General features: G+C 69.9%; 60 protein-coding genes (1 of these 60 only partly in view). 32 read left to right on the top strand and 28 right to left on the bottom strand.

What is annotated here, in order from left to right; translation table 11 throughout:
• A protein-coding gene (locus QC818_RS00820; protein ID WP_309650926.1) for a permease family protein crosses the window boundary here: on the bottom strand, positions 1–1026 show its 5' portion. It extends 549 nt beyond the left edge of the window; the window shows 1026 of its 1575 coding nt (coding positions 1–1026); its start codon is at positions 1024–1026; the stop codon falls past the left edge of the window.
• Between the two features lie 201 nt (positions 1027–1227).
• On the opposite strand from QC818_RS00820, the gene QC818_RS00815 reads away from it, so the two are divergent.
• The 6 genes from QC818_RS00815 to QC818_RS00790 all read left to right on the top strand — a co-directional run bounded on the left by QC818_RS00815 (position 1228) and on the right by QC818_RS00790 (position 6710).
• Positions 1228–2334, top strand: coding sequence for a Glu/Leu/Phe/Val family dehydrogenase (locus QC818_RS00815; protein WP_309650925.1), 1107 nt, complete (start codon positions 1228–1230; stop codon positions 2332–2334).
• 383 nt (positions 2335–2717) lie between these two features.
• A complete protein-coding gene (locus tag QC818_RS00810) occupies positions 2718–3284 on the top strand; it encodes a diguanylate cyclase (RefSeq protein ID WP_309650924.1) in 567 nt (188 codons plus the stop codon).
• Positions 3281–4396, top strand: a complete 1116-nt coding sequence (locus QC818_RS00805) for a beta-ketoacyl-ACP synthase III (RefSeq protein ID WP_309650923.1) — start codon at positions 3281–3283, stop codon at positions 4394–4396. The genes QC818_RS00810 and QC818_RS00805 overlap by 4 nt, the downstream gene beginning before the upstream one ends.
• Positions 4393–5082 (top strand): hypothetical protein, encoded by a 690-nt coding sequence (locus tag QC818_RS00800; RefSeq protein WP_309650922.1) that lies wholly within the window; start codon positions 4393–4395, stop codon positions 5080–5082. Before QC818_RS00805 ends, QC818_RS00800 begins: the two co-directional genes overlap by 4 nt.
• Positions 5069–5893 (top strand): DUF6999 family protein, encoded by an 825-nt coding sequence (locus tag QC818_RS00795; protein ID WP_309650921.1) that lies wholly within the window; start codon positions 5069–5071, stop codon positions 5891–5893. The genes QC818_RS00800 and QC818_RS00795 overlap by 14 nt, the downstream gene beginning before the upstream one ends.
• Before the next feature lie 127 nt (positions 5894–6020).
• A complete protein-coding gene (locus QC818_RS00790) occupies positions 6021–6710 on the top strand; it encodes a hypothetical protein (protein ID WP_309650920.1) in 690 nt (229 codons plus the stop codon).
• Between the two features lie 44 nt (positions 6711–6754).
• On the opposite strand, the gene QC818_RS00785 is transcribed toward QC818_RS00790, so the two are convergent.
• Both QC818_RS00785 and QC818_RS00780 read right to left on the bottom strand, forming a co-directional pair.
• Positions 6755–7993, bottom strand: coding sequence for a DUF3422 domain-containing protein (locus tag QC818_RS00785; RefSeq protein ID WP_309650919.1), 1239 nt, complete (start codon positions 7991–7993; stop codon positions 6755–6757).
• Positions 7994–8502: 509 nt separating this feature from the next.
• Positions 8503–9210, bottom strand: coding sequence for a DUF3581 domain-containing protein (locus QC818_RS00780; protein ID WP_309650918.1), 708 nt, complete (start codon positions 9208–9210; stop codon positions 8503–8505).
• Positions 9211–9464: 254 nt separating this feature from the next.
• Here QC818_RS00780 and nhaD point away from each other — a divergent pair, with 254 nt between their 5' ends.
• The 5 genes from nhaD to QC818_RS00755 all read left to right on the top strand — a co-directional run bounded on the left by nhaD (position 9465) and on the right by QC818_RS00755 (position 16638).
• Positions 9465–10946 (top strand): sodium:proton antiporter NhaD, encoded by a 1482-nt coding sequence (gene nhaD, locus QC818_RS00775; RefSeq protein ID WP_309650917.1) that lies wholly within the window; start codon positions 9465–9467, stop codon positions 10944–10946.
• 334 nt (positions 10947–11280) lie between these two features.
• Positions 11281–11715: a hypothetical protein gene (locus QC818_RS00770; RefSeq protein ID WP_309650916.1), complete on the top strand. Its 435-nt coding sequence runs from the start codon at positions 11281–11283 to the stop codon at positions 11713–11715.
• On the top strand, positions 11684–12910 hold the full coding sequence (locus tag QC818_RS00765; protein WP_309650915.1) for a hypothetical protein: 1227 nt from the start codon (positions 11684–11686) through the stop codon (positions 12908–12910). Before QC818_RS00770 ends, QC818_RS00765 begins: the two co-directional genes overlap by 32 nt.
• 40 nt (positions 12911–12950) lie before the next feature.
• The gene (locus QC818_RS00760; protein WP_309650914.1) at positions 12951–15779 is read left to right on the top strand and encodes a bifunctional diguanylate cyclase/phosphodiesterase; all 2829 of its coding nucleotides are present in this window, start codon (positions 12951–12953) and stop codon (positions 15777–15779) included.
• Between the two features lie 43 nt (positions 15780–15822).
• Positions 15823–16638, top strand: a complete 816-nt coding sequence (locus QC818_RS00755) for a PEP-CTERM/exosortase system-associated acyltransferase (RefSeq protein WP_309650913.1) — start codon at positions 15823–15825, stop codon at positions 16636–16638.
• Positions 16639–16666: 28 nt separating this feature from the next.
• Here the strand turns inward: QC818_RS00755 and QC818_RS00750 are convergent, their stop codons facing one another.
• The 8 genes from QC818_RS00750 to QC818_RS00715 form a co-directional block, all read right to left on the bottom strand.
• Positions 16667–17407: a trimeric intracellular cation channel family protein gene (locus tag QC818_RS00750; RefSeq protein ID WP_309650912.1), complete on the bottom strand. Its 741-nt coding sequence runs from the start codon at positions 17405–17407 to the stop codon at positions 16667–16669.
• A 98-nt stretch (positions 17408–17505) separates the two neighbouring features.
• Positions 17506–18633, bottom strand: a complete 1128-nt coding sequence (zapE, locus tag QC818_RS00745) for a cell division protein ZapE (RefSeq protein WP_309650911.1) — start codon at positions 18631–18633, stop codon at positions 17506–17508.
• Position 18634: 1 nt separating this feature from the next.
• Positions 18635–19555, bottom strand: a complete 921-nt coding sequence (locus tag QC818_RS00740; protein WP_309650910.1) for a DUF808 domain-containing protein — start codon at positions 19553–19555, stop codon at positions 18635–18637.
• A 295-nt stretch (positions 19556–19850) separates the two neighbouring features.
• On the bottom strand, positions 19851–21191 hold the full coding sequence (gene astB / locus QC818_RS00735) for an N-succinylarginine dihydrolase (protein ID WP_309650909.1): 1341 nt from the start codon (positions 21189–21191) through the stop codon (positions 19851–19853).
• Positions 21188–22657 (bottom strand): succinylglutamate-semialdehyde dehydrogenase, encoded by a 1470-nt coding sequence (gene astD, locus QC818_RS00730; RefSeq protein WP_309650908.1) that lies wholly within the window; start codon positions 22655–22657, stop codon positions 21188–21190. The genes astB and astD overlap by 4 nt, the downstream gene beginning before the upstream one ends.
• Complete coding sequence (astA, locus tag QC818_RS00725; protein ID WP_309650907.1) at positions 22657–23703, bottom strand: arginine N-succinyltransferase; 1047 nt, start codon at positions 23701–23703, stop codon at positions 22657–22659. Before astA ends, astD begins: the two co-directional genes overlap by 1 nt.
• Positions 23703–24773 carry an arginine N-succinyltransferase gene (locus QC818_RS00720; protein WP_309650906.1) on the bottom strand — a complete coding sequence of 357 codons (1071 nt, stop codon included), beginning with the start codon at positions 24771–24773 and terminating at the stop codon, positions 23703–23705. The genes astA and QC818_RS00720 overlap by 1 nt, the downstream gene beginning before the upstream one ends.
• Before the next feature lie 50 nt (positions 24774–24823).
• Positions 24824–26038 (bottom strand): aspartate aminotransferase family protein, encoded by a 1215-nt coding sequence (locus tag QC818_RS00715; RefSeq protein WP_309650905.1) that lies wholly within the window; start codon positions 26036–26038, stop codon positions 24824–24826.
• Between the two features lie 183 nt (positions 26039–26221).
• On the opposite strand from QC818_RS00715, the gene QC818_RS00710 reads away from it, so the two are divergent.
• Entirely contained in the window at positions 26222–26845 is a 624-nt protein-coding gene (locus QC818_RS00710; RefSeq protein ID WP_309650904.1) for a class I SAM-dependent methyltransferase, read from the top strand.
• A gap of 53 nt (positions 26846–26898) precedes the next feature.
• Here QC818_RS00710 and QC818_RS00705 read toward each other — a convergent pair whose 3' ends face one another.
• The 6 genes from QC818_RS00705 to fabV all read right to left on the bottom strand — a co-directional run bounded on the left by QC818_RS00705 (position 26899) and on the right by fabV (position 31070).
• Positions 26899–27459 carry a GlxA family transcriptional regulator gene (locus QC818_RS00705; protein WP_309650903.1) on the bottom strand — a complete coding sequence of 187 codons (561 nt, stop codon included), beginning with the start codon at positions 27457–27459 and terminating at the stop codon, positions 26899–26901.
• The gene (locus tag QC818_RS00700) at positions 27390–27863 is read right to left on the bottom strand and encodes a helix-turn-helix domain-containing protein (RefSeq protein ID WP_309650902.1); all 474 of its coding nucleotides are present in this window, start codon (positions 27861–27863) and stop codon (positions 27390–27392) included. Before QC818_RS00700 ends, QC818_RS00705 begins: the two co-directional genes overlap by 70 nt.
• Positions 27850–28407, bottom strand: a complete 558-nt coding sequence (locus QC818_RS00695) for an isochorismatase family protein (RefSeq protein ID WP_309650901.1) — start codon at positions 28405–28407, stop codon at positions 27850–27852. The genes QC818_RS00700 and QC818_RS00695 overlap by 14 nt, the downstream gene beginning before the upstream one ends.
• A 108-nt stretch (positions 28408–28515) precedes the next feature.
• The gene (locus tag QC818_RS00690) at positions 28516–29493 is read right to left on the bottom strand and encodes a GlxA family transcriptional regulator (RefSeq protein WP_309650900.1); all 978 of its coding nucleotides are present in this window, start codon (positions 29491–29493) and stop codon (positions 28516–28518) included.
• 117 nt (positions 29494–29610) lie between these two features.
• A complete protein-coding gene (locus tag QC818_RS00685) occupies positions 29611–29820 on the bottom strand; it encodes a hypothetical protein (protein ID WP_309650899.1) in 210 nt (69 codons plus the stop codon).
• A gap of 53 nt (positions 29821–29873) precedes the next feature.
• On the bottom strand, positions 29874–31070 hold the full coding sequence (gene fabV / locus QC818_RS00680) for an enoyl-ACP reductase FabV (protein WP_309650898.1): 1197 nt from the start codon (positions 31068–31070) through the stop codon (positions 29874–29876).
• A gap of 162 nt (positions 31071–31232) precedes the next feature.
• Here fabV and QC818_RS00675 point away from each other — a divergent pair, with 162 nt between their 5' ends.
• On the top strand, positions 31233–31625 hold the full coding sequence (locus tag QC818_RS00675) for a DUF7079 family protein (protein WP_309650897.1): 393 nt from the start codon (positions 31233–31235) through the stop codon (positions 31623–31625).
• A 13-nt stretch (positions 31626–31638) separates the two neighbouring features.
• Here QC818_RS00675 and QC818_RS00670 read toward each other — a convergent pair whose 3' ends face one another.
• From QC818_RS00670 to QC818_RS00645, 6 genes are all read right to left on the bottom strand, one after another.
• Positions 31639–32124: a glutathione peroxidase gene (locus QC818_RS00670; protein ID WP_309650896.1), complete on the bottom strand. Its 486-nt coding sequence runs from the start codon at positions 32122–32124 to the stop codon at positions 31639–31641.
• Positions 32111–34255: a transglutaminase family protein gene (locus QC818_RS00665; protein ID WP_309650895.1), complete on the bottom strand. Its 2145-nt coding sequence runs from the start codon at positions 34253–34255 to the stop codon at positions 32111–32113. The genes QC818_RS00670 and QC818_RS00665 overlap by 14 nt, the downstream gene beginning before the upstream one ends.
• Positions 34252–35190: a DUF58 domain-containing protein gene (locus QC818_RS00660; protein WP_309650894.1), complete on the bottom strand. Its 939-nt coding sequence runs from the start codon at positions 35188–35190 to the stop codon at positions 34252–34254. Before QC818_RS00660 ends, QC818_RS00665 begins: the two co-directional genes overlap by 4 nt.
• Positions 35187–36113: an AAA family ATPase gene (locus QC818_RS00655; protein ID WP_309650893.1), complete on the bottom strand. Its 927-nt coding sequence runs from the start codon at positions 36111–36113 to the stop codon at positions 35187–35189. Before QC818_RS00655 ends, QC818_RS00660 begins: the two co-directional genes overlap by 4 nt.
• Positions 36110–36655 (bottom strand): NUDIX hydrolase, encoded by a 546-nt coding sequence (locus QC818_RS00650; RefSeq protein WP_309650892.1) that lies wholly within the window; start codon positions 36653–36655, stop codon positions 36110–36112. The genes QC818_RS00655 and QC818_RS00650 overlap by 4 nt, the downstream gene beginning before the upstream one ends.
• 66 nt (positions 36656–36721) lie before the next feature.
• The gene (locus QC818_RS00645) at positions 36722–37630 is read right to left on the bottom strand and encodes a LysR family transcriptional regulator (RefSeq protein ID WP_309650891.1); all 909 of its coding nucleotides are present in this window, start codon (positions 37628–37630) and stop codon (positions 36722–36724) included.
• A gap of 122 nt (positions 37631–37752) precedes the next feature.
• Here QC818_RS00645 and kynA point away from each other — a divergent pair, with 122 nt between their 5' ends.
• From kynA to QC818_RS00630, 3 genes are all read left to right on the top strand, one after another.
• Positions 37753–38613 carry a tryptophan 2,3-dioxygenase gene (kynA, locus tag QC818_RS00640; RefSeq protein ID WP_309650890.1) on the top strand — a complete coding sequence of 287 codons (861 nt, stop codon included), beginning with the start codon at positions 37753–37755 and terminating at the stop codon, positions 38611–38613.
• 79 nt (positions 38614–38692) lie between these two features.
• Positions 38693–40345, top strand: a complete 1653-nt coding sequence (locus QC818_RS00635) for an acyl-CoA dehydrogenase family protein (protein ID WP_309650889.1) — start codon at positions 38693–38695, stop codon at positions 40343–40345.
• A gap of 81 nt (positions 40346–40426) precedes the next feature.
• Entirely contained in the window at positions 40427–40909 is a 483-nt protein-coding gene (locus QC818_RS00630) for a copper chaperone PCu(A)C (protein ID WP_309650888.1), read from the top strand.
• A 10-nt stretch (positions 40910–40919) separates the two neighbouring features.
• Here the strand turns inward: QC818_RS00630 and QC818_RS00625 are convergent, their stop codons facing one another.
• The 3 genes from QC818_RS00625 to rnk all read right to left on the bottom strand — a co-directional run bounded on the left by QC818_RS00625 (position 40920) and on the right by rnk (position 43291).
• Positions 40920–42122, bottom strand: coding sequence for an EAL domain-containing response regulator (locus QC818_RS00625; protein ID WP_309650887.1), 1203 nt, complete (start codon positions 42120–42122; stop codon positions 40920–40922).
• 105 nt (positions 42123–42227) lie between these two features.
• Positions 42228–42845, bottom strand: coding sequence for a LysE family translocator (locus QC818_RS00620; RefSeq protein WP_309650886.1), 618 nt, complete (start codon positions 42843–42845; stop codon positions 42228–42230).
• A 32-nt stretch (positions 42846–42877) separates the two neighbouring features.
• The gene (gene rnk / locus QC818_RS00615) at positions 42878–43291 is read right to left on the bottom strand and encodes a nucleoside diphosphate kinase regulator (protein WP_309650885.1); all 414 of its coding nucleotides are present in this window, start codon (positions 43289–43291) and stop codon (positions 42878–42880) included.
• A 234-nt stretch (positions 43292–43525) separates the two neighbouring features.
• Between rnk and QC818_RS00610 the strand changes: the two genes are divergently transcribed.
• The 4 genes from QC818_RS00610 to QC818_RS00595 all read left to right on the top strand — a co-directional run bounded on the left by QC818_RS00610 (position 43526) and on the right by QC818_RS00595 (position 46820).
• Positions 43526–44140, top strand: a complete 615-nt coding sequence (locus QC818_RS00610) for an exopolysaccharide biosynthesis protein (protein WP_309650884.1) — start codon at positions 43526–43528, stop codon at positions 44138–44140.
• Positions 44141–44873: 733 nt separating this feature from the next.
• The gene (locus QC818_RS00605) at positions 44874–44999 is read left to right on the top strand and encodes a hypothetical protein (protein WP_309650883.1); all 126 of its coding nucleotides are present in this window, start codon (positions 44874–44876) and stop codon (positions 44997–44999) included.
• 726 nt (positions 45000–45725) lie between these two features.
• Positions 45726–45911 (top strand): hypothetical protein, encoded by a 186-nt coding sequence (locus QC818_RS00600; protein ID WP_309650882.1) that lies wholly within the window; start codon positions 45726–45728, stop codon positions 45909–45911.
• A 3-nt stretch (positions 45912–45914) separates the two neighbouring features.
• The gene (locus tag QC818_RS00595) at positions 45915–46820 is read left to right on the top strand and encodes a hypothetical protein (RefSeq protein ID WP_309650881.1); all 906 of its coding nucleotides are present in this window, start codon (positions 45915–45917) and stop codon (positions 46818–46820) included.
• On the opposite strand, the gene QC818_RS00590 is transcribed toward QC818_RS00595, so the two are convergent.
• Both QC818_RS00590 and QC818_RS00585 read right to left on the bottom strand, forming a co-directional pair.
• A complete protein-coding gene (locus QC818_RS00590; protein WP_309650880.1) occupies positions 46817–47083 on the bottom strand; it encodes a hypothetical protein in 267 nt (88 codons plus the stop codon). The genes QC818_RS00595 and QC818_RS00590 overlap by 4 nt on opposite strands.
• A 42-nt stretch (positions 47084–47125) precedes the next feature.
• Positions 47126–47410, bottom strand: coding sequence for a helix-turn-helix transcriptional regulator (locus QC818_RS00585; protein WP_309650879.1), 285 nt, complete (start codon positions 47408–47410; stop codon positions 47126–47128).
• A gap of 133 nt (positions 47411–47543) precedes the next feature.
• Between QC818_RS00585 and QC818_RS00580 the strand changes: the two genes are divergently transcribed.
• The 12 genes from QC818_RS00580 (at position 47544) to QC818_RS00530 (ending at position 54310) form a co-directional block, all read left to right on the top strand.
• Positions 47544–47750 (top strand): MerR family transcriptional regulator, encoded by a 207-nt coding sequence (locus QC818_RS00580; RefSeq protein WP_309650878.1) that lies wholly within the window; start codon positions 47544–47546, stop codon positions 47748–47750.
• Positions 47747–48235, top strand: coding sequence for a hypothetical protein (locus tag QC818_RS00575; protein ID WP_309650877.1), 489 nt, complete (start codon positions 47747–47749; stop codon positions 48233–48235). Before QC818_RS00580 ends, QC818_RS00575 begins: the two co-directional genes overlap by 4 nt.
• Entirely contained in the window at positions 48232–48450 is a 219-nt protein-coding gene (locus tag QC818_RS00570; RefSeq protein ID WP_309650876.1) for a hypothetical protein, read from the top strand. Before QC818_RS00575 ends, QC818_RS00570 begins: the two co-directional genes overlap by 4 nt.
• 179 nt (positions 48451–48629) lie before the next feature.
• Positions 48630–48803 (top strand): hypothetical protein, encoded by a 174-nt coding sequence (locus tag QC818_RS00565; RefSeq protein ID WP_309650875.1) that lies wholly within the window; start codon positions 48630–48632, stop codon positions 48801–48803.
• 15 nt (positions 48804–48818) lie between these two features.
• On the top strand, positions 48819–49148 hold the full coding sequence (locus QC818_RS00560) for a hypothetical protein (protein WP_309650874.1): 330 nt from the start codon (positions 48819–48821) through the stop codon (positions 49146–49148).
• Between the two features lie 15 nt (positions 49149–49163).
• Positions 49164–49262, top strand: a complete 99-nt coding sequence (locus QC818_RS18350; RefSeq protein WP_374710041.1) for a tail virion protein G7P-2 — start codon at positions 49164–49166, stop codon at positions 49260–49262.
• Positions 49263–49362: 100 nt separating this feature from the next.
• On the top strand, positions 49363–49614 hold the full coding sequence (locus tag QC818_RS00555; protein ID WP_309650873.1) for a major coat protein: 252 nt from the start codon (positions 49363–49365) through the stop codon (positions 49612–49614).
• 458 nt (positions 49615–50072) lie between these two features.
• The gene (locus QC818_RS00550; RefSeq protein WP_309650872.1) at positions 50073–50984 is read left to right on the top strand and encodes a hypothetical protein; all 912 of its coding nucleotides are present in this window, start codon (positions 50073–50075) and stop codon (positions 50982–50984) included.
• A 1-nt stretch (position 50985) separates the two neighbouring features.
• Complete coding sequence (locus QC818_RS00545) at positions 50986–51336, top strand: DUF5455 family protein (protein ID WP_309650871.1); 351 nt, start codon at positions 50986–50988, stop codon at positions 51334–51336.
• Positions 51336–52397: a zonular occludens toxin domain-containing protein gene (locus QC818_RS00540; protein WP_309650870.1), complete on the top strand. Its 1062-nt coding sequence runs from the start codon at positions 51336–51338 to the stop codon at positions 52395–52397. Before QC818_RS00545 ends, QC818_RS00540 begins: the two co-directional genes overlap by 1 nt.
• A complete protein-coding gene (locus QC818_RS00535) occupies positions 52378–53619 on the top strand; it encodes a secretin N-terminal domain-containing protein (RefSeq protein ID WP_309650869.1) in 1242 nt (413 codons plus the stop codon). Before QC818_RS00540 ends, QC818_RS00535 begins: the two co-directional genes overlap by 20 nt.
• Positions 53609–54310, top strand: coding sequence for a TraX family protein (locus tag QC818_RS00530; protein ID WP_309650868.1), 702 nt, complete (start codon positions 53609–53611; stop codon positions 54308–54310). Before QC818_RS00535 ends, QC818_RS00530 begins: the two co-directional genes overlap by 11 nt.
• The last annotated feature ends 160 nt before the right edge of the window (positions 54311–54470 follow it).

Below are 54470 nucleotides of genomic sequence, written 5' to 3'. Positions count from 1 at the left end.
GGGGATGAGGTTGCCGAGGAAGGCCACCAGACCGAACAGGGCGCCGACGAAGAACACCAGGCCCACGCCCAGCGCATAGCCGGAGCGCGCCTGCATGCGCTTGTAGGCCGGGTGGCCGATGTACACCGTGGTGGGGAAGGGCGAGCCGAAGACCCCGCCGAGCATGGTGCCGACGCCGTCGGTGACCTGGCAGAAGCCCACCGGATAGCGGTCGCCCACGACCTCGGCCGACTCCACGTTGTTCATGGTCTCGATGAAGTTGTAGACCTGCACCGGGATCAGCACGGCGAACAGCTCGGGATGCGCGAACAGGTGCTGCAGGCCGACCATGAGGTCGCCGACATAGGGCAGCGGCAGATAGAACCCCACGCCCTCGGCGCTGATCCGCGACTCTCCCAGCGCCAGGGCGACCAGGGTGGCGGCGACCAGGGCGGTCAGGCCGGCCGGCAGGTTGAAGGGCAGCCGGAAGCGCCCCACCAGGCCCCAGAGCACGAAGGCCAGCGCCGTGAAGCCGACGATCGGGCTCTCGTAGATGCGCGCCAGGGCCACGGTGGCGATGAAGACCAGGGCGATGCCCGAGAGGGTGCCCATCATGCCGGCCCGGGGAGTGACCCGCTTCAGCCAGGGCCCGGTCACCGCCCCGGCCACCTCGACCAGGCCGCCCACCACGCCGGCCGCGATCCCCACCTGCCAGGCGAGCACCGGATCGCCGGTGCTCCAGTAGATGGGACCGATCACCCCGAACAGGTAGACGAACATGACCGGCGTGCTGATGCCGTAGGGCAGCGCCGTGACGTCCGTGCGGCCTTCCCGACGGGCCAGGCGCTGAGCCAGATAGACGTAGACCACGATGCCGAGAATGATCGACACCGCCGCCCCGGGGAGGATCCGCCCGAAGACGATCTCGTCGGGCATGTCGAACACGAAGCGGCACACCCCCGAGATGATCAGCAGGTTGGCCAGGGTATCGGCGAACAATGCCCAGAAGCCGCTCAGGTCGCTCCTGGAGAAAATGGGATAGTGCATCGCGCTCCCTCCCCTCGTAAGCCCGCACGCCCGCGGCGACGATGGCTCCGCCGACCGCTCCTCCCGACCGGGAGGACACCCCCAGCATAGGTGAGTCACGGCTGATGAGGCGTCTATCGCACTCGGGCCCTGGCGCGCCCCGGGGTACCGGAACACCGCGGCCTGCTAGCTTGAAGGGTGATGCCGTAGGGAGGACGGGAGATGAGCGACGCCTTCGATATCGCCGACGACCTGGGCCCAGAGAAGGTCCTCTACCTGCACGATCCCGGCACCCAGCTGCGAGCCATCGTGGTCATCGACAACGTGGCGGCCGGGCCGTCGATCGGCGGAACCCGCATGGCCCCGGACGTAAGCCTCGAGGAGTGCGCGCGCCTGGCCCGCGCCATGACGCTGAAGAACGCCGCTGCGGGGCTCTCCCACGGCGGGGCCAAGGCGGTGATCTCCGCCGATCCGCGCATGCCCACCGCCGACAAGGAACGGCTGATGCGGGCCTATGCCTACGCCATCCGGGAGATCACGGACTACATCCCGGGGCCGGACATGGGCACCGACGAGATCGCCATGGCCTGGGTCCACGACATGATCGGGCGCTCGGTGGGCCTGCCCCGGGAGCTGGGCGGCATCCCCCTGGACGAGATCGGCGCCACGGGATACGGCCTGGCCGCGGCGGTGGAGACCGCCCAGCCCCATGGCGACTTCCGCCTCGAAGGCGCCCGCATCGCCATCCAGGGCTTCGGCGCCGTGGGCATGCACGCCGCCCGCTACCTCGCCCGGCGAGGGGCCGTACTGGTGGCGGCCAGCGACTCCGACGGCACCCTCGTCCAGGAGAAGGGGCTGGACGTGGAGGCGCTGATCGACTGGAAGCGCGGCGGCCATCCGGTGGGCGGCTTCAAGGGCGGCGCGGCCCGGGAGCGCGACGCCATCATCGACGTGGATTGCGACGTCTGGATTCCCGCGGCCCGCCCCGACGTCATCCACGAGGACAATGTGGACCGCCTCCGGGCCGGGATCGTGGCCGAGGGCGCCAACATCCCGATCACCGAGGCGGCGGAACGGCGCCTGGCCGAGCGCGGCGTGCTGGTGCTCCCGGACTTCATCGTCAACGCCGGCGGGGTGATCTGCGCCGCCGTGGAGTATCGCGGGGGCAGCCAGAACGAGGCCCTGCGGCGCATCGAGGAGAAGATCCGCCACAACCTGGACGAGGTGCTGCGCCGAGCCAGGGTCGATGGCGTGATCCCCCGCACCGCGGCCTACGACATGGCCCGCGAGCGGGTCTGCACCGCCATGCGCTTCCGGCGGCCCTGGTGAGGCTCGCCCCTCCCGCCGGCGACGAGGCGGCGGCCGGCTGCCCCGTCCTCCCCGCGCCGGCCCGGGGCGCTAGCCAACCGCGGTTCGGGTGACAGCGTCCCCATCTCTCGGCGCGCATCCACCAGGCCGCAGGAGCCGCGCAGAGATCGCTCGCATGTCGTATATTAACTCTCGCTTCTCGAAGGCCGGCGCCCCGGCCTTCGGTCTGCCCCCGGCCGAGGCAGGGACGCCATGCCGACGACGCAAGAAATTCAAACAAGTGTTTGCATTTGCGCCCGAATCGGCTAACCTTGTTTTCGAACACTGTTCTACAACTCCATGGACCGGAGACTCTCCATGCCCACCGCTATCGCCTCCCCTCGACGCCATCGCGAGGTACGCCGATGACCACCGATTCGCTGCTGATCCAGGTGCTGCTCTACGTCTTCCTGCCCCTGTGGGGACTGGCCGGTTTCGTCGACTGGTGCTGCCACCGCGCCACCCGCATCGAGGCCACCTCGGGGCTCAAGGAATCGCTGATCCACTCGCTGATGGGCCTCCAGGTCGGCCTCCCGATCCTTCTGTGCCTGCTCTTCGAGGTCAACGTCCTGGTGCTGCTGATCTGCCTGGCGGCCTGGGTGCTGCACGAGCTGGTCGCCCACTGGGACGTGCACTATGCCGCGCCTCGCCGGCATATCGGCATCTGGGAGATGCACGCCCACAACTACCTGGCCAGCCTGCCCTTCTACATGCTGGCCATGATCGCGGTGATCAACGGGCCGGTGGTGATCGACCTGCTGACCCTGGACTGGGCGGGCCAGCTGTCGCTGGTGCCGCTGGATAGCCCCCATGGCGGCGACGGCTACCTGCCCGGCTACCTGACCTTCATGGCGGTGCTGGCGATCTTCCCCTACACGGAGGAGAACCTGCGCTGCCTGATCTACGCCCTGAAGCGCCGGAGGTCGGCATGAGCGTCTACATCACCAGCACCGGCCATCACTTGCCCGGCGAGCCGGTGGACAACGCGCGCATCGAGGAGGTGCTGGGCCGGGTGCACGGCAAGCCCAGCCGGCTCAAGCGGCGCATCCTCGAGGCCAACGGCATCCAGACGCGCCACTACGCCATCGACGCCGAGCATCGCACCACCGTCAGCAACGGCGAGATGGCCGCCCTCGCCGGGCGCGACTGCCTGGAGCGGGGGTACGTGCCCGACCCGCGCCTCGACATGCTCAGCGTGGCCACCAGCCAGGGCGACCTGGTGCTGCCGGGCTTCGGCAGCATGGTCCAGGCCGAGCTGGGCCTGCCGGACCTGGAGCTGCACACCAGTCACGGCATCTGCTCGAGCAGCATGATGGCCCTGAAGGCGGCCTATACCGCGATCCGGGCCGGCGAGCACGGCAATGCCCTGGTGGTCGCCAGCGAGCTGGCCTCGCGGCTGTTCAAGGCCAGCCGCTTCGAGGCCGCCGGCGCCACCCCGGACTTCGACGCCGAGTTCCTGCGCTGGATGCTCTCCGACGGCGCCGGAGCCCTGCTGCTGGAGGACCGGCCCCGGGGGCCGAGCCTGCGCATCGACTGGATCCGCGGGATCTCCCACGCCGATGCCTTCCCGGTGTGCATGAGCGTGGGCCGGCCGAACGGCCGGGGGCGCTTCGCCAGCTGGCAGGACTACCCCAGCTACGCCGAGGCCGAGGCCGACGGCGCCCTGCTTATCCGCCAGGACGTGCGGCTGCTCGATCGGCTGGTCAAGCTCGGCGTGGACGGCCTGCTGCGGTTGATCGACGAGGGCCGGGTCAGGGTCGACGAGGTCGACCACCTGCTGTGCCACTACTCCTCGCACCACTTCCGCGGCCGGATCTTCGACCTGCTCACCCAGGCCGGCGCCGCCATCCCCGAGAAGAAGTGGTACACCAACCTCTACACCCGCGGTAACACCGGCTGCGCCTCGCTGTTCATCATGCTCGACGAGTTCCTCCGTAGCCACGAACTCGCCGAGGGCGAGACCCTGCTGTGTTTCGTGCCCGAGAGCGGGCGCTTCAACAACGTCTACATGCACCTCACCGTGGTCCGGGAGGACACCCCATGAGCGACAAGGTCACCACCGCCGAGGGCCAGGCCTGCCTGCAGGGCTTGCTGCGCACCTGGTTCGACTTCGAGCGACAGCTGAGCCGCGTGCCGATCATCCAGCGCCTGGAACGCGGGCGCTTCACCCTGGAGGACCACCGCCGGCTGCTGTGCCACCTGCGCCAGCAGGTGATCGAGGGGGCCCGCTGGATCACCCGCGGCGCCTCGAGCTTCGATCGCGACTTCGCCGACGTGCGCTCCCTGGTGATCGAGCACGCCCGGGAGGAGCACCGCGACTACGAGATGCTGGAGGCCGACTACGTGGCCGCCGGCGGCGAGCGCGAGGCGATCCTCGCGGCCGAGCGCAACGCCGGCAGCGAGGCCCTGCACGCCTTCATGATGTACCGCGCCGGCCAGCCCAACCCCGTCGACCTGATCGGCGCCATGTGGATCATCGAGGGCCTGGGCCAGAAGATGGCCGCCGACTGGGCACGGCGCATCGACGCGGCCACCGGCGGCGACGGCGAGCATACCCGCTTCATGCGCTACCACGGCGACAACGACGACGCTCACCTGGACAAGCTCTACGCGCTGATCGACCGGCTCTGCCGCGGCGAGGCGGACCGGCGGGCCATCCTGCGCACCGCCCGGGTGGTGGGCCGGCTCTATGCCCTGCAGCTCGAGGAGGTCGACCATGAGCCGGCGTAGCCCCTACCTGCGGGCCGTGGAGGTCGACGACACCCTGCCGATCGACCCGGCGGCGGTACGGCTGTGGCTCGACGACGTCGAGCGCCCCACCCGCTGGTCGCTGCGCCCGCTGCTGCAGCTGGTGCTCGGCGCGCTGCTGCACCTCACCTGGTTCGTCAAGCGCCTGCCGCTGCCCCAGTTCCGCGCCCACGGACTGCTGCAGCGGCTGATCTGCTGGTTCTGCCGCCATGTGGTCAGCCCCGAGGCCAACCTGCTGATCCTGCGCCACTACGCCACCGAGTCGAACATCATCAACTTCCTGATCGACAACGGCGCCGCCGACGGGGTCGCGCCCCTGACGCTCTATCCCCGCCGGATCGAGGAGATGCTGACGGCCAGCTTCGTGGATCACGACCAGGAGCTGTTCCGGGCCTTCGCCGAGATGGGGCCCTGGCGCCCGGGCGACACCCCGCGCCCCGCGGCGGCGCTGCGCTGGGATCACTGGCGCCCGCTGGACATGGCCGACTATGCGGTGCCGCGGCGACGCACCCAGGTGCTGGACTTCGAGAGCGCCCACGTGCTGTTCATGTGCCTGTTCTGCCTGCTGCTGACCCGCGAGGAGTACCGCGACGCCATCAACGGCTTCAACCTGGACCAGTCCATCGCCCTGCGGGTGGGGGAGCTGATCGGCGACCCGACGCTCGGCGAGCTGGCCTACAACAAGTATCCCCACTACCTGGTCGGGCCCTGGAACCTCAGCCGGCGCTTCCTGATGCACGGCTTCTTCACCGAGCATCTCTACGCCCGGCTGGAGCGCCTGCGCACCGCCTGACGTGACTTCCGGCGCCGGCTTGGCCATATTGGTCGGGTGCACGATGCACCCCGGACGGCGCGGGCGGACGCTGCCCTCGAGAGGCGACACCGCGTCGTCCACGACCCACATCGCAAGGAAAAGGACTATGTCGTCGATTCATCGCCGGGCCGCGCTCGTGGCCCTTCCGCTGCTGGGCCTGGCCAGCGGCGCCCAGGCCCTGGAATGGGAGGCCACCCCCACCTACGGCACCGTGAACCTCAACTCCGGCTTCCAGCCCGACCCCTACATGACCTCGCTGTCGGCCGGCGGCAGCCGCTCGGCCAGCGAGGCCGGCCCCAACTGCAGCGGCTACGTCAGCGGCACGCCGGACCTGGACCTCAACTACCAGGCCGGCCAGTACCAGCTGAGCATCTACGCCGAGTCCCGCAGCGACATCACCCTGGTGGTCTACGACGCCGCCGGCAACTGGCACTGCAACGACGACTTCTCCACCGCCTCGGGCACCAATCCCGGCATCACCTGGAGCAACCCGCCCTCCGGCAACTACAACGTCTGGGTCGGCACCTACGCCGCCGGCGAGCTGCCCGAGGCGACGCTGCACATCTCCGAGGCCAGCCCGTCCTGGGGCGGCGGCGCCCCCGCCTCCGCCACCGGCGGCTCGGCACAGGGCATCGAGTGGGGCGACAACACCAGCCGCTGGGCCAACGACGGCGAGTGCGACGATCCGCGCTTCGGCGGCCCCGGCGTGCACTCCCTCAACATCGACGAGGACCGCTATCACGATGCCAACGACTGCCGCTCGCTCTACGAACAGGGCCAGATCTACCTGAAGTGAGCCCCGCCGGGCGCCGGCGACCGCCGGTGCCCGCTCCCGGTGACCTAGTGGTTCTTGACCCGCCAGATACGCCACCCCAGCAGGCCGATGATCAGTACCGCCAGGGGCCCGAAGAGCAGCGCGGCCCGGCGCGGCGCGATGGGCATGCCCAGCGCCTCCAGGCTGCCCAGCGCCAGCTCGATCAGGCTGAAGATGTAGTAGCTGATGACGATGATCGACAGCCCCTCGACGGCCTTCTGGATCTTCAGCTGGCTGCTGGTGCGCTCGTTGAGGCTGCGCAGCATCTCCACGTTCTGCTCCTCGATCTCCACCTGGGCGCGGGTCCGCAGCAGGTCGTTGAGGCGCGAGACGTTCTCGGCCAGGCGTTCCTGGCGGCGATCCACCGCCGCGCAGTAGCGCACCGTGGGCTGGAAGCGGCGCATCAGGAAGACGCCCAGCCGCTGGCAGTCGCCGACCCGCGTCTCGCGCAGCTCCTCGACCCGGGCGAAGACGATCCGCGCATAGGCCTCGGTGGCGGCGAAGCGGTGCCGGCTGCGGGCGCCGCTGCGCTCGAGGCGTGCCGACAGCGAGGCGATGGCCGCCAGCAGCGGACGCGGCCCCTCGGGGTGGTCCTCGGCGTTGCGATCGGAGAGCTCGCCGAGCTCGGCCTCGTAGCCCGCCAGCTCGCCGCCCAGCGACTTGGCCAGGGGCAGCGCCAGCGACGCCATCATGCGATAGGTCTCGATCTCCAGCAGGCGCCGGGCGATGCGCCCCAGGCGGAAGTCGTTGAGCGCCTGGTTGACGACCAGCAGGCGGTTCACCCCGGCCGCGTCGAGGCGGAAGTCGCTCCACACGGTGGCGTCGCCGCCGGCGACCCGGGAGCCCGCGGGATCGCGGAAGCCGTAGTGGGCGGTATCCCCGGCCCAGCTGGCCTCGGTCTCCACGCGCAACAGGGTGGCGTTGATCAGGGCATCGCGGTGCGTCTCGGCGATCTCGGCCAGCCGCGGCGGCGGCGAGGGCCAGACCGGGTCCTCCCCGGCCAGGGGCACCATCAGCGTCAGGGTGAAGAATTCGGTGTGGCGCTCCCACTTCAGCACCTGGCCGCCGTCCAGGGTCAGGATGCCCTGGACGGCGCCGGGCGTCGGCGAGGCGCCGGCGAGCTCGCAGAGCCGCCGGACGATGCCGTCGCCGACGCCGTCGGTGTCGAGGAAGGCGTAGTGATGGAGGTGCGCCGGCCCGGCGAAGTAGATCGAGGGGCGGGCATGCAGTTCGTTGTGCAGTTGTTCGCGCAGGGGATGCATCATCGGGTCCGACAGCGGGGACAAGGGCTCGAGCCTAAAGTCCCCGCGCCCGGCTTCCAACCGCCGCCGACGCCGGCATCGCCGACGGGGCCGGGGGCACCCGCCTCGCATCACGGAAAATCAACGACTTGCCGACCCGCGGCGTCGGCCTGCGTCACTATGCCCCACCCCGCCGGAGGTCGGCATGGGCCCCGCGCACCTGGCCGGGCGCCCTATCATCCCGCGGTCATCCTTTCCCGGCATGCTGGCGCCTCCCGCGGCGCGCCGTCCCGGCGTGCCCCTGTCCGTCCCTGGAGACGCCATGGCCGACCATCGCCTCCTCGAGGTCTTCCGCGCCTTCCTGGCGCTGGGGCTCAGCGCCTTCGGCGGCCCCGTCGCCCTGGGCCTGATACGCGCTCGGCCAGGTGGCGGCCATCGCGCTGCTGGCGGCCTGGGAGGTGGTGCTGGTCTGCGGCTCGGGCGGCATGCTGCTGGGCCTGCCGTCCGCCGGTTGAGGGGGCGCCGCGGCGCCCTCAGCCCTCGTGGGCGGCCTTGAGGCGGTAGAACTCCTCGACCACGGCGTCCATGGCCGCGGCGTCGTAGTCGCACAGGCCGCTGACCACCAGTTTCTTGGAGCCGGTGCCGAGCTCCTCGTCGCCGGCCAGGATGCGGAACTCCAGCAGGGCGTCGCCGCGCTTTCCGGTCACCTCCAGGGAGGAGTCGACCAGCTCCAGGCCCGGCTCGATGCCGTCCAGGCGCTCCAGGGCGAAACCCATGCTGTCGTAGATCACCAGCGGACGCTTGGGGTTGAACATCACCCCCCGCGCTTCCATCAGCGGCTTGAGGTAGTGCGGGAAGTTCTTGCCGGAGAAGGCCACGTAGCAGCGCGTGAAGGCCTCCACCACGGCCTCGTCGCGGGTGGTCTCGCCACTGCGCTCGGCCTCGAGGTAGCACTTGCCGGCCTCGTCGCGGACCCGGATGACGCCGTCGTCGTCGGCGTCGAAGGTCAGCGGCACGTCGGCCCCGACCATGCTCAGGAAGCGGAAGGTCATGCGCTGCGAGAGCCCGAAACGGGCCAGGACCAGGGCGAAGAGCAGGTCGCCGGGCACGCAGAAGCGCCGCGCCCCCGGGTTGTGGATGGGATTGAAGTCACCGGCGACACGCTTGGCGAAGCGGCTCGCCTGCTCCGCGGAGATGCGCAGCTGCGCGCCCGTGCGCGAGTGGTAGTCATCGAGAAACATGCGTCGTGAGCCTGCCCTGAGAGTCGTTGGCGTGGCGGGTCTGTCCACGGCTGTGATCGGAAGCCGCAGATGATGCCACAAAATCCCCCGCGACGGGGGGCGATCGCGGTTTTTGCGCGGCATCAAGGTCGCGCCATTCGGCGCCCTCCCCCCTACCAAAGGGGCAGGCCGTAAAGCGTTTCGATTCAGTCGGCTATGGTAGTGTTCAAGAGATTTCCCGACCCTTCATTCACCTTTTCCGGAAGACCAACGCCATGCTGACCAGCCGTCGCTCGCCGAGCCGGCCCGGGCCGGGCCCACGCCGGCTCGCCCTGCTCCTGTTCGCCTGTCTCGCCCTGCTCGCCCCTCCCGCCCTCGCCGCCACCGGCGAACTCGACCTGACCACCTCCTTCGTCGGCGCCCTGGCGCTGGTGGTCTTCGTGCTGGCCTATGCGCTGGTGATGGCCGAGGAAAAGCTCCACATGCGCAAGTCCAAGCCGGTGCTGGTGGCGGCCGGCATCATCTGGGCGCTGATCGGCTGGGTCTACGTCAAGGCCGGCATCCCCGCCGACTCGGAGCACGCCTTCCGCACCACCCTGCTGGAATTCACCGAGCTGATGCTCTTCCTGCTGGTGGCGATGACCTACATCAACGCCATGGACGAGCGCCGGGTCTTCGATGCCCTGCGCGCCTGGATGGTGCGCAAGGGCTTCAGCTACCGGACCCTGTTCTGGATGACGGGGGTGCTGGCCTTCGTCATCTCACCCATCGCCGACAACCTGACCACCGCCCTGCTGATGTGCGCCGTGGTCACCAAGGTCGCCGAGGGCGACAAGCGGTTCATCAACCTGGCCTGCGTCAACATCGTGGTGGCCGCCAATGCCGGCGGCGCCTTCAGCCCCTTCGGCGACATCACCACCCTGATGGTCTGGCAGGCGGGCATCATCCACTTCCAGGAGTTCTTCGCCCTGCTGGTGCCGTCGCTGGTGAACTTCATCATCCCCGCCGTGGTGATGAGCGCCTTCATCAAGAACCGCACCCCCGCGAGCCTGGAGGAGGACGTCTACCTCAAGCGCGGCGCACGCCGCATCATCGTCCTCTTCCTGCTCACCGTGGCCACCGCGGTGGCCTGCCACACCCTGCTGCACCTGCCGCCGGTGCTGGGCATGATGACGGGCCTGGGCTATCTGCAGTTCTTCGGCTACTACCTGCGCAGGACCCTGCCCCGTTCCCTGGAGCGCAAGCGCACCCGCTACACCCAGCGCGGCGACTGGAAGAAGCTCGAGCAGCTGGGCAGCGTGGTGCCCTTCGACGTCTTCAACCGCGTCGCCCGGGCCGAGTGGGACACCCTGCTGTTCTTCTACGGCGTGGTGATGTGCGTCGGCGGCCTGGGCTTCATGGGCTACCTGGGACTGCTCTCCGACGTGCTCTACACGGAGTGGAACGCCACCTGGGCCAACGTGGCCCTGGGCGTGATCTCGGCGGTGGTCGACAACATCCCGGTGATGTTCGCGGTGCTGACCATGGAGCCGGACATGTCCCACGGCCACTGGCTGCTGATCACCCTCACCGCCGGCGTCGGCGGCAGCCTGCTGTCGATCGGCTCCGCGGCCGGCGTCGCCTTGATGGGGCAGGCACGCGGCAACTACACCTTCATGGGCCACCTGCGCTGGGCGCCGGTGATCGCCCTGGGCTACGCCGCCAGCGTGGCCGCCCACCTGTGGATCAACGCCGACAGCTTCCAGGTCTTCGGCTGATCCCGCCCCGGCGGCCCCGGGCCGCCGGGCGTTGTTCCAGCGTGGACTGTCGCGCCCTTCATTGCCTTCCCGTCATATAGCGATGAAGGTAAGCTGTGCACAATCGTTTGCCGGACCCGGGAGGCGCCCAGGCGTCTTTCCGCGATGACACAACAACAACTATGACCCGAACCGGGACGCACGCAGGGGGAAAGCGTTATCGAACCCTTCCTCACATCGTTGCCGATAGATCCATCATGGAGCATTCCACAGGCATGCCTGCCCGGCGTGAGCCCCTGTCATCATCTCGCCCCGGCCCGGCCGAGGCCATCGCACTGCCCACTCGGGAGGCCGCATGATCCGGCGGCTGGCTAGCGCCCTCGGGCTCCTGCTGCTGCTCGGGGCCATGCCCTGGGCCGCGGCCGACGAGGCCCGGGTACTGCTGGTGGCCAACGCCGGCGTCGACAGCCCTCGCCTGACCCGCGACACCACCCGGGCGCTGTTCGCCATGCGCCAGCGTACCTGGCCCGACGGCCGCGCCGCGCGGATCTTCGTGCTGCCCAACCGCCACCCGGTGCACGCCCGCTTCGTCAAGCAGCGGCTGTCGGTCTACCCCCACCAGCTGCAGCTGGCCTGGGACCGGGTGGTCTTCTCGGGCACGGGCCAGGCCCCCCACCGCGTTGCCACCCAAGCCGAGATGCTCGAGCAGATCGCGACCACGCCCGGCGCCCTGGGCTATCTAGAAAGGGAGTACCTGGATGATCGCGTCCAAGTCATCACCATCCAGTGAAGCACGCCTGGCCGGCATGCTGGGGGCGGCGCTGCTGGCCGCCGCGGCGCCGGTTCATGGCCACGACGAGGGCGCCCTGGACACCCTGCAGCTGCACGGTTTCCTGAGCCAGGCGCTGGTGGTCAGCGACGACAACAACGTCTTCGGCCCCAGCAGCGAGGGCGCCGGCAGCCTTCAGTTCACCGAACTCGGCGCCAACGCCTCGCTGCGCCCCCACGAGGACGTGCTGATCGCCGCCCAGGTGCTCAGCCGCCGCGCCGGCGGCGATGCCAGCGACGCCAGTCCCGAGCTGGACTACGGCCTGATCGACTACCAGCTGCTGTCCGACCAGCGTCGCAACCTGGGCGTCCAGGTGGGGCGCTTCAAGAACCCCTTCGGCTTCTACAACCAGACCCGGGACGTGGCCTTCACCCGGCCCAGCGTGCTGCTGCCGCAGTCGATCTACTTCGACCGCACCCGCTCGCTGGCGCTGTCCGCCGACGGCGTGCTGAGCTACTACGAGGAGCGCCTGCCCCAGGGCACGCTGCGCTTCCAGGCCGGCGTCGGCCGCGTCCAGGCCGGCGACGACCTGCGTCGGACCCTGCGCCTGGACGACTTCTCCGGCGACCTCGACCCGGAGACCTCGGCCATCGGCCAGATCCGCTACGAGCACGACGGCGGCCGCATCGTCGCCGCCATCGGCACCGCCGACGTGGGCGCCCACTTCGACTCGCGCCAGCCCGGGCTCAGCGACGGCGACTTCTACTTCCGGCCCTGGATCCTGTCGCTGCAATACAACGCCGAGCGCTGGAGCCTCACCGGGGAGTACGCGCTGCGCGAGTCGGGGCTGGAGAACTTCAACGACCCGCGGCTCAACTTCGACACCACCGGCGAGAGCTGGTACCTGCAGTACACCCGACGCTTCCTCGACGACTGGCAGTGGCTGATCCGCTACGACAGCCTGGTCAACGACCGCGACGACCCCGACGGCTCGGCGTTCGAGGAGAAGACCGGCGGCGCCATCCCCGCCCATTCCCAGTACGCCCGGGACATCACCCTGGGCCTGCAGTGGACGCCGCTGCCGCGGCTGCTGCTGTCCGGCGAGTATCACCATGTCGACGGCACCGGCTGGCTGCCGCTGCGCGACAACCCCGACCCCGACGAGACCGCGGAGCGATGGAACCTGTGGCTATTCCAGCTCTCGCTGCGCTTCTGAGGCTCGCGAGCCCTTCCTCGGATCAAGGACTGCGGAGAGTATGACCGCCCCCCCCTCCTTCCGGACCCGACGCTCGCTCAGCCTGACCTGGCGGGTGATCGCGCTGAGCAGCCTGCTGCTGCTGGTGCTGGTCTCGCTGTTCACCTGGATCGGCCACCAGAACCTGACCCGCCAGTTCGAGCAGAGCCGCATGCAGCATCACGCCCGCCAGCAGCGCGAGATCGACCTGGCCCTGCGGCGCTCGGAGGAGACGCTGCGCCAGCTCGCCACCCTGGCGGCCGCCTCGCCGCGGCTCGGCCCCTCGCTGCAGGCGGCCGATGCCGAGGGCATCCGCGACGCCCTGCGCCCGCAGTGGCCCAGCCTGCAGCTGGACGCCGGGGTCGACGAGATCCTGGTGCTCGACGCCCAGGGCCGGACCCTGGCCGGCTGGGGCGAGGGGCAGTCCGACAACCACCGCCCGCTGGAGGCCTGGACCGATCGCGTCATGAGCACCGAGATGCCCGTGACCACCCTGCGCTGCGCCGCCGGATGCCGGCAGTACGCCGCCGTGCCGGTGCTGGTCGAGGGCGCCAGCGTGGGGCTGGTGGTGCTGTCCCGCTCGCTGGCCGACGTCATCCGCCAGGCCCGCTCGGTGTCGGGCAGCGAGATCGCCCTGATCGTCTCCGACCGGCCCGCCGAAGGGGCAGAGCCGGACGCGCGGCGGCTCGACGACTGGCAGGGGCGGGTGCTGGCCCTGACCCGCCAGGCCGACGGCCCGGCGCTGCTGCGCGAGGCGGCCCACCGCACCAGCCTGGAGGCCCTCACCGAGGGGCCGCTACGCCTGCGCCACGCCGGCCGCCTGGAGGAGCTGACCGCGGCGCGCCTGGAGGAGGATCGCGACCGCCGCGGCACCGGCTACTTCCTGCTGATCTCCGACATCACCGAGCAGGTCAGGGCGATCGACCAGGACACCCGCCTGCTGCTCGGTGCCGGGGTGAGCGGCTGGCTGGCCGCGGAGCTGCTGCTGCTGGTGATCCTGCTCGGCCCGATGGGCCGCCTGCGCCGGGTGGCCGCCGTGCTCCCGACCCTGGCCCGGGGCGGCTTCGAGCAGGCACGGGACACCATTCCCCAGCAGGCCAGCCGCCTGCCGGACGAGATCGACGTGCTGGAGGACACCACCCTCGAGCTGTCCCGCCAGCTCGAGCAGCTGGAGCGCGAGGTCCAGGCGCGGGGCGAGCAGCTCGCCGAGCGGGTCGACGAGCTGGCCCGGGAACGGGACTTCGTCGGCAGCCTGCTGGACACCGCCCGGGTGTTCATCATCGCCCAGGACGGCGCGGGCCGCATCAGCCTGGTCAACGCCCATGCCCTGAGCGTGCTGGGCGTGCACGAGGACATGCTGATCGGGCGACGCTTCGACGACATCTTCCCGCTGCCCGGGCGCTCCCCGGTGGCCGCGTCCCGCGACGCCGAGCAGGAGGAACGCGGCCTGCTGACCCCGGAGGGCCGCGAGCACACCATCGTCTGGTACCACGCGCCGCTGCCCAGCGGCGAGGCGCACAGCCTGGCGCGGATCTCGGTGGGCCTGGACATCACCGAGCGCAAGGCGGCCGAGGGTCGCCTGACCTGGCTGGCCGAGCGGGACCCGCTGACCGAGCTCTACAACCGTCGCTACTTCCAGGAGGCGATCCAGCAGGCGCTGAACGCCGACGTCGGCGGTGCCGTGCTGCTCCTCGACCTGGACCAGTTCAAGGACGTCAACGAGCTCAGCGGCCATCATGCCGGCGACCGGCTGCTGCGAGAGGTGGCCAGCCTGCTGCAGTTCCACCTGGGCCACCACCACTGCATCGCCCGCCTGGGCGGCGACGAGTTCGCCATCCTGCTGCGCGGTGTCGATGCCGACCGGGCCATCGCCATCGCCCGGCAGTGCAACCAGCTGCTCGAGGGCCTCCACTTCACCGCCGGCGGGCGCCGCCACCGGGCCGTGGCCAGCATCGGCATCGCCCAGTACCCGCTGCACGGCGAGACCCCGGCCGACCTGATGGCCAGCGCCGACGTGGCCATGTACAAGGCCAAGGAGCACGGCCCCCAGCGCTGGCACCTGCTGTCGACCCTGGAGAATGCCAAGGACGAGCTGCAGCAGCGCGTCTACTGGGTGGAGCGGCTGCGCCGGGCGCTGCAGGACGACGACTTCGTGCTGATGGCGCAGCCGATCGTGCGCCTCGAGGACCGCGACGTGAAGCACTACGAGGTGCTGGTGCGCATGCGGGAGGAGGACGGCAGCCTGGTGTCGCCCGCCCACTTCATTCCGGTGGCCGAGCGCAACGGCATGATCGTCGAGCTGGATCGCTGGGTGCTGCGCCACAGCCTGAGGGCCCTGTGCTCCCTGCAGGAGCGGGGCATCAGCCTGTCGGTCAACCTCTCGGGGCAGTCGCTGCACGACAAGGGCCTGGAGCAGTTCCTCGCCGAGGAACTGGCCAGCAGCGGCGCCGACCCCCATCACCTGATCCTCGAGGTCACCGAGACCGCCGCGGTGACCGACTTCTCCACGGCGCGGGGCGTGCTGCAGACGATGCGCGACCTGGGCTGCCGCACCGCCCTGGACGACTTCGGCGTCGGCTTCAGCAGCTTCCATTACCTGGGGCAGCTGCCGGTGGACTACATCAAGATCGACGGCTCCTTCATCCGCAGCCTGACGCTCGACCCCGACAACCGGGTCATCGTGCAGGCCATCGCCGACATCGCCGCCGGCTTCGGCAAGCAGGCCATCGCCGAATTCGTCGATCAGGAACCCCTGGTGCCGCTGCTGCGGGACTACGGCATCACCTACGGCCAGGGCTACCACCTGGGCAGGCCACGCCCGCTGGAGGAGGCCCTGAGCCGCCCGGCATGAACCGCACGACAACGCCAAATGCACCAGTCAGGGAACACCGCAGATGGGAACGACTTCACCGGCGGGGCGCCAGGCGCCCCCGATGTCCACCCGGCTCTACGAACGCTTCCGCGAGCAGTTCGCCTTCCAGCTGGCGCAGGACGAGGCGGACCGGCGACGCATCTATCGCCTGCGCTACGACATCTACTGCGAGGAACTGGGCTACGAACGCCCCGCCGACCCCGCCCACCACCTGGAATACGATGCCTACGACGCCCACTCGATCCAGTGCCTGATCCGGCATCGCGACAGCGGGCTGTCGGCGGGCTGCGTGCGGCTGGTGCTGCCCGATGCCTGCGCCGGGCAGGCGCACCGGCGACTGCCGCTGGAGGCACACTGCGGCGACAGCCTGAACCACGAGCGGCTGCACCCCGCCCGCCTCGACCCCGACGCGATCTGCGAGATCTCGCGCCTGGCGATCTCCCCGCTGTTCCGCAAGCGCTCCACCGACGACGAGATCGAGGGCATCGTGCGCCGCCGCCACGCCTTCACCGACGCCGAGCGCGAGACCTTTCCGCTGATCGTGGTCGGCCTCTTCCTGGCCACCTATGCCCTGCTCGGCCTCTCGCACCGTCCCCACGCCTTCGCCATGATGGACCCGCGCCTGCCCCGGCTGCTGCGGATGTCGGGCTTCCACTTCACCAAGGTCGGCGCGACCATCGACTTCCACGGGCGGCGCAGCGCCTTCTACATCGACCAGCGCCGGGTCGAGGCGGACATGCATCGCGAGCTGATGCCGCTCTACCGGCACATCCAGGCCGAGCTGACGCCACAGCTGGCCGGCGCCATGCCCGCCCGGGCCATGGACTGCTGCTGCTGAGCGAGCCCGCCGCCACCGGCGGGCCGGATCACCGCGGCTTGCGCCGGCGCCGCGACCGTTCAGGGGGAATCAGCTTGACCCGGGCCTTGGGCCGGCGGGGCGCCGAGGGCGGCGCCGGCTCGCCCGGAGCCCGCTTGGGTTCGGGGCGCGCCACCACCACCCAGGCGAAGACCGGCAGGGCCAGGTGCCAGTGGATGGCCGCCAGGCGCAGCCCCAGGGTGGTGGCCAGGGCCGCGGCCACCGTGGCGGCGAAGGGCGTCCCCAGGCCCTGCAGCCCCACGAAGACCACGCCCCCGGCGATCGAGGCGGTGGCGTAGATCTCCTGGCGCAGCACCATGGGCACCCGCCGGGCCAGCACGTCGCGCACCATGCCGCCGGCCACCCCGGTGAGCAGCCCCATCAGCACCGCCACCACCCCGGGGGCGGCCAGGGTCAGGGCCTTGTGGGTGCCGATCACGGTGAACAGCGCCAGGCCGAAGGCATCGGCCACCGGCAGGAAGGTCCGCGACAGCCGATGGATGTAGTGGAAGCCCAGGATGGACAGCGCCACCGTGGCCAGGATCACCCACAGGTAAGCGGGATCGCTGACCCAGAACACCGGGCGCACCCCGAGCACCAGGTCACGCAGGGTGCCGCCGCCGATGCCGGTGACCGCCGCCAGCACCAGCATCCCGAAGGGATCCATCCGCGAGCGGCAGGCCAGGATCACCCCCGAGAGGGCGAACACGATCACCCCCGCCATGTCGAGCCAGTAGACCCACCCCGTCACGTCTCGCCTCCCTCGCGTCTCGTTGCCGCCATCATAGCAGCCCGCCGGGCTCGATCGGTCGTCGTGGACGCCTGCCGGCGCGCCCGGGGCGAGGCCCGTCAGCCGGCCCCGAAGCGGGCCAGCTGCATCTCGCGCAGGCGGCTCAGGGTGCGGCGGAAGGGGAAGGCCAGGTGGCCTTCCCGGTAGAGCGCCTCCAGTGGCACCGCCGCCTCCAGGTGGAGCGGCACGCCCCGGTCGTAGCACTCGTCGACCAGGGCGATGAAGCGCCTGGCGCCGTCGTCCTGGCGCGTCAGCGCCGGCAGCTCCCGGTCGCCGGCCGCCACCCGGGCGCTGGCGTCCTCGGTGCCCCGGGCGATGCCGGCCCGCGCGGGCCCGCCGTCCAGGCGCGGCACCTCGCCGATCAGCAGGTGACGGAAGCGGTCGCAGAGATCGATGAAGTCCAGCGCCGACAGCGGCGCCTCGCACAGGGCCGCGAAGCGACACCACAGCACCGTCCCGCTGCGCGCCACCACCGGCACGGGCCGACGCCCCAGCTCGACGGGGGCGGTCGAGACGGGGCGGCCGTCGCCGAGCCGCGCGAAGACCTCGCCCAGCGGCGAGGCCTGCCCCGGCTCGCGCACCCAGTAGCGGCGATGCGCCGCCCCGGGATGGCGGCGGTGGTCCCGCTCGCCGTCCAGGTGGACCACCGCCAGGTGGCGCTGGATCGCCGCGATGGCCGGCAGGAAGCGCTCGCGGTTGAAGCCGTCGGCATAGAGCCCCGCCGGCGCCTGGTTGGAGGTGGTCACCAGCACCAGGCCGCGCTCGAACAGGGCGTCGAACAGCCGCCCCAGCAGCATGGCGTCGGCGATGTCGTTGACGAACAGCTCGTCGAGGCACAGCACCCGCACCTCGGCGGCGAGCTCCGCCGCCAGGCTTCGCAGCGGGTCCGGCGTGCCGGCGAGCTGGAACTGGCGCCGATGCACCCAGCGCATGAAGCGATGGAAGTGCTGGCGCCGGGCGGGCACCGTCAGGCCGGCATGGAAGCGGTCCATCAGCCAGGTCTTGCCGCGGCCCACGGTGCCCCAGAGGTAGACGCCGGGCACCTCGGCCTCGCCGCGGGCCAGCGCGCAGTGGGTCGCCTCCAGGGCCGCGACGGCCCGCCACTGGGCGGCGTCCTCGACGAAGCCCTGCGCCTCGAGGGCCTGACGATAGGCCGCCTCGGGGCCGGGCGGGCAGGTCGACGCCATCTCAGCGCCGACGCCACTTCTGGACCAGCGTCACCGCCGCCAGCACCAGGGCGCCGACCGCCAGGCCGACCCCCAGGTTGAGCAGCAGCGGTCCCAGCCCCTGGACGAGGACCGCTAGCCCCGGCACGGCCAGCTCCGCCTCGGCGACGCCCTCGAGGAGGTGATGCACGGCGGGAATGCCATGACCGAGGATGCCCCCGCCGACCAGGAACATCGCCGCCGTGCCGACCACCGAGAGCAGCTTCATCAGGTAGGGAGCGCCGACCAGCAGGCCACGCCCCAGGCCGGCCAGGCCGCCTCCTCGCCGGCTGAGGAAGAGGCCCAGGTCGTCCAGCTTGACGATGCCGGCCACCAGGCCGTAGACGCCGACGGTCATCAGGGCGCCGATGCCGACCAGCACCGCCACCTGCTGCCCCAGGGCCGCGCCTGCCACGGTGCCCAGGGTGATGACGATGATCTCGGCGGAGAGGATAAAGTCGGTGCGGATGGCTCCCTTGATGCGTTCCCGCTCGAACTCCTGCATGTCCATGTCCGCGCTGGCCAGGGCTTCCACCCGCCGGGCATGCTCCGCCTCGTCCTCCTCGCCGTGCAGGAACTTGTCGGCCAGCTTCTCGGCGCCCTCGTAGCACAGGTAGGCGCCCCCCAGCATCAGCAGCACGGTGACCAGCGCCGGCAGGAAGGCGCTGATCACCAGCGCCGCGGGGATCAGGATCACCTTGTTGCGCAGCGAGCCCTTGGCGACCGCCCAGACCACCGGCAGCTCGCGGTCGGCGTGGATGCCGGTGACCTGCTGGGCGTTGAGGGCCAGGTCGTCGCCCAGCACCCCGGCGGTCTTCCTGGCCGCCACCTTGGTCATCACGGAGACGTCGTCGAGCAGGGTGGCGATGTCGTCGATCAGGGTCAGCAGGCTGCTACCGGCCACGGTGGCCTCCATGGGCGAGGAAGGGGCGAAGGTTTCACAGCATACCCGCCCGCGACGACAAAAAAAGGTTCTTCGCAAATCCGCGTGAAACCGTTGAGGTTCGTAGGAGCGCTGCTCCGCAGCGCGATCCACCGCGTAGCGGTGGCAGGTTTCGTGCCATGGTCAGGATGAATGGCCCTCGGCGGCGCCATCGCGCAATGAATTGCGCTCCTACGATTGAGGGCGGCCGTTTCCCCGGCAAAAAAAAGCCCCGCCAGGGGCGGGGCAACGAGAGAGCATCAGGGCTCGACATCCATCACAGCTGGAAGGGGTAGACGCTGCCCAGCTTGAGAAGGCGGGTCAGCTCGTCCAGGGCGGCGAGCGTCTCGTGGGCGAGCGCCGGGTCGGCCAGGTCGGCCGGGGCCAGACGGTCGCGGTAATGGCGCTCGACCCAGGCGACGAGCTCGCCGTGCAGGGCGTCGTCGAGCAGCACCCGGCCGGAGACCGCGGCCCGCTCGGCCTCGGACAGCGCCACCCGCAGCCTCAGGCAGGCCGGGCCGCCGCCGTTGCGCATCGACTGCTTGACGTCCTTGACCACCACCTCGGCGATCGGATTGTTGCCGGCCAGCAGGTGGTCCTGCAGGCAGCGCCACACCGCCTCGCGCTCCTGGCACTCGCCGGGCACCACCAGGGTCATGGTGCCGTCCGGGTTGCTGAGCAGCTGGGAGTTGAACAGGTACGAAGCCACGGCGTCGTCCAGGCTCACCGCCTCGGCCGGCACCCGCACCGGGATCAGCGGGGTGGTCATCTTCTCGCGCAGCGCGTCCAGGGTGGCCTGCTCGTCGCGGAAGGCATACTCGTGGTAGAGCAGCACCGGGCCGTTGCCCACGCTGATGACGTCGTTGTGGAAGACGCCGGCGTCGATGGCCTCGGGGTGCTGCTGGGCGAACACCGTCTGCGCCTCTTCCAGGCCGTGCTGGCGGGCCACCGCCTGGCTGGCCTCCAGGGTCTGGCGGGCCGGGAAGCGGCCGGGCTCGACGCCGTCGCCGCCGAAGGCCTGGCGGCCGTAGACGAAGAGGTGCACCCCCGGCTCGCCGTGGTCGCCGCACAGCCGGGTGTGGTTGGCCGCGCCCTCGTCGGAGAAGGCCGGGGTGGCCGGCAGCACCGGATGATGGGCGAAGCGACGCTCGTCGCGGAAGATCGACGCCAGCACCCGGCCGGTGGTCGAGGGCTCCAGGTAACGGTGGAAGCTCGACTGCAGGTTGGCCGGGGTGAAGTGCACCCGGCCGTCGGGCGCATCGACGCTGGGCGTCACCGTGCCGGCATTGGCCGTCCACATGCTGGAGGCGGAGCACACCGCGCGCAGCAGCTGGGGCGCCTCCTCGGCGGCCCGGGCCAGCACCCGGGCGTCGTCGCCGGCGAAGCCCAGGGCGCGCAGGGCGCCCAGGTCCGGCCGCTGCTGGGGCGGCAGCACGCCCTGGGCGTAGCCGGCGTCCATCAGCGACTTCATCTTCTCGAGGCCCTGGAGGGCGGCCTCCCGGGGGTTGGCCACCAGGCCCTCGTGGGTCATCGACGCCACGTTGCCGTGGGCCAGCCCCGAGTAGTTGTGGGTCGGCCCCACCAGGCCGTCGAAGTTGACCTCGCGCACGTCCGTCACAGGCTCACCCCCGGCGGCAGCTGGTCGGGCAGGTGCAGCTCGTCGCTCTCCACCGAGGCCACCGGGTAGGCACAGTAGTCCGCCGCATAGTAGGCGCTCGGGCGATGGTTGCCGCTGTCGCCCACGCCGCCGAAGGGCGCGTCTCCGGAGGCGCCGGTGGTCTGGCGGTTCCAGTTGACGATGCCGGCGCGGATGCGCAGCAGGAAGTCGTCCCAGTCCTCGCGCTCGCCGCCGACCAGCCCGGCGGACAGGCCGTAGCGGGTGTCGTTGGCGAGCCGGATGGCCTCGTCCCAGTCGCGGTAGCGGTGCACCTTGAGCAGCGGGCCGAAGTGCTCCTCGTCGGGCAGCTCCAGGCCGGTGACATCGACCAGCGCGGGCGACAGCAGGCTGGTGCCCTCCTCCAGGCGCTCCATGCGCGACAGCACGGTGCCGCCCCGGGCCTCGAGGTCGTCCTGGGCCGCGAGCAGGCCGTCGGCGGCCGCCACGCTCACCAGGCCGCCGTAGAAGGGGGCGTCCTCGCTGAACTGGCCGGCCACCCGCAGCCGCGAGATGGCATCACTCAGGGCGTCCAGCAGGTGGTCGCCCACCTGGCCTTCCGGCACCAGCAGCCGGCGGGCGCAGGTGCAGCGCTGGCCGCCGGACAGGAAGGCCGACTGCAGGATGGTCAGCACGGCGGCGTCCTGGTCGGGCACGTCCTTGATCACCAGCGGGTTGTTGCCGCCGAGTTCGAGGGCCAGGATCTTGTCCATCTGGCCGGCGAACTGCTTGTGCAGCAGGCCGCCGACCTTGGCGCTGCCGGTGAACAGCAGGCCATCGATATCCGGGTGGGCGGACAGCGCCTGGCCCACCGGGGCGGCGCCCTGCACCAGGTTGATCACGCCCTCGGGCAGGCCGGCCTCGCGCCAGCACTGCAGGGTCAGGTCGGCGGTCAGCGGGGTCTGCTCGCTGGGCTTGAAGACCACGGTATTGCCGGCCAGCAGCGCCGGCACCATGTGGCCGTTGGGCAGGTGGCCGGGGAAGTTGTAGGGGCCGAACACCGCCATCACGCCGTGGGGGCGGTGGCGCAGCACCGCCTGGGCGCCGCCCAGGTCGCGTTCACGCTCGCCGGTGCGCTCCTGGTAGGCGCGGATCGACAGCGCCACCTTGCCGATCATCGCGCCGACCTCGGTGCGCGCCTCCCACAGCGGCTTGCCGGTCTCGCCGGCGATGGCCGTGGCCAGGTCCTCGCGGTGGTTCTCCAGCACCTCGCGGAAGCGCTCGACCAGCGCCTGGCGCTCGGCGAAGGGCCGCCGCGCCCAGGCCGGGAAGGCCGCCCGGGCGGCCTCCACGGCGGCGCCCACCTGGGCCTCGGAGGCGGCGTTGCCCTGCCACAGGGTGTCGCCCGCGACCGGGTCCTGCTTGGCGAAGCCCTCGGCCTCGCCGTCCTGCCATTGGCCGCCGATCAGCAGCCGTTGCGTCGCCTTCATCACGCCTCCTCGTCGCTATCCAGAATGCGCAGGGTGTCGCCGGAGGTCACCTCGAGGCGCGCGGCCTCGGCCTCGCTCAGGGTCACCACGCCGTCGTCGCCGGGCCCGCGGCCCAGCCAGGCCGCCCGGAAGCCGGCCATGGAGGTGGTGGCGGCCAGCCAGCGCGGGCGCTCGGTCTGCTCCAGCTCGCCGGCCTGGACCTCCACCCGGCAGGTCCGCGACAGGCGCACGCCGCGCACGTCGTCGATATAGGCTTCCACGGTGGGGCCACCGTCGAAGATGTCGATGAACCCTTCCCAGCGCAGGCCTTCCTTCTTGAGCATCGCCAGGGCCGGCCGGGTGTGCTCGTGGACCCGGCCGATGCAGTCGCGGGCCGCCTCGGAGAGGAAGGGGGTGTAGATCGGGAACTTGGGCATCAGCTCGCCGATGAAGCTCTTCTGCCCCAGCCCCGTCAGCCTGTCCGCCTCGTTGAAGTCCATGGGGAAGAAGTGGCTGCCCAGGCACTCCCAGAAGGGGCTCTTGCCCTCGGCGTCGAACACGCCGCGCATCTCGGCGAGCACCTTGTCGGGGAAGCTGTCGCGGAACTCGGCCATGAACAGCCAGCGCATCATCGACAGCAGGGCGCCATTGCGCTCGTGGCGGCGGTCGGCGCCGCGGAACTCGGGGCGCAGGAACAGCGAGGCCACCTCGGCGTCGCCGGTATGGTCCGAGCTCAGGAACAGGGTGTCGATAGTGCGGTGCAGGTCGAGCTGCACCGAGGAGTGGGCCAGGGTGCCCACCCGGTAGTGGTAGAAGGGCACCTCGCGCCCCACCTGGCCCTCGATGGCGCAGCAGCCGGCCAGCCGGCCGGTGGTCTCGTCCTCGAGGACGAAGAAGTAGAGCCGCTGGTCCACCGGGGTCCGCTGGTCGAAGGCGCTCACCGCGGTGTCGATCTTGGCCGCCAGGAAGTCGCGGTTGTCGGGCAGCGAGGTGAAGCCCACCCCGGTCTCCCGGGCCACGGCCTGCAGCTCGTCCAGGTCGGACGGGGCAATCGGTCGAATGCGCATCACAGCTCTCCCTCGTCGTAGCCCGGATCATGCTCGTCGCCCGGCAGGGCGAGCGGCGCGGCCAGCACGGCGCGGCCCTCCTCGACGCCGAGCTGCTCGGCGTGTTCCGGCGACAGCATCAGCTGGCCGGTGGGCGACAGCGCATAGCGCGCCACCACGCAGCGGAAGTCGTCGAGCCGCTGGTTGGCCACCAGGGCCGGCTCGGCGTCCGGCAGGGAGTGGGCCGGGCGGATGCGCACCGGGTGCCAGGCGGCGCGGCGGAAGCTCTGCAGCCGGTCGCGCTCGCCCTTGATCACCGGGCCAGCGTCGAAGATGTCGACGTGGCGCGAGCGCAAAAAGCCCTCGCCCAGCATCTCGCCCATGGCCGCCTCGTGCTCCGGATGCTCGCGGCCGATGGCGGCCCGCGCCTGGGGGGTGAGCAGCGCCAGGTAGAGCGGGAACTGGGGCATCACCTCGGCGATGAAGCTCTTCGAGCGCACCCCGGCGATGTAATTGATCTCCTGGTAGTCGCGCACGAAGAAGTGGCGGCCGACGCTGTTCCAGAACGGCGACTGGCCGGCCTCGTCCAGGTAACCGGGGAAGGCCATCGCCAGGATCTCGGCGAAGCGCTCCGGGTACTGGGCGATGAACATCAGCCGCGCCCGGCGCAGCAGGCTCTCGGCGCTGGTGCCGCGGTAGCGCGGGTCCAGGGAGTAGGCGCACAGCAGGCTCGCCTCGGAGACCTCGTGGGACAGCGACAGGGTCGGCACCTCGCGGCGCACGTCGAGCTGCTGCGAGGCGTGGATCAGGGTCTCCTGCCGGTAGGTGTAGTAGGCCTCCCGGGCGCCGGCCTGGGCGCGCACGGTGGCGGTGCCCACCGCCTCGCCGCGCTCCAGGTCCTCGAGCACGAAGGTGTAGTGCTCGTCGCCGGGGAACTCCACCTCGGCCTCGAAGGCCCGCTGGGAGCGCGCAATGCGCTCCTCCAGGCGGTCCCGGTGGGCGGGCAGGTTGGTCAGGCGCGGCGTGGCGGTGCCCGCCAGCCGCTCCAGGGCCGGCAGGTCCGCCGGCCGGGCGGGACGTACGACCAGCATGGCTTGGCCTCCAGCGGATGGATCGGGGTCACGCATGGCGGGGCCGCGGCTCACTGGGCGGCCACCAGCCGAGCGATCGCCCGCTCCAGGCGCGCCATGCCCTCGGCGATGTCGGCCTCGGGGATCACCAGCGACGGCGCCATGCGCAGCACGTTGGGGCCGGCGACCAGCGCCATCAGGCCTTCCTCGATGGCCAGCGGCAGGATGTCCTTGGCGCGGCCCTGGTAGGCCTCGCTCATCTCGGCGCCGATCAGCAGGCCCATGCCGCGGACCTCCTTGAACACGCCGTGCTTGCGATTGATCGCCTCGAGGTGCTCGCGGAACAGGTCATGGCGACGCTTGACGCCCTCGAGCACCTCGGGGGTGTCGATGTACTCGATGGCGGCCAGGGCCACGGCGGAGGCCAGGGCGTTGCCGCCGTAGGTGGAGCCGTGGGTGCCGATGCCCATCGACGGGGCGAGGCGATCGGTGGTCAGCATGGCGCCCACCGGGAAGCCGCCGCCCAGGGACTTGGCGGTGGTGAGGATGTCCGGGGTGATGCCGTAGTCCATGTAGGCATACAGCGAGCCGGTGCGGCCCACGCCGGTCTGCACCTCGTCGAAGATCAGCAGGGCGTCGTGCTCGTCGCAGAGGTCGCGCAGGCCCTGGAGGAACTCGGGCTCGGCGGGCAGGATGCCGCCCTCGCCCTGCATCGGCTCGACCATCACCGCGCAGGTGTCGCCGTCGATCAGGTCGCGCACGCTGTCCAGGTCGTTGAACTCGCCGTGGACGATGCCGCCGGGCACCGGGCCGAAGCCCTGGGAGTACTTGGGCTGGCCGCCGACGCTGACGGTGAAGAAGGTGCGGCCGTGGAAGGACTGGTAGAAGGAGACGATGCGGTGCTTGTGCTCGCCGTGGGTGTCATGGGCCCAGCGCCGCGCCAGCTTGAGCGCGGCCTCGTTGGCCTCGCCGCCGGAGTTGCACAGGTAGACCTTGTCGGCGAAGGTGCGCTCGACCAGGCCGCGCGCCAGCTTGAGGGCCGGCTCGTTGGTGTAGACGTTGGCGAGGTGCCACAGCTTGTCGGCCTGGTCCTTCAGGGCGTCGACCAGCACCGGGTGACAGTGGCCCAGGGCGTTCACCGCGATGCCGCCGGCGAAGTCGATGTACTCGCGGCCTTCCTGGTCCCACAGGCGGCTGCCCTCGCCGCGCACCGGAATGGCCTTCTGGGGCGCGTAGTTGGGCACCATGTACTGGTCGAAGTCGCTGCGGGTCGGGGTCTGGGTCATGTCGTTCTCCGTTCTGTCGAGCCGGGCTCGCTCGGAATGAATCAAGTCATTCGAGTATAGGGAGGCCCCCTCCGGGGGGCTTTCAGCAATGGGACGGCGATTTGTGAAAAAGGCAGGAGCCGCCCGAGGCGCGCCGTGGCGGGATCGGCTAAGGTAGGAGCGCCATCGCGACGGAGGAGCCGCATGCTCAACACCACCGCCTGGAACCGCCTGCGCTACGGCCTCTATGCGCCGCTCTACGATGCCGTGGTCGAGCGCGCCCTGCGCCGGGCGCGGCGCGAGGCCCTGGCCCAGGTCCACTGGCGCCCGGGCATGCGGGTGCTGCTGGTGGGCGCCGGCACCGGCCTGGACCTGCCCTGGTTGCCCCGGGACCTGGAGCTCCATGCCACCGACCTCGCCCCGGCCATGGTGCGGCGCCTGGCGCGCCGCGCCGAGGCGCTGGACCGCGACGTGGAGGCGGCGGTGATGGACGCCGAGGCCCTCGATTTCCCCGACGGCCACTTCGACGTGGTGGTGATGCACCTGATCCTGGCGGTGATGCCCGACCCGGCCCGGGGACTGGCCGAGGCGCACCGGGTGCTGGCCGACGACGGCCAGCTGTGCGTGATGGACAAGTTCCAGGCCGACGACCGCCCGGCCGGCCTCGGCCGGCGGGCGTTGAACCTGGCCACCTCGGCCATCGCCACCGATATCACCCGCCGGGCCCGCCCGCTGCTGGAGGGCGCCGGCTTCGTGGTCGAGGCCGACACCCCGGTGCTGATGGGATCGCTGTTTCGCGCCCTGCTGGCGCGCAAGGGCCAGGCCTGAGTGGTGACGGCGCTCGGCGACGTCTCCAGCGCGGCCGGAGCATCACGCCGGGCTCAGTCCGACGACGCCCGGCGCCGGCGCCACGCCTGGGGCGAGTCCGCCGCCAGGCGCTTCCAGGCCCGGCGCAGCCGGCGATCATCGCCCAGCCCCACCTCCCCGGCGATACGGGCGAGGGTCCAGGGGGTCTCCTCCATCAGCTGGCGAGCCAGCTGCAGGCGCAGCCGCATCAGGTAGTCGCCCGGCGACATGCCCGCCACGGCGACGAAGCGACGACGCAGGTGGCGCTCGCTCATCACCGCCACCTCGGCCATGCCGGCCAGGCTCCAGGGTTCCTTCAGCCGCGCGCAGAGCGCGTCCTGCAGGCGATGGATGCGCTCGTCGACATGGTTGCGCCCCTCGAGCCAACCGGTCAGCTGGGGCTCATGCCCGCTGCGCCGCAGGTAGAGCACCATGTCCCGGGCCACGGCCAGCGCCAGGCGATGACCGAGGCGTCGGGTCAGCCAGTGCAGCATGGTGTCGATGCCGGTGGAGATGCCGGCGCTGGTCAGGCAGGGACCGTCCTCGATGAAGATGCAATCGCCCTGCACCCGTGCCGTGGGGGCCAGCTCGCGCAACCGCGGCAGCAGGGTATGGTGGGTGGTGCAGCGCCGGCCCCCGCCTCGGCCATCAGCAGCGACCCCGAGCAGATGCCCATCAGGGTCGCGACCCGGCCGGCGTGGCGACGCAGCCAGGCCACGCAGCCCGGCTGCACCAGGGGGTCGATCCCCCGCCGGTACTGGCCGGGCACCACCAGCAGGTCCAGCGGCTCGAGGGGCTCCGGCAGCGGTTCGATGCCGGCGAGGGTCAGCGGCCCCAGCCAGTCCAGCGACGCCCGGGGGCCGAAGTAGCGGATCGCGATACCGCCGGCCAGCCGCTCGGCGCCGTGCAGCACCTGCAGCGGCCCGACCAGGTCCAGGGGTACCTGGCCGGGGAGCATCAGCACCCCGACCCGCAGCGCGCCCGTCTCAGGCGGCGACACCGCGCCACTCCTCCCGCAGCGTCGCCACCTCGACGATCCGCGCGAAGCGCCCCTCCAGCACCAGCTCGGTGCGCGAGCGGATCTCCTCGGCGCTCCAGGTCCGGCCGAGGCGGGTCATGGGAAAGGTCAGGGTCGCCTCGCCGACGAAGTCCACCGCGAAGCCGAGGTCGGAGGCGACCCTGGCCGTGGTCTCGCAGCACTGCTCGGTGCGGATGCCGCCGATCACCACTCGGCGAATGTCGCGCTCGCGCAGCCAGGCCTCGAGCCCGGTGTCGGTGAAGGCGTTGTGGGCGCGCTTGCGGAAGGTCGCCGCGGCGGCGTCCTCGAAGCCGCCGAGCGGACGGATCAGGCCACGCTCGGGGTCGAAGGGCGTGCCGCTGCCCGGCGCCTCGTGAAGGATGCGCACCAGCGGGACGCCGGACGCCTCGGCGAGATCCAGCAGCTCACGCTGGCGTTCCCGCCAGGGGCCGGCCAGGGCCTCGTCCCAGTAGTCGCGGGCAGGGAAAGAAGCCTGGACGTCGATCATCAGCAGGGCGGTGGTCATGGGGCGAGTCTCTCATGTGACGTGGAGTGACCACCATAGCGCCGGAGCGAGCGGGGGAACGGCTGCGACCAGCCAGGTTGCGGTCACATCCGGCCATCTCGGCACAGCTCACCCCAGACGCTCCTCCCGGGGCGTGATGCCGAAGTGGTTGCGGTAGGCGGTGGAGAAGTGCGCCGCCGAGGAGAACCCCGTCTGCAGGGCGATCTCGCCGGCGGGCCGGTCGCTCTCGCGCAGCAGCTTGCGCGCCTGCTGCAGGCGCAGGTTGAGGTAGTAGCGGCTGGGTACCGCCTGGAGGTACTTCTTGAACAACCGCTCCAGCTGGCGCCGGGAGATCCCCAGGTGCTCGGCCAGCTCGTGGGTGGTCAGCGGCTCCTCGATGTTCGACTCCATCAACGCCACGGCGTCCACCAGGCTCTGGGGGGCGTTGCCCAGCCGGGTGCGCAGCGGCACCTGCTGGGGCTCGTCGCCCATGCGGATGCGCTCGAGCACGAAGTGCTCGGAGATGCGCTCGGCCAGCTCGGCGCCGTGCTGGGTGCCGATCAGCGTCATCATCATGTCCATGGCGGCGGTGCCGCCGCCGCAGGTCAGGCGATCGCGGTCGATCTCGAACAGCTGCTGGGAGAGCCGCACCCGCGGGTAGTCCCGGGCGAAGGCCTCGAAGCGCGGCCAGGGCAGGGTCGCCCGATAACCGTCCAGCACCCCCGCCCGGGCCAGCACCTCGGTGCCGCCGCCGACGCCGCCCAGCACCACCCGGGCGGCGGCCAGGCGCCGCAGCCAGTCGATCAGGCCCGCCGGCACGCTGCCGGCGAGCGGCCCGGGGGCGCAGACCAGCAGCATGTCCAGGGGCGCGTCGGGCTCGCCGGCCGGGGCCTGGGGCAGCAGGGCCTGGCCGGCGGCGCTGGTCACCGGGCGGGCGTCGGCGCCGAAGGTCGACAGCCGATAGAGGCCGCGCCCCTCCAGGCGATTGGCCACCACCAGCGGCTCGGTGGCGCAGGCCTGGGCCAGCAGCGAGAAGCCGGGCAGCACCACGACTCCCACGTGCCGGGACAGCGGCGCGGCCGAGGCGGCGGTGGGGGCATCGGGCATGGGGCTCTCTCGCGGGGAATGGACGGCCATTCTATCCCAAGGCGGCGCTCGGGGCAGCCGGCGGACACGACGACGCCGGGCGCGGGGCCCGGCGTCGAGGGACAGGCGGAGGGAGCGTCAGTCGCCGAGCCCGATCACCAGCAGGCCCAGCACCACCACCGCGACCACCACGATGATCGCGGGCAGCACCCAGGTGAGGGACTGGGGCGCCTGGCGTGCCTCGGGCTGGTCCTCGTCCGGCTCGGGGTGCTCGTAGTCCTCGGGTTGGCTGACTTCCTTGAAGTGCTCCAGCTCCTCGTCCGGCGTCTTGCTTTCCCTGGTATCCATGCACACCTCCTGGGTCCTGGATCGCGGGTCGCAGGGCGCCGGCGCGCCGGGCCCTACAGCTCTACGACATCGAATTCCACCGCGGGATTCACGTCGGCGTCGTAGTCGACATCGTCCCGCTCGAAGCCGAACAGCTTCAGGAACTCGTGCTTGTACCCAGCATAGTCGGTGATCTCGAAGAGGTTCTCGGTGGTCACCCGGGGCCAGAGGTCCTTGCAGGCCTGCTGGATATCGTCGCGCAGCTCCCAGTCGTCGAGGCGCAGGCGGCCGGCCTCGTCGGTCTCGGCGCTGCCGCCGTAGAGGCGCTCGGCGAACAGGCGGTTGAGCTGGTCGATGGTGCCCTCGTGCAGCCCCTGCTCCTTCATCACCTTGTAGACCATGGCGATATAGAGCGGCATGACCGGGATGGCGGCGCTGGCCTGGGTGACCACCGACTTGAGCACCGCCACGTTGGCGCCGCCGCCGCTGGCCTTGAGGCGGGCGTCGATCTCGCCGGCGGCGCGGTCCAGGTCCTCCTTGGCACGGCCCAGGGCGCCGTGCCAGTAGATCGGCCAGGTGATCTCGGTGCCGATGTAGCTGAAGGCCACCGACCGGGCCCCGGGAGCCAGCACGCCGGCGCGATCCAGGGCGTCCATCCACAGCTCCCAGTCCTCGCCGCCCATCACGGCGACGGTGTCGGCGATCTCCTGCTCGGTGGCCGGCTCCACCTCGGCCTCGGTGATGGCGTCCTTGTTGGTGTCGATGGCGGTGGCCCGGTAGGTTTCGCCGATCGGCTTGAGGCTGGAGCGCTTGAGCTCGCCGCTGTCGGGCAGCTTGCGCACCGGCGAGGCCAGGGAGTAGACCACCAGGTCCACCTGGCCGAGATCCTGCTTGATCAGCTCGATGGCCTTGTCGCGGGCCTCGTGGGAGAAGGCGTCGCCGTTGATGGCCTTGCTGTACAGCCCCTCTTGCTTGGCGAACTTGTCGAAGGCCGCGGCGTTGTACCAGCCGGCGGTGCCCGGGCGCTTCTCGGTGCCCGGCTTCTCGAAGAACACGCCCAGGGTGTCGGCCCCGTAGCCGAAGGCGGCGGTGATGCGCGCCGCCAGGCCATAGCCGCTGGAGGCGCCGATCACCAGCACCTTCTTGGGCCCGGCGCTCTTGTCCAGGCCGCGGGCGCGGGTCGCCTCGATCTGCTCGCGCACGTTCTGCTCGCAGCCGACGGGGTGGGTGGTGGTGCAGATGAAACCGCGGACCTTGGGCTTGATGATCACGTCAGACCTCTCGGTGATTTGGCAGCGGGGGCGCGCGACGCCCCGATGAAGTGGCATTCGTCAGTGGCGACATTCTAGCGGCCCCGACCCGCGCTGTCCGCCCTTGAGCCCGGCCGGACGCTGGGGCAGGATGCTCGGCACAGCCTTCCCCGAGGAGATCCCATGGACGCGCAGACCCTGGTCGACGAGCGCGGCGAGCTGTGGCTGGCCCTGGCCCCGCTGTGGCTCGAGCGCGAGCCGCGGGAGACCGACTATGCCCGCATGATCGAGGTGATCCAGCGCCACGACCTGACGCTGCACGAGCTGGAGTGGGTGTTCCGCCTGGAGCTGGCCCCGGTGCTGGCGCGCCGCCAGATGTCGGTGGCCGGCGAGTGGCGGCGCTTCGACGAGTACCAGCTGATGCGCCAGCTGGTGGCCCACAACCTGCGCCTGACCGGCTGGCGGCGCCGCGCCTGGGCGCTGTTCTCGGGCCTGACCACCATGATGGCGCGCCATCGCTGGGGCGAGCTGATGGAGCGGCTGATGATCGCCCGCGGCGAGGACGTGCCCTCCTGAGCCCCGGCGGCGCTCAGGCCTCGTCGAGCGCCCGCTCCAGGTCGGCGATCAACGCCTCGACGCCGTCCCGCGGCGAGAAGCGGCGGATCACCCGGCCGTCGCGCCCCACCAGGAACTTGGTGAAGTTCCACTTGATCAGGCCGGTGCCCATCACCCCGGGGGCCTGGCGCTTGAGCTCGGCGAACAGCGGGTGGGTGCCCGGGCCGTTGACCCGGACCTTTTCCAGCAGCGGGAAGGTGACGCCGTACTCCCGCTCGCCGAAGCGGCAGAAGGCCTGGGCCGACTCCGGCGCCTGACGGGCGAACTGGTTGCAGGGGAAGCCCAGCACGGTGAAGCCGCGGTCGCGGTAGCCGCGATAGAGACGCTCGAGGTCGCGCAGCTGGGGGGTGAAGCCGCACTGGCTGGCCACGTTGACGATCAGCAGCACCTGCCCTCGCAGGGCGCGAAGGTTGAAGGGCTCGCCACGGGCGGTGTGGCAATCGTGGTCATGGATGCTCATGGCGCGTGCTCGCTGACTGTCCCGCCACGATGCCACGCCGCACGCCACGGCGCCAGTCCCGGCGCACGCGGCGCAGCTGGCGGCGCAGGGCCCGTCGCCGGCCGCGGCGCTCGGCGGGCGACAGCGGCGCATAGTAGAGCGCCTCCAGTTCGGCGGCCGCCGCCGCCAGGGCCGGCCCGGCGGCCCCGGCCTCGGGGATCAGCCGGCGCAGGTGGGCGGCCGGCGACTCGCCGGGCCGGCACGGATGGCCGCGCCGCGCCAGCCAGGCCTGCAGCGCCGCGAGGCGGCGCCTCTCGTCCCGCCCGCGGGGCCAGCGGCGCAGGCCCGCCGCCACCCCGAGCCCGAGCGCCGCGCCCCCCAGCAGGCCGAGTCCCGCCAGCCCCAGTCCCCGCCAGGGCCCCAGCGCCAGCAGCGCCGCCAGGGCCGCCTGCAGGCGATCCAGCAGCCCGGCCACCAGGCGATCCCGGGCCTCCTCCCGGTAGCCGATCACCCCCCGCTGCCAGCGGTACTCCAACCGTTCCCAGCCCAGGCGCAGGCGATTGGCCCAGCCGATGTCGCGCAACCGCAGCGGCGACAGCGGCGCGTCCGCCAGGAAGGCCTCGCGCCCCTCGGCGACCGCCGCCGCGCCCCGCTCGACCCGGGCCGGGGCGATGGCCGCGGTGGGGTCCAGCCGCCGCCAGGCGCCCTCCCGCCAGACCTCCACCCAGGCATGGGCGTCGTAGTCGCGCACCGTGAGATGGCCGTCCGGGTGGCGCTCGCCGCCCAGGAAGCCGGCCACGATGCGCGCCGGGATGCCGGCCATGCGCGCCATCACGGCGGTGGCCGAGGCGTAGTGGGTGCAGTAGCCGGCCCGGCTCTCGAACAGGAAGGCGTCGACCCGGTCCTCGCCGCGCAGCCGGGGCGGCGACAGGGTGTAGCGATACGGCGCCTCCCCGAAGCGGGCCAGCACCGCCGCCAGGTAGGCCTCCGGCTCGCCGCCGCCCTGCTGCCAGAGCCGCCGGGCCAGCGCCCGGGTACGCGGGTTGGCGTCGGCTGGCAGCAGGCTGTGCCAGCCGGGGCCGGCGGGGTCCGGGTGGCGCGGCGGCGCGCCGCTGCTGGCCAGGGTCAGCAGTTCGCGGGTGCGCAGCGGCGCCAGCCCCTCGACGGTGCCGTCGACGAGGAAGCGCAGCGCCCGGTCGGCCCGCCGCGGGGCGCCCAGGCTGGGCCGCCAGGGGCGGCTGTCGGGCTCCAGCAGCAGCTCGTAGCGATAGCGCGGCGCCTCGCCCGCCGGCCCCCAGGCGCTGGCCCGCCCGCGCCGCACGAAGCGCGACACCGGCAGCCCGAGGGTGGCCGACAGCTGGGGCGGGGTGACCCGCGTCCAGCGCGCGCCGTCGAAGTGCGACAGGGTATAGACCCGCCAGTAGCGCTCGCCGGGCGGCGGCACCCGGCCGCGAAAGTCCGCCCGGAAGGCCCGGGCGTCGCTGCGCGACAGCTCGGCGATGTCCCCCGGGGCGATGCTGTCGCTCAGCCCGGTGGACGCCCGGGGCGTCTCGGGCATCTGCCACAGCGGCGGCAGGCGCGGCGCGACCAGGAAGAGCCCCAGCATCAGCGGCGCCGAGAGGCCCAGCAGCCAGGCGGTCTCGCCCCAGGCCTGGCGCGTCTCGCGGGCGCCGGACAGCCAGGCCAGCGCCTGCAGCTGCCAGGCCAGCGCCGCCAGGGCGCCCAGCGCCAGGGGCACGCCCTGGTCGTGGAGGAAGGCCACGCCGATGGCCACCAGGCCGATCATCACCACCACCCGGGCGTCGCGGCGGTCGTGGGTCTCGAGCAGCTTGAGCAGGTAGACGCCCAGCAGCAGGCCGATCAGCGCGCGCATGCCGCCGAGGCCGCCGAACTCGGCCCACAGCGCCAGCACCAGCGCGCCCACCGCGGCCAGCCGCAGCAGCAGCCCGGCCCGCGGCCGGTCGCGACGCAGCTGCCGGTAGCGATAGGCGGCCACCGCCACGGCCACCCCAGCGAACCAGGCCGGCATCCAGGCCAGGTGCAGGGCCAGCACCAGGCACTGGCCGACGAACAGCCGACGCAGCATGGCGCCGCTCAGCCGGCGGCCATCCGCCAGCACCGTCGGGGCAGCCAGGCGGCCGGGGCGGGTCATGCGCCCTCCGGCGGCCGGCAGCGGGACAGGGCGTCGAGCGCCGCCCGCCGATGGGCCTCGCCCTGGCCGGGCGCCAGCACCCGGTCGGGCAGCCGCAGGCCGAAGCGCTCGCCGGCCCGGTGATGGGCCAGCACCCGCCCGCAGAGCAGCGACAGGCGATGCTCGGGGTCGCCGGGGCAGGCCGCGTAGTCCAGCCAGGCGCTCTCCCGGGGCGGGGCCTCGAAGGCCTTGGTGGCCAGGGTGCCGGTGCGGCTCCACTGCTTCCAGGCCAGCCGGGTCGGGCTGTCACCGGGGACGAAGCGCCGCAGGCCGGCGAAGTCGCCGCTGTCCAGGCCGCCGGCGCCCGGGCGCCGATCGGGGGGCGGCGCCTCGATCGGCGCCGGCCAGACCAGCAGTTCGGCGTCGTGGGCCTGCCAGGCCAGGGCGCGCACCAGGCCCAGCGGCCAGCGCGTCTCCAGGCGCAGCGCCGGCAGGGCGAGGGCGCCGCGCCGCGGGGCCGGCAGGTACAGCTCGCCCTCGCCCCGCCCCCGGCGCAGGTCGAGCCGAGCCCGGCGACCGCCGCAACGCACCACCAGCGCCGTGCGGGCCCGCCGGGCCTCGGCGACCAGGCCCAGGCATGCCTCGCCGCCGGCGAACACCTCGCCGGGCAGGCGCAGCGACAGGCGCACCCCCAGCAGGTTGCGCCAGGTCCGGAAGAGGACCACCACGCCCAGGGCGATCAGCCAGAAGGCCAGGGCGTGCAGCAGGGTGTTCTGGTAGTTGATGCCCAGCAGCAGCAGCAGCGTCGCCAGCCCGGCCCAGCCCAGGCCGAAGCGGGTGGGCAGCAGGAACAGCCGCCGCTGGGGCAGCGGCGCACCGAGCGGGGCGGCCAGTCGCCGCTCCCGGAGCCGACGCAGGCGCGCCCGCCAGGTGCCCGGGCCGCGCCGCCGGCTCATGACAGCACCGGCACCCGCGCCAGCAGCCGGCGAGCCAGGGTCTCGCCCTCCTCGCGCCGGCCGCTGCTCAGCCGGTGGCTGACCACGGGCGCCCAGACCGCCTGGACGTCCTCGGGGAGCACGTGATCGCGCCCCTCGAGCATCGCCCAGGCCCGGGCGGCGCGCAGCAGGGCGAGCACGCCCCGGGGCGAGAGCCCCCAGGCCTGCTCGGGGTGCTCGCGGCTGGCCGCCGCCAGGGCCTGCACGTAGTCCAGCAGGGGCTCGGCCACGTACAGCGTCGCGCAGCTGGCCTGCCAGTCGCGCAGGGTGGCGGCATCCAGCAGCGGCGGCAGGACATCGAGCCGCTCGCGCCCGGCCCGGCCGCGCAGGATCTCGCGCTCGGCCCGGGGGTCGGGATAGCCCAGCGACAGCCGCATCAGGAAACGGTCGAGCTGCGATTCCGGCAGCGGGAAGGTGCCGGCCTGCTCCTGGGGATTCTGGGTGGCGATGACGAAGAAGGGATCCGGCAGGTCCCGGGTCTCGCCCTCGACGGTGACCCGGCCCTCCTCCATGGCCTCCAGCAGGGCGCTCTGGGTCTTGGGGGTGGCGCGATTGATCTCGTCGGCCAGCACCAGGCCGTGGAAGACGGGGCCGGGGTGGAAGCGGAAGCGGGCCTCCCGGGGGTCGAAGACCGAGACCCCGAGCACGTCGGCGGGCAGCAGGTCGCTGGTGAACTGCAGACGCTGCATGTCCAGGCCGGTGGCCCGCGCCAGAGCCTGCGCCAGGGTGGTCTTGCCGAGCCCCGGCAGGTCCTCGATCAGCAGGTGGCCCCGCGCCAACAGGCAGCACAGCGCCAGGCGCACCTCCCGGGGCTTGCCCAGCACCACGCCTTCCAGGCCGGCGAGCACCGCCGCCAGGCTTTCCTGGCGCACCGGGCGATTCATGCCCGGGCCTCCAACCGGCCGGTCTCCAGCAGCCGCTCCACGACCTGGCGGGTGTCGGGGGTCACGCCCTCCAGGGCCAAGGCCTCGTCGGGCGGGCACCAGAAGGCCTCGGCGACCTCCTCTTCCTGCAGGCGCAGGGGGCCGTCGTGGTCGACCAGATAGGCGCTGCCGAAGATGTGGTTGCCGCCCCGGGCATGCACGAACTCGAGGACGTGGCGCAGCGGTACGCCCGCGATCCCCAGCTCCTCGGCGAGTTCGCGCCGGGCGGCCAGATGCACCGCCTCGCCGGCGCCGACCACCCCGCCGGCGGCCAGGTCCAGGCCCCCGGGGAAGACCTCCTTGGTCAGGGTGCGGCGCTGCACGCAGATCGCGCCGGCGGCGTTGCGCACCACGATGTAGGTGGCCCGGTGCCAGTAGCGATAGCGGCGCATGGCGGCACGCGGCGCACTGCCGCAGGGCCGGTTGCGGGCATCCACCAGCTGGATGCTCTCGTCGGCGATTCGGGGGGCGGGCAAGGGGGGCGCCAGGGCGTCGTCGGTCATCGCGGCTCTCCGGGGAAATGCCTTCAGCCTACTCAGTCGGCCTGCGAGCGTCACGCGCCCCGGGCTTCACAGCGCCGCCAGGTCGGCCGCCGCCAGGGCCCGGGCCAGGCGCATCGCCGGCGAGTCGGCCGCCTCGTCGGCGCGCAGCACCGCCTGCCAGTCGATGCGCATGCCCGCCCGGGTGACCTCGGCGGTGGCCAGCCCGCCCTGGGCCAGGTAGGGCGCCAGGGTCCAGCGCGGCATGATGGTGATGCCCTGCCCCGCCCGCACGAAGGCCACCACGGCCTCGGTGACGCCGGCTCGCAGCACCTCGGTGGGCATCACCCGGTAGCGGGCGAAGACCCGCTCGTACTCGCGACCGCCGGCCGGGGTGGTGTGATAGGTGACATAGGGCTCGGCGGCGATGGTGGCCGGCGCCAGCCAGGCGTGGCCGGCCAGCGGGTGATCCTCGGGCATCACCACGCACATGCCGTCGGTGAACAGCGGCAGCGCGCGGATGCCCGGCCGGGCGACCGGCCCCGAGACGATGGACAGGTCGATGGTGCCCTCGCGCAGGGCCTGAAAGGGCGACATCGAGACATCGGGGATGATCTCGATGCCGATCCCGGGATGCTCGCCGCGAAACCGCGCCAGGAAGCCGGGCAGCCAGTGATAGCCGCCGTAGGCCTCGTGGCCGAGGCGCACCACGTGCTCGATGCCCACCGCGAGCTTGTCGATGTCGTGCTCCGCGCGCTCGATCTCGCCCAGCGCCACCCGGGCGGCATGCAGCAGGCGCTGGCCGGCGTGGGTCGGCACCAGGCGCGCCTGGCGCCGGTAGAAGAGCGGCGCGCCGAGCAGCCGCTCGGCCTCGCGCAGGCGGTGGCTGAGCGCTGACTGGGACAGCCCGACCTGGCTGGCCGCGGCCGAGACGCCGCCGGTCTCGGCGATGGCGCGGACCATCTGCAGGTGGCGCAGGGTGAGGCGGGGATGGGTCACGGTATGCAGAAAATGACGAGAAACGAGGAATAATATGAATTATTCATCGCTCGCCGTCCCGGGTACAGTCGACGAAAGCACCGACCGGCCCCGCCACAACACCAACACAGGGAGCGAAGACGATGCGCGACCATGCCACCGGCCCGGGCGAACGCCCGCGGCACGTGGACCTGGAGGACGAGAACGTCCACTGGGACCAGGACATGAGCTACGGCCAGTACCTCGACCTGGAGCGGCTGCTGGACTGCCAGCATCCGGTCTCCGACCAGCACGACGAGATGCTGTTCATCGTCATCCACCAGGCCTCGGAGCTGTGGATGCGGCTGTGCCTGCACGAGGCCCACGCCGCCGCCGAGCATATCCGCCGGGACGCGCTGCGGCCGGCCTTCAAGATGCTGACCCGGGTGGCCCGCATCCAGGAGCAGCTGATCAAGGCCTGGGAGGTGCTGGTCACCATGACGCCGGCGGACTACCTGAGCTTCCGCGACGAGCTGGGGCAGAGTTCGGGCTTCCAGTCCTACCAGTACCGCGAACTGGAGTTCCTGCTGGGCAACAAGAACGCCCGCATGATCGAGGCCCACCGCGGCCACCCGGGGCACTACGCGCGCCTGCACCGGGTGCTGGAGGCGCCGAGCCTCTACGACGTCACCCTGCAGCGGCTCGCCGACCGCGGCTTCGCCATTCCCGCCGACCGCCTCGAACGCGACTGGGCCGAGCCCTACGAGGCCTGCCCCGAGGTCGAGGCCGCCTGGGCGGCGATCTATCGCGACACCGCCACGCACTGGGAGCTCTACGAGCTGGCCGAGAAGCTGGTCGACCTGGAATACAACTTCCAGAAGTGGCGCTTCAGCCACATGAAGACGGTGGAGCGCATCATCGGCTATCGCCGCGGCACCGGCGGCACGGCCGGCGTCGGCTACCTGGTCAAGGCCCTGGATCTGCAGTTCTTCCCCGAGCTGTGGTCGGTGCGCACCTCGCTGTGACCCGGCGGCCCGGCACGGGGCTTTGACCGACTCGCCGCCCGGCGCCATGCTCAGGTGAGGCCACCCGATGGAGCCCGCCATGCCGGACCATGCCCCCCGCGACCGCCTGGCCACCCACGAGGTCACCAACCAGCCCCCGCCGCCGGGGGACCGCGACGCCCTGGCCGACGACCCGCCGCTGCGGGAAGCCCTGGCGCGAGAGGCGCCGGCCTGGGTAGCGCGACGCCTGGCGTTGCTGGGCCGCGAGGTGGGCAGCCGCCGGGTGCAGGCGCTGGGCGAGGCGGCCAACCGCCACCCGCCCGAGCTGCGCCTGTTCGATCGCCACGGCCGGCGCCTGGACGAGGTCGCCTACCATCCCGCCTATCACGAGCTGATGCACCTGGCGATGGACCACGGCTGGCATGCCGTGGCCTGGCAGGAGGAGGGGCGCGGCGGCCACCAGGCCCACGTGGCCGCGCTCTACCTGCTGACCCAGGCCGAGCCGGGGTTCTGCTGCCCGGTGACCATGACCCATGCCGCCATGCCGGCGCTGCGTGCCTCGCCGCGGCTGCACGACGCCTGGTCCCCGGGGCTGCTGGCCTGGGACTACGACCCCCGGGCCCTGCCCGCGCCCCGCAAGACCGCCCTCACCTTCGGCATGGCGATGACCGAGAAGCAGGGCGGCAGCGACGTGCGCGCCAACACCACCCGCGCCGAGCCCGCCGACGACGGCTGGCGGCTCACCGGGCACAAGTGGTTCTGCAGCGCGCCGATGTCGGATGCCTTCCTGACCCTGGCCCAGACCGAGGACGGCCTCGGCTGCTTCCTGGTGCCACGCTTCACGCCGGACGACCGCCGCAACGCCATCGAGCTGCAGCGCCTCAAGGACAAGTGCGGCAATCGCGCCAACGCCTCGGCGGAGATCGAGTATCGCGGCGCCTGGGCCGAGCCCCTGGGCGAGCCGGGCCGAGGCGTGGCCACCATCCTGGCGATGGTCCAGCAGACCCGGCTGGACGCCGCCACCGCGCCGGTGGCGATGATGCGCCAGGGGCTGGTCGAGGCCTGGCACTTCGTGAGGGAGCGCCAGGCCTTCGGCCGGCGGCTGGCCGAGCAGCCGCTGATGCGGGTGCTGATCGCCGACCTGGCGCTGGAGGTGGAGGCCGGGGTGGCGCTGTCGATGCGCGCCGCCCGAGCCTTCGACGGCGCCGCCCGGGGCGACGCCCACGAGCGCGCCCTGGCCCGGCTGCTGCCGGCGCTGGCCAAGTACTGGCACAACAAGCGCGCCCCCGGCTTCCTGGCCGAGGCCATGGAATGCCTGGGCGGCATCGGCTACGTGGAGGAGACGCCGCTGGCGCGGCTGTATCGCGAGGCGCCGGTCAACTCCATCTGGGAGGGATCGGGCAACGTGATCTGCCTGGACGTGCTGCGGGTGATGGCCCGGCACCCCGAGGCCCTGGCGGCGCTGCGCCTCGAGCTCGACGCCGCCGGCGGGGCCTCGGCGGACCTCGATCGCGCCCGGGGCGAGCTGGATCGCCTGCTCGGCCAGCCGCCGGCGGAGCTGGAGTTCCGGGCCCGCCGGCTGACCCGCTACCTGGCCCAGTGCCTGCAGGCCGCCCTGCTGCTGCGCCATGCCCCCGCGGCGGTGGGCGAGACCTTCTGCCGCGCGCGGCTCGGCGAGGCGGCGAGCCCCGTGCCCGGCGACCTGCCCGCCGACGCGCCCCTGGCATCCCTGCTCGAGCGGCTGCCCGACTGAGCCTTGCGACAACGCGCCGCTTGCCCCTGGCGCCGGGTCCGCTAGGCTTAGCCGCGCCCCTTCACCGACGAGGAGACGCCGATGATCCGGCTCGCCACCGCCGCCCTGCTCGCCGCCGGCCTGATGTCCGGCCTGGCCCAGGCCCATGAACTGCGCCACGACGACCTGCGCATCGCCCACCCCTTCGCCACGCCCACCCCGCCGGGCGCGGTGAGCGCCGGCGCCTACGTCGACCTCGAGGTCACCGGCGAGACCCCGGCGACCCTGGTCGGCGCCCACTCCCCGGCCAGCGAGGCGGTGGAGATCCACACCATGGAGATGGCCGACGGCACCATGCGCATGCGCCCGCTGCCCGAGCTGACCATCGCGCCGGGCGCCCCGGTGCGCATGCGCCCCGGCGGCGGCCATCACCTGATGCTGATCGAGCTGGCCGCGCCGCTGCGTGAGGGCGAGCGCTTCCCGCTGACCCTGGAGTTCGCCGAGCGCGGCGAGGTCGAGGTGGAGGTCTGGATCCAGGAGGCCAGCGAGGGCAGCGCGGCGGCCGACGGCCACCACGGCCACTGAGCCGCCGCGCTCAGCCGGCGGCCGGCGCCTCCCGGTCCAGCGGCGAGCGCCCGCGGGCCAGGGCCAGGATGTCCGCCGCCGGCATCGGCCGGGCCAGGCCGAAGCCCTGCACATGGGTGCAGCCGAAGCGCTCCAGCAGCGGCAGGCAGGCCAGGTCCTCGACGCCCTCGGCGACCACCCGGATGCCCAGGCGACGGCCGAGCAGGGCCACCGACTCGACGATGGCGGCGTCCTGGACGTCCTCGTGGAGGCGGCTGACGAAGCTGCGATCGACCTTGAGTTCGCTGATCGGCAGCAGCTGCAGGCGCGCCAGGGACGAGAAGCCCACGCCGAAGTCGTCCACCGAGACCTCCAGGCCGGTGAGATGCAGTCGCGCGGCCACCTCGCTGCTCAGCAGCTCGTCCTTCATGGACGAGGTCTCGGTGATCTCCAGCACCAGCGGCGAGCCGCCGGTCGAGTGCCAGCCGTCGCGCACCAGGTCGACCAGCGCCGGGCACATCAGGTCGTCCGGCGTCACGTTCATCGACAGCGACAGGTTCACGCCGGCCTGCCGCCAGCCCGCGGCGTCCGCCATGGCCAGTTGCAGCACGCGACGGGTCAGCTGGCGGCCCTGGGCGTCGCTCAGCAGCGGCAGGAAGTCGCCGGGGGCCAGGATGCCGGCCTCGGGATGGGCCCAGCGCACCAGGGCCTCGACCCCGGACAGGCGCCGGCTGGCCAGGTCGAACTGGGGCTGGTAGTGGAGGGTCAGCTCCTGGCGCTCGAAGGCACGCTCGAGCTCGTCCTGCCGGAACGGCGGGGCGCCCGGTTCGGGGCCGACGGGCAGCGTGACGTCCAGGTCGCCGAGCCGCTGGCGCAACTCGGCGAGGCGCATGGGCTTGTCCAGCGAGGCCAGCATGTCGAGCCCCAGGGCCTCGCCCAGCCGCTCGGCGATGCGCGCCACCTTGCGCTCGACGCCGCTGAGCAGCAGCACCTTGCCCGGGTAACGGCACTCGGCGAGGCGGCGCAGCACGGCGATGCCGTCCTGGTCGCCGAAGGCCAGGCCCATGACGACCAGGCGCGGCCCCCTGGCCAGCACCTCGCCGACCAGGTGATGCGCATGGCGACAGTAACGGGTCTCCACTCCCAGTACCCGAAGCTGCACCGCCAGGGCGGCCGCAGCATCGGGGTCATCCTCTAGCACCATCGCCAGCGCCGGGGAAGAAGACGCGTTCATCGACGGGATGTCCGGTTGGTGCAGTCCCTGTCAGCGTAACAGCCCGGCGCGCCCGACCTCGTGAGCCGCGTCAACGCTACCTCCGGCAGGCGGCCGGGCATGGGGTCAGGCGATGGGGCCGGCCACCACCCGAAGGGCCAGCGCCAGCAGCAGCACCCCGGTGGCCCGGTTGATCCAGTGCGCCCGGGCCTGCAGCCAGGGCAGCACCCGGGAATGGGAGAGCCCCACCGCCACCAGCACGTACCAGCCGCCGTCGATGACCATGGCGGTGAGCACGATGATCGCCCGCGCCGCCAGGCTCATGTCCGGGGTGACGAACTGGCTGAGCAGGGCGATGAAGAACAGGATCAGCTTGGGGTTGCCCAGCGCCACCAGCATGCCGTCGCGGGCCGCCTGGCCGCCGGTGGTGGCCGTGGCCTCGGCCCGCAGGGCCCCGGCGCGGCCGGCACGCAGGGCCTTGATGCCCAGCCAGGCCAGGTAGGCGGCCCCGCCCCAGGTGATGGCCTGGAACAGCAGCGGGAAGCGCACGATCACCGCCCCCAGCCCCCAGACGGTGAGCAGCGCGTAGAGACCCACCCCCAGGGCGTGGGAAAGCGCCGCGACCACGCCCGGCACCCGTCCCCCGCCCAGGGTATGGCGCAACACCAGCGCCAGGCTCGGGCCCGGCGACATGGCCCCCATGGCACAGATCGCGACCAGCGACATCCACAGTGAAAACGGCATGATGCTTTCCTCCTCGACCGTCGAGACACGACTCAGCGATGGAACTGCCCGGCCCGCTCGGGCTGCCAGAGGATGGCGTCGATGCGCACCCGGGTCGTGCCGCCGTCGGGCAGCGGCCAGTCGATGGCGTCCCCGACCCGCAAGCCGAGCAGGGCCGAGCCGACCGGTGCCATCACCGAGAGGCCATCCTGGGTGTCGGCCAGGGCATGCGGATAGACCAGGGTCCGGACGATGCGGCGCTCCCGCGACAGGTCCGTGAAGGCGACCTGGCTGTTCATGCTGACCACGTCGTCGGGCATCTCCCGGGGATCGAGCACCTCGCCGCGCTCGAGCTCCGCCTCGAGCGATGCCGCCACCCGGTGATCCCGGGGCTCGGCCTCGTCGATGAGGCGCTGCAGCCGGTCGGCATCGAGCCGGTTGATGATGAGAGGGGGACGCTTTGCCATGGGGCCTCCTTGCGCGCATCACGCCGTGGCTGTCCCGCCCGGCGCGACCAACGAAAACAGCCCTCCCCCGCGAGCGGGGAAGGACCGATCCTGCCCTCCACCTTACGCCATCCCGGCGACCGGGGACAGCCGGCCGCGGCGGCTGTCTCGCCCCCGCCCGACGGCGTACACTAGGAGCGCGCCAGGCCGGGCGTCGCGCCCCGGCACGCCTGTCCAGGACCCGACGCGATGCCCATGGATCACGATCGTCCCGCCCCCCGGCACCAAAGCTCGCCGCGCAACCTGACCACCCTGCTCGAGCGGGTCCGCCATGCCGGCCGTCACGACACCGACGTCAGCCTCGAGGCCATCCTGGACGCCGTGGGCCGCCGCTCCTTCGCGCCCTTCCTGCTGATCGCCGGGCTGATCACCCTGGCGCCGCTGGTCGGCGACATTCCGGGCGTGCCCACCCTGATGGCCAGCCTGGTGGTCCTGACGGCCGCCCAGCTGCTACTGGGACGCCGGCACCTCTGGCTGCCCCGCTGCCTGCTGCGGCGCCGGGTCTCCCGACGGCGCTTCGTGCGGCTGATCATCTGGCTGGAGACGCCGGCCGGCTGGATCGATCGACTGCTCCGGGCGCGACTGGTGCGGCTGGCGCGCCCGCCGGCGCACCTGCCCGTCGCCCTCGTCTGCCTGCTGATCGGCCTGGCCATGCCGCCCATGGAGCTGGTGCCCTTCACCGCCAACGGCGCCGGGCTGGCCCTGACGCTGTTCGGCCTGGCGTTGCTCGCCGAGGACGGCCTGCTGATCCTGATGGCCTACGCCCTGACCATCGGCACCCTCGCCCTAGTGGTGGTCGGCCTGCTCTGACCGCCCCGACCGAGCGGGCACAAAAAAGCGGCCCGGCGGGCCGCTCAAGCGGGGACATGTGTCGAACAGGGAATCGAAGACGACACATGGCCGTATTGAGCCATGCCCCCGGTCCCGCCAAAACATCAGAACAAGCTAATAGGAAGCGTCATTTCGCTCGTTTGCCCCTTTGGTCGAAGCCGGTCGGGCGCGCTTCCGAGCACTCGTCATTCAAAAAAATGGTTCTTCGCAGATCAGCGTGAAGTCGCTGCACGGCTCAGCTTGGCATGGTGGGTGTGCTCTTCGTGGGAGCGATCTTCAGATCGCGATCCGCCGCGCAGCGGCGGCGATAGAGGCACCGCTGTAGGATCTCCCCCGGGCGCCTATCGGCGCCTTTCGCCCAATGAATTGGGCTCCCACGATGACCTGCGCGATGGCTCTGTCCCGCTGATAGGGCGCTTCGCGGGAGATTCTATGTTGCCCGCCCGGCCTTGAGGGGCTCTGAAGCGCCGAACCGAGTGCCCCACAATGGTATTCACGCCAAAGTGCGAAGAACCAAAAAAATGCCGCCTGGGCGGGCGGCAAATGACCGTGACTAGCAATGAGGAGAAACCCGACAGCAGCCTGACGAACCGCTGCCCGGCCATGGCGCCTCAGCGGCGCCATGACTCAAACGTAAACCCTTCTCATTCGCCAGTCAATGCAAATGCGAATATTTTTTATTAATGATTCGGGCGGCGCCATCGGGTGGCTCATGAAACGCTCCCTCCGGATGATCCTGGGTCACCCGACCATCGCCCTGACGATGCGCGATGCCACCTGTCACCGGACCGACGCCAGCAAGTGCGCGCCCAGGGTCCCGCCCAAGCGCCAGGCATAAAAAAAGCGGCCACTGGGAAGTAGCCGCAATACTAGCAGGGAACATACATAGCTGAGCCCTCTGCGTCAGCTTCCCGCAGTGAAGCACAGACAAGTCCCCGAGACAGTCGGCGACATCTCAAATAACCCGTGGGCATTATCTTAGATGACGTAAGAGATAGCTTAAGGGCGTGCTCGGGCGACAGCACCGACCTGCCCGTGCGCCACCATGAGCCCGGATCTCGGTTGACACTTTGTTGACACTTGAGAGGCATCTAATTCAGACCAAGCACATGGAGGGATGTAAGTGCTTGATTTTATGGTACCGGTGGTCGGACTCGAACCGACAAGGGCTTGCACCCGGCGGATTTTGAAGGCTAGCTAATGTAGCTAGTTACGACACAATGTCTCAGGAATCAGGGGGTTAGCTAGCTTGCCAACCTCGTTTTGGCATGTTTTGGCTCGCCTTTGTCGACAAGATGTAGACATCCCTCCTCACCTTTTCCCCATTTCATCCGGCAAAGCCCCTCAAGGAAAAATAACTAACATATCAACGCCTTACACCAACCCTATCACTCTACCCGTGGTAGAAATAGCTTCTCGACGAGTTGACATCTAGGGGTGGTTTGTCAAACATGCACCATATGGAACAGATGCAACGGGTGCGCCCCCTTCGGCATCATAAAATATGAAAAGCCTATCAAAAGCAAAGCTTTGATAGGCTTGATAAATCAAAAGGAGGTGACCCATGTTCTCAGCATTCTCAACTAGTCGCCAAGGCCAACGAAAGAAACATGTTCGAGAATTAAAACATGGCAATGTTTCCAGCAATGGAACCATCTCCTTTGACTTGGGCGAAATTAAATCAAGCTTTTCTCGTGCTGATCAATCGAGTGCAAAGCGTTTCTTGAAGAGGGAACTCAAGAAAGGCTGACGAATGATAGCACTTCTCATTATCCCTATTTTAGTTTGCGGGATAATCTGGATCTCTGGCCACCCTAGGCAACGCTTGCACATCAGCAAGTACCAAGGGTGGCTTGTTTATTTGCATGCTGCAAAATATGGGTCGTTCATAATTGGATCTGTATTTCTTTTAACTGAATTCCTGCCGTACGCGGCGTTTTGGCTGTTGAACAAGCTCACTTGCATTTATCTTCCTGTTTATAATCTCAGCCTTTCAGAGCTAATATCTGACCTGCTTTTTTCTGGCTTTCTCTCTGGCTTATCAATTGACAACAAGGGAGAACTCACGTTAAGGCTTCTCTCGTTCTCAGCAACCTCCATCGTGCTTACAGCCTTTATTACTTGGACACAGAAAAAGCTAAACTACACCAACCTTAGCAAGGTCATAATGGAGCTTTACTACGAAAACAGTCAAATTGATTATTTGTTGAGCTGTATTACTGATGACTTTCTTTCTTCTAGAGACCTACCTCTTGAAGAAAGAAAGCTAGCATTTATCACTCTAGACACCAGAAAATTCTATATCGGCGTCCCTGTAATCATTAGCCCTCCTGATGAAATTGGCATCTCTGGTTCTGAGATTGCTATCTTACCCGTTTACTCAGGTTATAGGGCGGAAGAAACATTGAGAATGAACATAAAGAATGCATACACTTTCAAACTGCCTGACAATGGCAGAGATGAAGTTGACGACTGTGATCTTATTGCCATCCCAAAAGAAAATATCGTTTCAGTAAGCGCATTTACCATGAAGATTCATAGGCAAATAGACAACAATATGGATGATTCCTCTTACCTTGAGGCATCTAACTACACAGGAACAGAACAGCTGGACAGTGAAGTTTATGAACAACCAGACCCAAACACTCCTCAGGACTAGTCAAAATAATTTCCGGTATTGATCCCGCCTTTCTCCAGACGATCTTTTAAAGCCAAGCTCTCGAGCCGCACCTGTTCTGCCCTAGCAAGATTATAACTTTTCTCTGCATTCCTTATCCGAACATCTTCCTCAAACCAATCTCGCCGCGATGTCACATAAACATAAAAACACCACCCAATAAATGCAAGAAACCCCAGAATAAAAGTTCCTGCAGCAAGTTCTATATAGAACCAAGTAGTTAAAAAGCCCTCAATTTCTCGCACTCTGCCTTCCTCCCTGGAACCATCTATCCACAGCCCTCTTGGCTAGTCGGTATCCGTCCCTGTGTGCTTAAGCTCCTTCCGCGCCTTCTCGATCTCCGGGCTCACCTGCCCTGACGCTTCATCAACCTGATCAGTCATCAGCCACATGGTGTATTTCGGCCATTGCCTGCACACGGCCTGAAGGAGATCGCCCTTCGGCACTCGTCCCGTTTGCTCGATCCCGATCAGGGTTTTTTTAGGCACACCAATGAGTTCCGAGAACTCAGCCCTCCCGGAAGTCTCCGCTTCTCGAATCGAGCGGATTTTTTGCGCAAGATCGTTTGACATGTGCCCTACTTTGAGTACACTTCAATTCAGGCTGTGCTTGAAGAAGGGTACACCCTTTCCAGGGTACAGCCGCTATGGGTCTACAAGTTTTGCTTGAAACATACCACAGCGAGCCACAGCGAGCAGGTACGACATGGAAACGAGCAACGCGCCCCAGGTCCCCAGCAACGTGCCCGTCATGACTATCGAGCGGTTCGCCGAGCTGTCTGGCCTGACCCCCGACACCGTTCGCGGGCAGCTCCAGCAAGGCAACCTCCCGGTGATCAAGATCGGCCGTCGCCGGCTCGTGAACGTCGCCCTGCTCACCGCTGAGTGCATGAACGCGGAGGACTGGGCATGAGCGCTTACAAGCTTCACACCGCCCTGGAGCAGGTCACCCCCGGCCGCGGCTCCCTCACCGTCGTCACCGTCCGTCACAACGGCCAGCGGGTGCCCGGTGCCGCCTTCGTGCATCTCGTCTGCACCACGCGCGGCGACTTCGCCGAGGTCACCCTGCGTCCCGAGTCGCGCCCCGTGAACGAGCCCGACCAGCCGGCGGACTTCACCTTCGAGGGCCTGCGTACGTTCCGTTTCGAGTCCCACGACGCCGCCCTGGCCTTCCTGCGCCACCTGTACGGCATCGAGCCCGCCCCGGCCCCGGCTCAGGCCGTCGAGGCGCTGCCGATCCGCGTCCCTGTGTTTTCCCGTAGCGTCCCCGCGCCTTTGGCCCGCGACGTCGCCCCGTCCTCCCTGTCCCGTCCCGCTGGGACGACCGAGCGGGCCGCTTTTTTTGACGCTCCGGTTTGTCCACACCCCGACCACCACCACCCGAGGAATACCCCATGACTACCGCCAACGGCAAGAAACAACCCGTTCGCGTGTTCCTGGAGGGAGGCGACTACAGCCGCTATCTCGTCCAGGCCGGCACGCACCGCGTTACCCCCTCGACCCTGGGCGAAATGCTGATCCAGGACGGCCTCGAGCGCCTGGAGCGCGGCGACTTCACCGCCCTGGGCCTGGGCACCGAAGCGCCCGCCTCCCACGGCTCGGGATCCGTCTGATGTTTTCCCCTGCCCGTCACCCGTCGCCCATCGGTCGCACGGCTCCCCGAGTCGGCGACGGGCACCCCGTCACACCTCGCGCAGCGACGGTTGACGGGGTGGCCGGCGGCGACTGCCGTGCGCTTCGACCGATGGGCAGGGTGGCGGCGCAGGGAGACCCCTGCCCGGAGCCCCGAGCGTTGAGGGAGCGGGCTGCCCGTTGCCTCCAGGGCCGGGATCACGGCAAGGCCGCGCTGCTGTATCGCCTGGCCGAGTACTACAGCCGGGTACTGGAAGGTCAGTCCCCGGAAACCACCGAGCTAGCGGCTCTCGCTGAGCACTGCGAACGGCTCACCCAAGCCCACGCCAACTGAAGGAAGGACCAGACCATGATCAACACCATTCAAGCCCGCGTTCTCGGCGCCATGCGCTACTCCATGGACGGCGGCATCAAGGGCGCCAAGCTCACCCTCATGAACGAGGCCGACGCCGAGAACGAAAACCGGGTCGGCTACGAGGTCATGACCATCACCGCGCCCTATGAGCTGCTGGACCAGCTCCAGCCCTACGCCAAGGACATGCCCTGCAACCTGGAGATTGACGCCGAGATGCGCACCTCTCAAGGGAAGATGACCATGCACGCCGTCGCCGTGCGCAAACCCGCCGCCACCGGCCATCCCGGCGGATCCTCCGCCAAGGCCGAGGCCAAAGCCAGCTAACCAGGATCACGAGCCATGGACGCTGATCAGTTCGACAGCCTGTGGCTCCTGATTTATTGCGCCGCGCTCGTCGTCTGCTTCGGGCTCGGCGCGATAAAGGGGGGCCAACGATGACCACCGCGGAGATCGTCGGGTCCCTGTTCGCCGCCTATGCCCTCGGCTGGGTATGGGGGGCATCCGTTCTCTACTTCAAACGACTTGTCGAGGTTTCATCATGAAAACTGCCCTTCGCAAGCTGGGCCATGCCGCCCGCAACCGCTATACCCAGGCCGGCGCCGGTATGACGGCCCTGCTCGTTGCCGGCACCGCCAACGCCAGTGACCCGACCGGTGCCGAGGCCGCCATCGCCGCCATGGAGACCGAGGCCCAAGCCACGATCGACGCCGCCTGGCCGTTCCTGGTCACCGTCCTGGGCGCGACCATCGGCATGAAGCTGATCAAGAAGTTCGCCAACCGGGCCTCCTGAGCCCCAATCGACCGAGGGGCCTACGGGCCCCTTTTTTGATGGTGCCTCTTATGCGTTGTCTGCTTCTTATCTTGCTTGTTTTTCCTGTATCTGCATTTGCATATTGGGATAAGTCTGGCTCTGCCAGTGGCACCGATGATAAGTCGGTTTCTGCTGCTTGCGATGCAGCATATTCCAGTGTTAGCACACCTTCGTCTTCCCCTTATTATATTTCTGCCTATAACACGGGTTGGAATGCAGGTGGTGCTTTCTGTGTTGTTAATACATATGTTTGGGTCTCTGATGACCCAAATGAGCCCATTCAGTTTCCTGATGATGGCTCCCAGGTTTATAACACGGTATATACCGACGAGCAGTGTCAGTCTTTTGCCGAAAGTAATACCCGCTTTTATGGCATAACCGCCGATCAAGCTGAATCGGGCTTTCAGTCGGCTGGCGGTGCCTGTGGTATGGCTGCCGTGTCCAGTACCGTCGCCTGCGGTACTGACGGCAAGGGCAATTGGTGCGCCGCTGATTGGGTCGGGGTGTCATCAGGTAACCCCGCCCAGGACAGTGCCGGCGACACCTCAGGCTCAGACACTTTTACCCCGCCCGACTACATGACCCCCATCGACTCGAACGATGGGATTTGCTCCACAGGCTCCTGCATCACCATCGACGGCCAGACCTACCACGTTGACCAGTCGGCCATCGATGACGGCTCGGTCAACATCATCGACCTGGATGGCTCCGGCGATGGCGATGGTTCCGGCGATGGGTCCGGTAGCGGCGACGGTTCCGGCGATGGCTCGGGTGACGGATCGGGCAGCGGCGACGGTTCCGGCGATGGTTCCGGTGACGGATCGGGCAGCGGCGACGGCTCCGGCGATGGCTCGGGCGACGGCTCCGGTAGTGGCGATGGATCCGGCGATGGCTCCGGTGACGGATCCGGCGAGGGTGACGCCACCCTGGGCGATGTGGTCAGCGGCCTGAATGGCCTCAAGGACACCGTGCGCAATGGCTTCGACGGCCTGGTCGACAAGTTCTTGACCGAGGTAGATCCCGACCAGGTGATCGATGGCTCCAGCATCGACGGGGAGATGGCCAAGGTCGATGAGCAACAGGCCCAGCACGAGGAAGCCATCAAGGGGAAGTTCGAGGAACTCGGTGAAGGCGATTCCTCCCCCATCGCCGACCAGGTGACCTCCCACCTGCCCAGCTTCCCCGGTGCCTCCTGTTCGCCGCTCACCTTCGGCAACGAGCCCTTCGCCTTCACGATCTCCTGTGACCTGTTCGAGCGGGTCCGCGACTGGTTCGGCTGGGTGATCTACTTCTGGACCGCCGTGTCGATCATCGACACCTTCTTCGCGCCTGCGACGAGGACTAAGTGATATGGCACTCCCCGCGATAGTGGGCATCCCTGCCCTGGTGCAGTTCCTGATCAAAATCCTGGAATGGATCGTCGCCAAGTTCGCCGCCCGGGTGACCACCCGCCTGGCCACCAGCCTGGCCTGGGTGACGTTCTACCTGGGCCTGGTGGTCGCCCTGGCCGCTACCTTCTCGGCGATCATCGCCGGGATCTCCATGGCCATGCCCGCCGACCTCGCGCGCGGCATCTCGCTCATCAAGCCGCGCAACCTGGAAGCCTGCATCGGCGCCATCTACGCCGCGAAGGTCGCCATGTGGGTCTTCCAGCAGAAGAAGCAGCTGATGGATTGGGAACAGATGAGGCGCTTTATCTAATGGCGGTCTACGTGGTTACCGGCAAGCTCGGCGCCGGCAAGACGCTGGTGGCAGTGGGCAAGATCCGCGACAAGCTCAACCAGGGGTGCAAGGTCGCCACCAATCTCGACCTCAACCTGGACAAGCTGATCGGGGAGAAGCCGCGTCAAACCCGCTGCTTTCGCATCCCCGATAAGCCCACCCTGGACGACCTGGAGGCCATCGGCACCGGCACCGACTCCTATGACGAGTCGAAAAACGGCCTGCTGGTCCTGGACGAGTGCGGCACCTGGTTCAACTCCCGGTCCTGGGCCGACAAGTCCCGCCAGGCGGTGATCAACTGGTTCCTCCACGCCCGCAAGCTGGGGTGGGACATCATCTTCCTGATCCAGGATCTATCGATCATGGACAAGCAGGCCCGGGTCGCCCTGGCCGAACACGTCGTCTACTGCCGTCGCCTGGACCGCGTCACCCTGCCCTTCGTGGGGGCCCTCTACTCCCTCGTCACCGGCGACAAGTTGCCGCTGCCCAAGGTCCACCTGGGCATCGTCAAGTACGGCGACTCCCCGACCTCCATGGTGGTCGAGCGCTGGACCTACACCGGCAAGCACCTCTATCCGGCCTACGACACCAAGCAGGCTTTTTCCGACAGCTACCCGCACGGCACCTACTCCCTGCTCCCGCCCTGGTACACCCACGGCGTCTTCCGCGTGCCCCGGGATGCGAGGTTCTACATGAAGATGACGCGGATCTACTGGAAGCGCTTCAACCGCCCCTTTCTCGCCCTGGCCGGCTTTGGCCTCGGCGTCTTTCTGACGGTTTCCGTCCTGGTGGTCGACCGGGTCAACGCCCACGCCCCAGCGGCAGAGGAAACCCCTTCCGGCCCCGAACTGAGCGAGTTCGACGGCCTGCGCATCGACAGCTTCGCCCGCCTGGGCGACTCCACCGTCTACCGCCTGACCGACGGCGAACGCACCCTGACCAACGCCGACCTGGAAGCCCAGGGCCTCGACGTTGAACCCGTGGATGCCTGCCGCCTGCGTCTGCACCGAGGACCCGATCATGTGGAAATTCGCTGCTAGCCTCGGCCTCTCCCTGGCCCTGGCGACCACGGCCCACGCCGTGCCGATCCAGATGGAAAACACCGATGTTCGCGACTTCGCCCGCTGGTACGCCGATCACCGCAACATCGACATCACCTTCGCGCCCGGCGTCGAGGGCACCCTGACCGTCTACGCCGAGGATGTCCCCAACGCCGACCTGGACACCTTCGTCGACGGCGTCCTGGAGGCCAACGGCTTCGAGATCCTGCCGGGGAATCCGCCGATCCTGGCGCCGCTCCAGGACCGCCCGGACGACTTCACCCGGGAGATCGACGTTCCCCAGGCCGATCAGGCCACCACCGTGCTCGAGCTGCACAACGTCCGCGCCGACGACGTGGCGCCCATCGTGACCCACTACCTGGCCCGCACCACCTCGGGATCCACAGCCCCGGCCCGGGCCCAGGTTATCCACGCCGCCAACGCCCTGCTGGTCAACGGTCCCGCCGAGCGTCTGGCCGACCTGGAACGCCTGCTGCCGCGCTTCGATGTGCGTCATCCACAGGTGCTGATTCAGGCGGTGATCTTCGAGACCAACGCCGGCGACTCCCTGGACCTCGGCGTCTCGCTGGGCAGCACCACCTCGCGCCCGGTGGCCGGCGGCTTCAACACCCGCAACCTGAGCGACGGCCTCGCCCTGCCCGGGGGCGCCTTCGGGATCTTCGACGGCAACACCCTGGCCCTGGCCGTGAACGCCATCCAGCGCAACAGCAGCGCCCGGGTGTTATCCACACCCCGGCTGCTCGCCCTGTCCGGCCAGGCCGGCCGCATCTCGGTGGGTCAGAACGTGCCCATCATTACCGGCCGCGTCACCGGCGAAGCCGCCGACATCGAAAACCCCTTCCAGACCATCGAGCGCAAGGACGTCGGCGTGACCCTGGCCGTGACCCCGGTGGTGACCGCCTCCGGGCTGATCGTCATGGACGTGGAAACCACCGCCGACAGCCTGACCGACTCCCTGGAAGCCTCGGACATCATCACCAACCAGCGCCGCATCGACACCACCGTCCAGATCGAGACCGGCCAGACCGTGCTCCTGGGCGGCCTGGTCAGCGAGGAGACCAGTGAGAAGGTCAGCCAGGTGCCGTTCCTGGGCAGCGTGCCGGTGCTCGGCCACCTGTTCCGCTCCACTTCGACCAGCACCGAACACCGCAAGCTCTACGTGCTGCTCCAAGCCACGGAGGTGACCCGTCATGATGCCTAACGCCTGGATCCCCTGGGGCCAGTGGCTCGCCGTAATCGCTATGACCGCCGAGCACCTGGCCCGCTTCGTGCTCCCGGATGCCTGGGGCCTCGCGCCCTGGGCCACCCTGGTCGGCCGCATCGCCTTCCCGCTGTTTGCCGCCATGGTCGCCTGGCACGCCGTCCACAACACCCGCGACCCGCTCGGCTACGCCCTGCGCATGCTGGCCATCGCCCTGATCGCGCAACTGCCCTACGCCCTGGTCCTGGACACCGAACGGCTGAACGTCGTGTTCACCCTGGCGCTCGGGCTGCTGATCGCCGTGCCGCTGGTGGCCTCCCGCTGGGGCTCGCTCGTCCTGGGCCTCGGCTACGCCATCGCCGCCACCTTCATCGCCCCGGCGCTCGAATACGGCGTCGCCGGCCTACTGCTGGTCCCGGCCTTCGTCCTGGCCTTCCGACCTTGTCCCGCTGCCTGGCGTCCGCTGCTCGCCCTGCCGGCCCTGGTCATCGGCTATCAGCTAAATCCCGGCCTGCTGCTCAACTTGGTCAGTCTGGCGACCGTGCTGGCGATCCTGGGGCTGCTGGTGCGATGCACAGGACACCTCACCGCCCGCCTACGCCCCATGCCCCGGGCCCTGTGGCTGTCCTGGTACCCGCTGCACTTCGCGGTGATCGCCGTTATCCACACCACCACCACCGTGGCCGGTTAAGCCCATGAACCCATCCACAGGCCGACGGGACGACATGGCGCCTATCCACACCCTGCCGATCCACGTAGCTGGCCGGCGTCATGTCGTCGCGTGGGCCAACCGAACCGCCATGCCGTGGCCGCCGTGGCTGTTCTGGTGCCCGCTTCACTTCGCCCTGATC

Source organism: Halomonas koreensis, from assembly GCF_031451675.1.
Lineage (GTDB): Bacteria > Pseudomonadota > Gammaproteobacteria > Pseudomonadales > Halomonadaceae > Halomonas > Halomonas koreensis.
Note: the sequence above shows the minus strand (reverse complement) of the source record. Positions and strands in the feature narration are given on the sequence as shown.

What these genes read in the sequence shown, in the direction of transcription:
- QC818_RS00795 (WP_309650921.1), top strand. Translation starts at nt 5,069, where the DNA reads ATGAGCCGGCGTAGCCCCTACCTGCGGGCCGTGGAGGTCGACGACACC.
- QC818_RS00785 (WP_309650919.1), bottom strand. Translation starts at nt 7,993, where the DNA reads ATGATGCATCCCCTGCGCGAACAACTGCACAACGAACTGCATGCCCGC.
- astA (WP_309650907.1), bottom strand. Translation starts at nt 23,703, where the DNA reads ATGCGCATTCGACCGATTGCCCCGTCCGACCTGGACGAGCTGCAGGCC.
- QC818_RS00600 (WP_309650882.1), top strand. Translation starts at nt 45,726, where the DNA reads ATGTTCTCAGCATTCTCAACTAGTCGCCAAGGCCAACGAAAGAAACAT.
- QC818_RS00665 (WP_309650895.1), bottom strand. Translation starts at nt 34,255, where the DNA reads ATGACCCGCCCCGGCCGCCTGGCTGCCCCGACGGTGCTGGCGGATGGC.
- QC818_RS00755 (WP_309650913.1), top strand. Translation starts at nt 15,823, where the DNA reads ATGGGAACGACTTCACCGGCGGGGCGCCAGGCGCCCCCGATGTCCACC.
- QC818_RS00620 (WP_309650886.1), bottom strand. Translation starts at nt 42,845, where the DNA reads ATGCCGTTTTCACTGTGGATGTCGCTGGTCGCGATCTGTGCCATGGGG.
- QC818_RS00585 (WP_309650879.1), bottom strand. Translation starts at nt 47,410, where the DNA reads ATGTCAAACGATCTTGCGCAAAAAATCCGCTCGATTCGAGAAGCGGAG.
- QC818_RS00715 (WP_309650905.1), bottom strand. Translation starts at nt 26,038, where the DNA reads ATGACCCAGACCCCGACCCGCAGCGACTTCGACCAGTACATGGTGCCC.
- QC818_RS00595 (WP_309650881.1), top strand. Translation starts at nt 45,915, where the DNA reads ATGATAGCACTTCTCATTATCCCTATTTTAGTTTGCGGGATAATCTGG.
- QC818_RS00790 (WP_309650920.1), top strand. Translation starts at nt 6,021, where the DNA reads ATGTCGTCGATTCATCGCCGGGCCGCGCTCGTGGCCCTTCCGCTGCTG.
- QC818_RS00650 (WP_309650892.1), bottom strand. Translation starts at nt 36,655, where the DNA reads ATGACCGACGACGCCCTGGCGCCCCCCTTGCCCGCCCCCCGAATCGCC.
- QC818_RS00625 (WP_309650887.1), bottom strand. Translation starts at nt 42,122, where the DNA reads ATGAACGCGTCTTCTTCCCCGGCGCTGGCGATGGTGCTAGAGGATGAC.
- QC818_RS00770 (WP_309650916.1), top strand. Translation starts at nt 11,281, where the DNA reads ATGATCCGGCGGCTGGCTAGCGCCCTCGGGCTCCTGCTGCTGCTCGGG.
- QC818_RS00710 (WP_309650904.1), top strand. Translation starts at nt 26,222, where the DNA reads ATGCTCAACACCACCGCCTGGAACCGCCTGCGCTACGGCCTCTATGCG.
- QC818_RS00800 (WP_309650922.1), top strand. Translation starts at nt 4,393, where the DNA reads ATGAGCGACAAGGTCACCACCGCCGAGGGCCAGGCCTGCCTGCAGGGC.
- QC818_RS00570 (WP_309650876.1), top strand. Translation starts at nt 48,232, where the DNA reads ATGACTACCGCCAACGGCAAGAAACAACCCGTTCGCGTGTTCCTGGAG.
- zapE (WP_309650911.1), bottom strand. Translation starts at nt 18,633, where the DNA reads ATGGCGTCGACCTGCCCGCCCGGCCCCGAGGCGGCCTATCGTCAGGCC.
- QC818_RS00765 (WP_309650915.1), top strand. Translation starts at nt 11,684, where the DNA reads ATGATCGCGTCCAAGTCATCACCATCCAGTGAAGCACGCCTGGCCGGC.
- kynA (WP_309650890.1), top strand. Translation starts at nt 37,753, where the DNA reads ATGCGCGACCATGCCACCGGCCCGGGCGAACGCCCGCGGCACGTGGAC.
- QC818_RS00635 (WP_309650889.1), top strand. Translation starts at nt 38,693, where the DNA reads ATGCCGGACCATGCCCCCCGCGACCGCCTGGCCACCCACGAGGTCACC.
- QC818_RS00530 (WP_309650868.1), top strand. Translation starts at nt 53,609, where the DNA reads ATGATGCCTAACGCCTGGATCCCCTGGGGCCAGTGGCTCGCCGTAATC.
- QC818_RS00780 (WP_309650918.1), bottom strand. Translation starts at nt 9,210, where the DNA reads ATGTTTCTCGATGACTACCACTCGCGCACGGGCGCGCAGCTGCGCATC.
- QC818_RS00555 (WP_309650873.1), top strand. Translation starts at nt 49,363, where the DNA reads ATGAAAACTGCCCTTCGCAAGCTGGGCCATGCCGCCCGCAACCGCTAT.
- QC818_RS00535 (WP_309650869.1), top strand. Translation starts at nt 52,378, where the DNA reads ATGTGGAAATTCGCTGCTAGCCTCGGCCTCTCCCTGGCCCTGGCGACC.
- QC818_RS00690 (WP_309650900.1), bottom strand. Translation starts at nt 29,493, where the DNA reads ATGCCCGATGCCCCCACCGCCGCCTCGGCCGCGCCGCTGTCCCGGCAC.
- QC818_RS18350 (WP_374710041.1), top strand. Translation starts at nt 49,164, where the DNA reads ATGGACGCTGATCAGTTCGACAGCCTGTGGCTCCTGATTTATTGCGCC.
- QC818_RS00695 (WP_309650901.1), bottom strand. Translation starts at nt 28,407, where the DNA reads ATGACCACCGCCCTGCTGATGATCGACGTCCAGGCTTCTTTCCCTGCC.
- QC818_RS00670 (WP_309650896.1), bottom strand. Translation starts at nt 32,124, where the DNA reads ATGAGCATCCATGACCACGATTGCCACACCGCCCGTGGCGAGCCCTTC.
- QC818_RS00810 (WP_309650924.1), top strand. Translation starts at nt 2,718, where the DNA reads ATGACCACCGATTCGCTGCTGATCCAGGTGCTGCTCTACGTCTTCCTG.
- rnk (WP_309650885.1), bottom strand. Translation starts at nt 43,291, where the DNA reads ATGGCAAAGCGTCCCCCTCTCATCATCAACCGGCTCGATGCCGACCGG.
- QC818_RS00815 (WP_309650925.1), top strand. Translation starts at nt 1,228, where the DNA reads ATGAGCGACGCCTTCGATATCGCCGACGACCTGGGCCCAGAGAAGGTC.
- QC818_RS00655 (WP_309650893.1), bottom strand. Translation starts at nt 36,113, where the DNA reads ATGAATCGCCCGGTGCGCCAGGAAAGCCTGGCGGCGGTGCTCGCCGGC.
- QC818_RS00545 (WP_309650871.1), top strand. Translation starts at nt 50,986, where the DNA reads ATGGCACTCCCCGCGATAGTGGGCATCCCTGCCCTGGTGCAGTTCCTG.
- nhaD (WP_309650917.1), top strand. Translation starts at nt 9,465, where the DNA reads ATGCTGACCAGCCGTCGCTCGCCGAGCCGGCCCGGGCCGGGCCCACGC.
- QC818_RS00805 (WP_309650923.1), top strand. Translation starts at nt 3,281, where the DNA reads ATGAGCGTCTACATCACCAGCACCGGCCATCACTTGCCCGGCGAGCCG.
- QC818_RS00675 (WP_309650897.1), top strand. Translation starts at nt 31,233, where the DNA reads ATGGACGCGCAGACCCTGGTCGACGAGCGCGGCGAGCTGTGGCTGGCC.
- QC818_RS00720 (WP_309650906.1), bottom strand. Translation starts at nt 24,773, where the DNA reads ATGCTGGTCGTACGTCCCGCCCGGCCGGCGGACCTGCCGGCCCTGGAG.
- QC818_RS00610 (WP_309650884.1), top strand. Translation starts at nt 43,526, where the DNA reads ATGGATCACGATCGTCCCGCCCCCCGGCACCAAAGCTCGCCGCGCAAC.
- QC818_RS00660 (WP_309650894.1), bottom strand. Translation starts at nt 35,190, where the DNA reads ATGAGCCGGCGGCGCGGCCCGGGCACCTGGCGGGCGCGCCTGCGTCGG.
- astD (WP_309650908.1), bottom strand. Translation starts at nt 22,657, where the DNA reads ATGAAGGCGACGCAACGGCTGCTGATCGGCGGCCAATGGCAGGACGGC.
- QC818_RS00630 (WP_309650888.1), top strand. Translation starts at nt 40,427, where the DNA reads ATGATCCGGCTCGCCACCGCCGCCCTGCTCGCCGCCGGCCTGATGTCC.
- QC818_RS00605 (WP_309650883.1), top strand. Translation starts at nt 44,874, where the DNA reads ATGAAACGCTCCCTCCGGATGATCCTGGGTCACCCGACCATCGCCCTG.
- QC818_RS00560 (WP_309650874.1), top strand. Translation starts at nt 48,819, where the DNA reads ATGATCAACACCATTCAAGCCCGCGTTCTCGGCGCCATGCGCTACTCC.
- QC818_RS00760 (WP_309650914.1), top strand. Translation starts at nt 12,951, where the DNA reads ATGACCGCCCCCCCCTCCTTCCGGACCCGACGCTCGCTCAGCCTGACC.
- QC818_RS00575 (WP_309650877.1), top strand. Translation starts at nt 47,747, where the DNA reads ATGAGCGCTTACAAGCTTCACACCGCCCTGGAGCAGGTCACCCCCGGC.
- QC818_RS00540 (WP_309650870.1), top strand. Translation starts at nt 51,336, where the DNA reads ATGGCGGTCTACGTGGTTACCGGCAAGCTCGGCGCCGGCAAGACGCTG.
- QC818_RS00685 (WP_309650899.1), bottom strand. Translation starts at nt 29,820, where the DNA reads ATGGATACCAGGGAAAGCAAGACGCCGGACGAGGAGCTGGAGCACTTC.
- QC818_RS00580 (WP_309650878.1), top strand. Translation starts at nt 47,544, where the DNA reads ATGGAAACGAGCAACGCGCCCCAGGTCCCCAGCAACGTGCCCGTCATG.